At 57.3% G+C, this 57,671-nt stretch carries 50 protein-coding genes (1 of these 50 only partly in view); 17 read left to right on the top strand and 33 right to left on the bottom strand.

Features of this window, described 5'->3' with window-relative positions:
- Positions 1-93: 93 nt before the first annotated feature.
- The 13 genes from DWU98_RS04385 to DWU98_RS04325 form a co-directional block, all read right to left on the bottom strand.
- Positions 94-762, bottom strand: a complete 669-nt coding sequence (locus tag DWU98_RS04385) for a glutathione S-transferase (protein ID WP_115494288.1) — start codon at positions 760-762, stop codon at positions 94-96.
- A 115-nt stretch (positions 763-877) separates the two neighbouring features.
- Positions 878-1,444, bottom strand: a complete 567-nt coding sequence (locus DWU98_RS04380; protein ID WP_115494287.1) for a lipocalin family protein — start codon at positions 1,442-1,444, stop codon at positions 878-880.
- Positions 1,445-1,473: 29 nt separating this feature from the next.
- On the bottom strand, positions 1,474-2,553 hold the full coding sequence (locus DWU98_RS04375; RefSeq protein WP_115494286.1) for an SAM-dependent methyltransferase: 1,080 nt from the start codon (positions 2,551-2,553) through the stop codon (positions 1,474-1,476).
- Positions 2,550-3,344 carry a DUF1295 domain-containing protein gene (locus DWU98_RS04370; RefSeq protein WP_115494285.1) on the bottom strand — a complete coding sequence of 265 codons (795 nt, stop codon included), beginning with the start codon at positions 3,342-3,344 and terminating at the stop codon, positions 2,550-2,552. The genes DWU98_RS04375 and DWU98_RS04370 overlap by 4 nt, the downstream gene beginning before the upstream one ends.
- On the bottom strand, positions 3,341-3,868 hold the full coding sequence (locus tag DWU98_RS04365) for a DUF2878 domain-containing protein (protein WP_230474682.1): 528 nt from the start codon (positions 3,866-3,868) through the stop codon (positions 3,341-3,343). Before DWU98_RS04365 ends, DWU98_RS04370 begins: the two co-directional genes overlap by 4 nt.
- Positions 3,869-3,888: 20 nt before the next feature.
- Positions 3,889-5,145: an SAM-dependent methyltransferase gene (locus DWU98_RS04360; protein ID WP_115494283.1), complete on the bottom strand. Its 1,257-nt coding sequence runs from the start codon at positions 5,143-5,145 to the stop codon at positions 3,889-3,891.
- Entirely contained in the window at positions 5,145-5,939 is a 795-nt protein-coding gene (locus DWU98_RS04355) for a DUF1365 domain-containing protein (RefSeq protein ID WP_230474681.1), read from the bottom strand. The genes DWU98_RS04360 and DWU98_RS04355 overlap by 1 nt, the downstream gene beginning before the upstream one ends.
- A complete protein-coding gene (locus tag DWU98_RS04350) occupies positions 5,936-7,225 on the bottom strand; it encodes an NAD(P)/FAD-dependent oxidoreductase (RefSeq protein ID WP_115494281.1) in 1,290 nt (429 codons plus the stop codon). Before DWU98_RS04350 ends, DWU98_RS04355 begins: the two co-directional genes overlap by 4 nt.
- Positions 7,226-7,227: 2 nt before the next feature.
- The gene (locus tag DWU98_RS04345) at positions 7,228-8,136 is read right to left on the bottom strand and encodes an acyl-CoA desaturase (protein WP_425480214.1); all 909 of its coding nucleotides are present in this window, start codon (positions 8,134-8,136) and stop codon (positions 7,228-7,230) included.
- Positions 8,137-8,487: 351 nt separating this feature from the next.
- Positions 8,488-12,003 (bottom strand): chemotaxis protein CheB, encoded by a 3,516-nt coding sequence (locus tag DWU98_RS04340; RefSeq protein WP_158544959.1) that lies wholly within the window; start codon positions 12,001-12,003, stop codon positions 8,488-8,490.
- A gap of 195 nt (positions 12,004-12,198) precedes the next feature.
- Complete coding sequence (locus DWU98_RS04335; protein WP_115494278.1) at positions 12,199-12,717, bottom strand: lipocalin family protein; 519 nt, start codon at positions 12,715-12,717, stop codon at positions 12,199-12,201.
- Positions 12,718-12,993: 276 nt separating this feature from the next.
- Positions 12,994-13,656 (bottom strand): ChrR family anti-sigma-E factor, encoded by a 663-nt coding sequence (locus DWU98_RS04330; protein ID WP_115494277.1) that lies wholly within the window; start codon positions 13,654-13,656, stop codon positions 12,994-12,996.
- Positions 13,653-14,288 (bottom strand): sigma-70 family RNA polymerase sigma factor, encoded by a 636-nt coding sequence (locus DWU98_RS04325; protein ID WP_115494276.1) that lies wholly within the window; start codon positions 14,286-14,288, stop codon positions 13,653-13,655. The genes DWU98_RS04330 and DWU98_RS04325 overlap by 4 nt, the downstream gene beginning before the upstream one ends.
- 291 nt (positions 14,289-14,579) lie before the next feature.
- Here DWU98_RS04325 and DWU98_RS04320 point away from each other — a divergent pair, with 291 nt between their 5' ends.
- The 6 genes from DWU98_RS04320 to DWU98_RS21615 all read left to right on the top strand — a co-directional run bounded on the left by DWU98_RS04320 (position 14,580) and on the right by DWU98_RS21615 (position 22,593).
- A complete protein-coding gene (locus tag DWU98_RS04320; RefSeq protein WP_115494275.1) occupies positions 14,580-15,272 on the top strand; it encodes a glutathione S-transferase C-terminal domain-containing protein in 693 nt (230 codons plus the stop codon).
- 280 nt (positions 15,273-15,552) lie between these two features.
- Positions 15,553-16,371 carry a dicarboxylate/amino acid:cation symporter gene (locus DWU98_RS04315; protein WP_115494274.1) on the top strand — a complete coding sequence of 273 codons (819 nt, stop codon included), beginning with the start codon at positions 15,553-15,555 and terminating at the stop codon, positions 16,369-16,371.
- 1,245 nt (positions 16,372-17,616) lie between these two features.
- Complete coding sequence (locus DWU98_RS04305; protein WP_268990230.1) at positions 17,617-19,338, top strand: family 16 glycosylhydrolase; 1,722 nt, start codon at positions 17,617-17,619, stop codon at positions 19,336-19,338.
- 410 nt (positions 19,339-19,748) lie between these two features.
- On the top strand, positions 19,749-20,810 hold the full coding sequence (locus tag DWU98_RS04300) for a hypothetical protein (RefSeq protein WP_115494271.1): 1,062 nt from the start codon (positions 19,749-19,751) through the stop codon (positions 20,808-20,810).
- Between the two features lie 353 nt (positions 20,811-21,163).
- Entirely contained in the window at positions 21,164-21,364 is a 201-nt protein-coding gene (locus tag DWU98_RS04295; RefSeq protein WP_147293210.1) for a hypothetical protein, read from the top strand.
- A 104-nt stretch (positions 21,365-21,468) separates the two neighbouring features.
- Positions 21,469-22,593: a hypothetical protein gene (locus DWU98_RS21615; RefSeq protein ID WP_147293209.1), complete on the top strand. Its 1,125-nt coding sequence runs from the start codon at positions 21,469-21,471 to the stop codon at positions 22,591-22,593.
- Between the two features lie 898 nt (positions 22,594-23,491).
- Here DWU98_RS21615 and DWU98_RS04280 read toward each other — a convergent pair.
- The 15 genes from DWU98_RS04280 to DWU98_RS04210 form a co-directional block, all read right to left on the bottom strand.
- Entirely contained in the window at positions 23,492-25,012 is a 1,521-nt protein-coding gene (locus tag DWU98_RS04280) for a glycosyltransferase (RefSeq protein WP_158544958.1), read from the bottom strand.
- A 121-nt stretch (positions 25,013-25,133) separates the two neighbouring features.
- Positions 25,134-26,369, bottom strand: coding sequence for an MFS transporter (locus DWU98_RS04275; protein ID WP_158544957.1), 1,236 nt, complete (start codon positions 26,367-26,369; stop codon positions 25,134-25,136).
- Positions 26,359-27,102: an HAD family hydrolase gene (locus DWU98_RS04270; protein ID WP_115494265.1), complete on the bottom strand. Its 744-nt coding sequence runs from the start codon at positions 27,100-27,102 to the stop codon at positions 26,359-26,361. Before DWU98_RS04270 ends, DWU98_RS04275 begins: the two co-directional genes overlap by 11 nt.
- Positions 27,103-27,146: 44 nt before the next feature.
- Entirely contained in the window at positions 27,147-28,088 is a 942-nt protein-coding gene (locus DWU98_RS04265; RefSeq protein WP_115494264.1) for an extracellular solute-binding protein, read from the bottom strand.
- On the bottom strand, positions 28,085-28,660 hold the full coding sequence (gene nudK, locus DWU98_RS04260) for a GDP-mannose pyrophosphatase NudK (protein ID WP_115494263.1): 576 nt from the start codon (positions 28,658-28,660) through the stop codon (positions 28,085-28,087). Before nudK ends, DWU98_RS04265 begins: the two co-directional genes overlap by 4 nt.
- Before the next feature lie 14 nt (positions 28,661-28,674).
- Positions 28,675-29,565 carry an S-methyl-5'-thioadenosine phosphorylase gene (mtnP, locus tag DWU98_RS04255; protein WP_115494262.1) on the bottom strand — a complete coding sequence of 297 codons (891 nt, stop codon included), beginning with the start codon at positions 29,563-29,565 and terminating at the stop codon, positions 28,675-28,677.
- The gene (locus DWU98_RS04250) at positions 29,562-30,665 is read right to left on the bottom strand and encodes a fatty acid desaturase family protein (protein ID WP_230474678.1); all 1,104 of its coding nucleotides are present in this window, start codon (positions 30,663-30,665) and stop codon (positions 29,562-29,564) included. Before DWU98_RS04250 ends, mtnP begins: the two co-directional genes overlap by 4 nt.
- A 20-nt stretch (positions 30,666-30,685) precedes the next feature.
- Complete coding sequence (locus tag DWU98_RS04245; protein ID WP_115494260.1) at positions 30,686-31,381, bottom strand: HAD family hydrolase; 696 nt, start codon at positions 31,379-31,381, stop codon at positions 30,686-30,688.
- Positions 31,378-32,727: an NAD(P)/FAD-dependent oxidoreductase gene (locus tag DWU98_RS04240; protein WP_115494259.1), complete on the bottom strand. Its 1,350-nt coding sequence runs from the start codon at positions 32,725-32,727 to the stop codon at positions 31,378-31,380. The genes DWU98_RS04245 and DWU98_RS04240 overlap by 4 nt, the downstream gene beginning before the upstream one ends.
- The gene (locus DWU98_RS04235; protein WP_230474677.1) at positions 32,714-33,862 is read right to left on the bottom strand and encodes a DegT/DnrJ/EryC1/StrS family aminotransferase; all 1,149 of its coding nucleotides are present in this window, start codon (positions 33,860-33,862) and stop codon (positions 32,714-32,716) included. Before DWU98_RS04235 ends, DWU98_RS04240 begins: the two co-directional genes overlap by 14 nt.
- On the bottom strand, positions 33,859-34,365 hold the full coding sequence (locus DWU98_RS04230) for an NUDIX hydrolase (RefSeq protein ID WP_115494258.1): 507 nt from the start codon (positions 34,363-34,365) through the stop codon (positions 33,859-33,861). Before DWU98_RS04230 ends, DWU98_RS04235 begins: the two co-directional genes overlap by 4 nt.
- A 7-nt stretch (positions 34,366-34,372) precedes the next feature.
- The gene (locus DWU98_RS04225; RefSeq protein WP_115494257.1) at positions 34,373-35,479 is read right to left on the bottom strand and encodes a DegT/DnrJ/EryC1/StrS family aminotransferase; all 1,107 of its coding nucleotides are present in this window, start codon (positions 35,477-35,479) and stop codon (positions 34,373-34,375) included.
- On the bottom strand, positions 35,472-36,596 hold the full coding sequence (locus DWU98_RS04220) for a Gfo/Idh/MocA family protein (protein WP_230474676.1): 1,125 nt from the start codon (positions 36,594-36,596) through the stop codon (positions 35,472-35,474). Before DWU98_RS04220 ends, DWU98_RS04225 begins: the two co-directional genes overlap by 8 nt.
- Positions 36,597-37,475: 879 nt before the next feature.
- Positions 37,476-37,904, bottom strand: a complete 429-nt coding sequence (locus tag DWU98_RS04215; protein WP_115494255.1) for a DUF1801 domain-containing protein — start codon at positions 37,902-37,904, stop codon at positions 37,476-37,478.
- A 274-nt stretch (positions 37,905-38,178) separates the two neighbouring features.
- Positions 38,179-41,175 (bottom strand): glycoside hydrolase domain-containing protein, encoded by a 2,997-nt coding sequence (locus DWU98_RS04210; RefSeq protein ID WP_115494254.1) that lies wholly within the window; start codon positions 41,173-41,175, stop codon positions 38,179-38,181.
- Positions 41,176-41,599: 424 nt separating this feature from the next.
- On the opposite strand from DWU98_RS04210, the gene DWU98_RS04205 reads away from it, so the two are divergent.
- The 4 genes from DWU98_RS04205 to DWU98_RS04190 all read left to right on the top strand — a co-directional run bounded on the left by DWU98_RS04205 (position 41,600) and on the right by DWU98_RS04190 (position 46,937).
- Positions 41,600-41,977 carry a hypothetical protein gene (locus DWU98_RS04205; protein ID WP_230474675.1) on the top strand — a complete coding sequence of 126 codons (378 nt, stop codon included), beginning with the start codon at positions 41,600-41,602 and terminating at the stop codon, positions 41,975-41,977.
- 163 nt (positions 41,978-42,140) lie between these two features.
- Positions 42,141-42,551 carry an SRPBCC family protein gene (locus tag DWU98_RS04200; RefSeq protein WP_115494253.1) on the top strand — a complete coding sequence of 137 codons (411 nt, stop codon included), beginning with the start codon at positions 42,141-42,143 and terminating at the stop codon, positions 42,549-42,551.
- A gap of 468 nt (positions 42,552-43,019) precedes the next feature.
- Complete coding sequence (locus DWU98_RS04195; protein WP_115494252.1) at positions 43,020-43,871, top strand: lipase family protein; 852 nt, start codon at positions 43,020-43,022, stop codon at positions 43,869-43,871.
- Between the two features lie 57 nt (positions 43,872-43,928).
- Positions 43,929-46,937, top strand: coding sequence for a patatin-like phospholipase family protein (locus tag DWU98_RS04190; RefSeq protein WP_230474674.1), 3,009 nt, complete (start codon positions 43,929-43,931; stop codon positions 46,935-46,937).
- Positions 46,938-47,049: 112 nt separating this feature from the next.
- Here DWU98_RS04190 and DWU98_RS04185 read toward each other — a convergent pair whose 3' ends face one another.
- Positions 47,050-47,967: a LysR family transcriptional regulator gene (locus DWU98_RS04185; RefSeq protein ID WP_115494251.1), complete on the bottom strand. Its 918-nt coding sequence runs from the start codon at positions 47,965-47,967 to the stop codon at positions 47,050-47,052.
- Positions 47,968-48,094: 127 nt separating this feature from the next.
- Between DWU98_RS04185 and DWU98_RS04180 the strand changes: the two genes are divergently transcribed.
- The 3 genes from DWU98_RS04180 (at position 48,095) to DWU98_RS04170 (ending at position 50,426) form a co-directional block, all read left to right on the top strand.
- Complete coding sequence (locus DWU98_RS04180) at positions 48,095-48,871, top strand: alpha/beta fold hydrolase (protein WP_115494250.1); 777 nt, start codon at positions 48,095-48,097, stop codon at positions 48,869-48,871.
- A 220-nt stretch (positions 48,872-49,091) separates the two neighbouring features.
- Entirely contained in the window at positions 49,092-49,643 is a 552-nt protein-coding gene (locus DWU98_RS04175; protein WP_115494249.1) for a carboxymuconolactone decarboxylase family protein, read from the top strand.
- Positions 49,644-49,706: 63 nt separating this feature from the next.
- Positions 49,707-50,426, top strand: a complete 720-nt coding sequence (locus DWU98_RS04170; RefSeq protein WP_196239470.1) for a DJ-1/PfpI family protein — start codon at positions 49,707-49,709, stop codon at positions 50,424-50,426.
- Between the two features lie 243 nt (positions 50,427-50,669).
- Here DWU98_RS04170 and DWU98_RS04165 read toward each other — a convergent pair whose 3' ends face one another.
- Positions 50,670-51,623, bottom strand: a complete 954-nt coding sequence (locus tag DWU98_RS04165; RefSeq protein ID WP_230474673.1) for a hypothetical protein — start codon at positions 51,621-51,623, stop codon at positions 50,670-50,672.
- 402 nt (positions 51,624-52,025) lie between these two features.
- Here DWU98_RS04165 and DWU98_RS04160 point away from each other — a divergent pair, with 402 nt between their 5' ends.
- On the top strand, positions 52,026-52,451 hold the full coding sequence (locus tag DWU98_RS04160) for a DUF3830 family protein (protein ID WP_115494248.1): 426 nt from the start codon (positions 52,026-52,028) through the stop codon (positions 52,449-52,451).
- 19 nt (positions 52,452-52,470) lie between these two features.
- Here the strand turns inward: DWU98_RS04160 and DWU98_RS04155 are convergent, their stop codons facing one another.
- The gene (locus DWU98_RS04155; protein WP_115494247.1) at positions 52,471-53,508 is read right to left on the bottom strand and encodes an alpha/beta hydrolase; all 1,038 of its coding nucleotides are present in this window, start codon (positions 53,506-53,508) and stop codon (positions 52,471-52,473) included.
- A 281-nt stretch (positions 53,509-53,789) separates the two neighbouring features.
- Here DWU98_RS04155 and DWU98_RS04150 point away from each other — a divergent pair, with 281 nt between their 5' ends.
- A complete protein-coding gene (locus DWU98_RS04150; RefSeq protein ID WP_115494246.1) occupies positions 53,790-55,385 on the top strand; it encodes an MFS transporter in 1,596 nt (531 codons plus the stop codon).
- On the opposite strand, the gene DWU98_RS04145 is transcribed toward DWU98_RS04150, so the two are convergent.
- Positions 55,342-56,247 carry an alpha/beta fold hydrolase gene (locus tag DWU98_RS04145; protein ID WP_147293207.1) on the bottom strand — a complete coding sequence of 302 codons (906 nt, stop codon included), beginning with the start codon at positions 56,245-56,247 and terminating at the stop codon, positions 55,342-55,344. The genes DWU98_RS04150 and DWU98_RS04145 overlap by 44 nt on opposite strands.
- Before the next feature lie 110 nt (positions 56,248-56,357).
- Here DWU98_RS04145 and DWU98_RS21890 point away from each other — a divergent pair, with 110 nt between their 5' ends.
- Positions 56,358-56,525, top strand: a complete 168-nt coding sequence (locus DWU98_RS21890) for a hypothetical protein (RefSeq protein WP_158544956.1) — start codon at positions 56,358-56,360, stop codon at positions 56,523-56,525.
- A gap of 173 nt (positions 56,526-56,698) precedes the next feature.
- Complete coding sequence (locus DWU98_RS04140) at positions 56,699-57,562, top strand: helix-turn-helix domain-containing protein (protein WP_230474671.1); 864 nt, start codon at positions 56,699-56,701, stop codon at positions 57,560-57,562.
- A 35-nt stretch (positions 57,563-57,597) separates the two neighbouring features.
- Here DWU98_RS04140 and DWU98_RS04135 read toward each other — a convergent pair whose 3' ends face one another.
- On the bottom strand, positions 57,598-57,671 hold the 3' portion of the coding sequence (locus tag DWU98_RS04135; protein ID WP_115494244.1) for a M61 family metallopeptidase. Its footprint extends 1,891 nt past the window's final position; 74 of the gene's 1,965 nt are visible here — the last part of the coding sequence; its start codon lies beyond the right edge, outside the window; its stop codon occupies positions 57,598-57,600.

Raw genomic sequence — 57,671 nt, 5'->3', positions numbered from 1 at the left:
GAAAAGCTTGCCCGGGTTTGCAGGAGTCGAATGTTCATGTCACGGCTCAGCGCTCGATCATGGACACGATGTAGCTCTGATTTCCATTACCCATTAACGCGAGAGATCATAGAGGCCGCCACGTTCCAGCGCGCGCTGATACGCCGGGCGCTTTTGGATGCGCGTGATGAACGCGGCGACGTGAGGAAATTTTTCACCCCTACCGCGTGCCAATGCCGCCTCGAGGGGAAAGCTCATCTGAATGTCGGCCGCGCTGAACGTATCGCCGACGAACCATCCGGTGGCGGCAAGGGAGTTATCGATATAGGACAGATGCAGTTGAAGCTGCGGGTCGACGAAGCTCGATTGCAATTTCTCTGAGATCTTACGTGCAATCAACTGGGTGAAGAAAGGCGTAGGCGCTGTTGCGATGCGTGCGGCAACGAGCTTCAAAAGCAGCAGCGGCATCGCCGAACCTTCCGCGTAGTGCAGCCAGTAGGTGTAACGCAAGCGCTCAGGAGTATTTGGGGCCGGCGCGAGGCGACCATCACCGTAGCGCTCAATGAGGTACTCAATGATGGCGCTTGATTCGGCAAGCGTCCTTCCCTCGTCCACGACGATCGGCGACTTGCCTAACGGATGAATCGTGCGCAGCTCGGGCGGCGCAAGCATGGTTTTGGGGTCACGTTGGTAATAACAGACCTCGTAAGGTACGGCGAGCTCTTCAAGCAGCCAGAGTACGCGCTGCGAGCGGGAGTTGTTCAAATGATGAACGGTAAGCATAAAAGATAACCCGTATAACGAAGCATGACGTTGATCCGTGACGTGGAAGTATCTATCAACACGTGCGCGTAATCGCTAAGGGAACGCGTCTATAGCGATCGTGCGGTGAACTGTTCTAGTTGCCTCCTGCCTTGCCGACAATGTCGCTCGACCAACGCTGCGGTACTTTTCGAATTTTCGATATGTCATACCCCAGTGCTTTCACTTTATCGATAAGCACGGCGTAGTCATGCGGAGAGATGGTCGGAGTGCGGGCCATCACCCACGTGTAATCGCGGGCATCACGCGCCACAATGGTCTCGCGGTAGTCCTGACTCAGATAAGCCACGATGTACTGCGCTCGCAGTGGCCAAAACAGTTGCACCCCCCAGATCGCATTACCGGTGTTGGCCTTGACGATACCGAGCGAGTGGATTTTCTTTTCCGGCGCACCGAAGCCGCCGTTATTGAAGCGGAAGGCCGTGTAGACATTTCCGTCGGGCTGCAACGTATAGGTTTCCACCGCGTTATAGGCGTTCTTTTCAAAGCGCGTGGGGATCGTCGCGATCACATACCACGTACCCATGAAGCGGGTGAGATCCACATGGTTGACCGGCTGGACCGGCGGCAGGCTCCTTGCGCCAGCGCCCGTCGACGCCACTATAAATCCACAGGCGAAAAACAGTGAGTTGGACAGTCGCATGGTGTTTCTCCTAAGCGGGAAGGAGTCGCTTATCGACGGGCGAACCGATAGTGAGCGATCTGCCACTCCTGTCCGCTGGCGTAGCCGAATAATTCGGCGCAAGCCATCCAGAACATGCGCCAGCGCTGAAACCAAAGCGGGGCCTTGGCGCCATAGGCGTGCGTGAGCACCTTCATGACTTGGCCTCGTTGGTCGTCCTGGCGCTCCAACCAGTGATTGGCGGTGCGCTGGTAGTGCGTACCATCGACTAGCCAACGGTGTTCCAGCGACAAATCCTGCTGAAACCATAGCAAGGTGTCGGTGGAGGGCATCAATCCGCCGGTGAAAAAATGCAGGCCCATCCAGTTGTCGTTGCCAGTTGTTTCAAACGGATACATCAGCGTGCGGTGGGCAAAGATGTGCACAAACAATTTACCTTTGGGCTTCAGCCACGAAGCGATTCGTCCCATCAACTGTCCGTAGTTGCGCATGTGCTCGAACATTTCCACCGAAACGCAACGATCGAACTGCGCCGCTTCGAGCTGTAGTGTGTTGACGTCGTGGGTGATGACTCGCACATTGAACAGGCCCCGCTTGAGGCATTCGGCCTCGATATGCGCTCGCTGCCGCTGCGAGTTGGACACGGCGGTGATGCGAGCGGCGGGATAACGTTCTGCCATCCACAAGGTCAGTGAGCCCCAGCCGCAACCGAGTTCCAGAATCGATTGGCCGTTGGCGAGGTCGGCGCGCTCACCGTAGAGCGTCAGCATGGCCTGTTCGGCCTCCGCAAGGGACTCGTCCCCGGTCGGATAGTAACAACCTGAGTATTTGAGGTGTGGCCCGAGACATAGCTTGAAGAACTCGGCGGGCAATTCGTAATGCTGTGCATTGGCCGCATCGGTATGAATCGCGATGGGGCTATGCCGAAGCTCTTCGATCATGCGTTGAAAACGGTTCGCCTGCGCACTGGTGCCACCGATGCGTTGCTCACGAAGGCGCAGTGCGCAGTGCTGGCGAATGCCATAACGCAGCAGACCATCCGGGATGAGGCCGCGCTCGGCGAGCCCCAGCAGGCCGGAAGCCGGCCGATCGGCGACGTGCAACGACGTGTCGACAGACAAGGTATTCATGCGCGGGATCCTTTGCGAGCGGATTTGGGGAACCATGGAAACAGCATGGGCGTGCTTTGCTGGTAGCGGCGATAAGCATCGCCGCGTGTACGTAGCGCCTGCGCCTCGGTAAACGGTATCCCGCTGATCCAACGCAGGAACACGAACATCACCATCGGCCCAGCCCATGCCAGCCATGCCAACGGCGAACCTATTGCCAGCAGTACATACGCAAACCAGTGCAGCCATTCAAAGAAATAATTAGGGTGTCGCGAATAACGCCACAAACCAATGCTGCAGACACCGCCGCGATGGGTGGGATCGGCGCGAAAACGAGCGAGTTGACGATCGGCGATCGCCTCGCCCAGTACCGACACAACCCAGACCGCAAGACCGCCGACCAGGCTGAGCCGACTCAGGCATGTATTGGCGGCCACCGCTAGAAAGGGCAGCGCAAATAGCACGATCAACGCCGCTTGGAACTGGAAGAAAGCGAAGAACTTGGCCTGATTGCCCTGCCAGTGTTCCCGCAGATAACGGTATCGGCCATCTTCGCGTTCGCCCTTGACACGCCGCCATAGATGTATGGCCAAGCGCAGTCCCCATGTTCCACCGAAGATCGCCACCGTGAGGCGCGGCAACGGGGTGCCATGGCCCAGCGATGCCAGCAACAGGGCGCTGCCCGCCAAGCCCGATGCCCACAGGACATCGACGATTCCCGCATTGATGTGTTTCACCTGCCAGCGCCAACCAAGCGTCATCATTCCCGCGGCAAGCAGCCAGAGCAGCAGCAACGTGGTCCATGGGTTCATCGGGCACTCCGCACCGGCATACGGGTCCAGCGACGAGCCAGCGTCGTAAGCAACGGCAATACCAGGGCCCAGCCCGCGGCGAGTGCACACCAGGCATGCCAGGAAGGAGGCACCACACGAACCGCGTGCCAACCGTGGGAAGCCGCAGCGTACGAAAGCGGTCCACCGATGGCCCCGAGCAGGGCGGCCAATGGCGGACGCGATTGCAGATAGCCAAACAGCGACATGATCGTGAGTGCGAAACAGGCCCAGAGCGCGAGGATCCATGCCGGCGCAGGCATCACCGACCACGGCGCGGCGTACGCAATCCATCCCGCCCGCACCCAGCAGGTTTCCAGCACCGCACCGAGTGCTAGCGATACCACGAGCAGACGACATTCGGCCGCGCGATGCCGCGACAGCCAGAGGCGCCATGCGACGAAGATGGAGGCGGCCGCGAGGCCAGGCCATGCAAGGCCATGGCCTGCACCGCTTACAGCGCAGAACCACACGGCCTCATAAACGATAAGCGTGATCCAGAACATCAGCGAAACGTTCCCTGCATCTACGCGCTGTGCGGAGCGCGATAACCGGGTTTAGCGAGTACCAGATGCGCGACGCCGATCGAGCGCTCGCGAAATCCGCCTTCGCAATAGGCAAGGTAAAACTCCCACATCCGAATGAAGCGCTCATCAAAGCCTTGCTGCCGCACGCGTTCGCGCTGCTGCAGAAAGCGCTCTCGCCACGCCTTGAGGGTCTTTGCGTAAGAGAGACCAAAATCGCTGAGTTCGATCAGCGCCAGGTCGCTGCTGCGCGTCTTGGCGGTCAGCAGCGCCTGAATCGATGGAATGAAGCTGCCCGGAAAAATAAAGCGCTTAATGAAATCGACCGACTTCAATGCGTGTGCGTAGCGGTGATCTTCGATTGTAATGGCCTGCAGCACAGCGAGTCCGTTCGGTTTCAGGAGCCGCGATATCTGTGCAAAATACGTATCGAGAAATTCCGCGCCGATGGCCTCGACCATTTCGATCGAGACGAGCTTGTCGTACTGTCCATCGAGATCGCGGTAATCCTTCAGCAGCACGGTGACCTTGTCGGACAACCCGGCCTCGGCCACGCGTCGCGTGGCTAGCGCATGCTGCTCTTGCGAGATCGTGGTTGTGGTGACATGGCAACCGTAATGGGCCGCCGCGTGGAGCGCGAAACCACCCCAGCCTGTGCCGATTTCCACCACGCGGTCACTTGATGTCAGCTGCAGGCGCTCGCAGATGCGGTGGAGTTTCCGGGTTGAGGCCGATTCCAAGGTATCGACATCGCTCTCCCAGAGCGCCGATGAGTACATGAGGTCCGGCGAGAGAAAGAGTTGGAAGAACGCGTTGCCCAGATCGTAATGGGCGGCGATATTGCGCCGGCTGCCATGGCGGGTATTGCGCCGTAGCGTGTGCCATACGCGCATTGCCCAGCCGCCGAGGCGCGCCAGACCCGTTTCCATCGCATCGAGCAGGTCGCGATTGCGCACCAGTAGTCGCACCAGAGCGACCAACTCGTCGCATTCCCACAACCCGTACATATAGGCCTCGCCCGCGCCGACACTCCCATGCGTGGCGACCCTGCGGTAGAAGTCCACGTCCCTGATGTGGAGGTCGACCGACAGATCGGGATGCTGCGAGGCGGGTATGCCACATTCCTCTGTACCCAGGGCATCACGCAAGGTCAATCGGCCGTGGCGCAACCGCATCATCTGCTTGAGAAGGCCGGCCCGAAGAAGTCGAGTGGCGGCGCCCACCGCGGACGGACGGGGACTATCAACGATGGCGTTCATCATGAACCTCGCGAAAGATGGTGGTGCGCATACACCGGGTTATGTTTGAGCCATAGCCGCAGTGCATGCCAATGGATGGCGCCGACGACTTGCATCGTCATCAAGGGGTAGCGCCACAGCACCGTGGCTAGTGCGGTGCCATCCAGCGGGCGCCGGGTCAGGCTGAGGTGCGCATCGAATTCGCGCTGGCCTTCGTTCAGCACGTCCATGTGAACGTGCAGGGTTTCGCCAGGTGCGGTGAAGCGCCAGGCGTAGTCCCGCTCCATGGGCATGAACGGCGACACGTGAAACGTTTTGGAAAACGCCCAGGCGAAGGCGCAGCCGTGCCTATGCGCCGCATCGACGAGCAGCACATACGCATGACGCTCTTTCCATGGCGTGTTGGTGATTTCGGCGACGATCGCCACCAACGTCGAGCCATCGGCGGCATAGCAGTAATAGAAGGTCACCGGATTGAATATGTGGCCGAAATACCGCAAATGCGTAAGCATGCGGATCGGTCCGGCTGGCCATTCGCCCGTAGCGCTGGCGACCGTGCGGCGTACCGCTTCAGAAAGAGGCGCATCGAGAGGGCCAAGGTAATCACTGCGACGAAACTCCGCGACGTTGCGGCGGTTCACCGACCAGAGCCGACGTGCCGCGAATAGGCGATCGATCTCGTCCAGGTCCAGGTAGAGCTGCGCGATCCGATAGTGAAATGCATGCGGATGCGGGGCGAGGCGCCGATGCCGTACGACACCTTCGTAGACGGCGCTCATGGTGGGACGTTCTGCGTTCTGCAGGGCCATGTTCATGCCATCTGCTCTATCGCTGTGGCATCCGCCGGCTGCACGCCGGCCGTCCAGGGCACGCCGAGCTCGCGAGCGACGTCCACGGCGCTGCGCATGCCGTCTTCGTGGAAACCCCAGCCCCAATAGGCCCCCGCGAACCAGGTGCGTTGCTGGCCTTGGATTTCCGCCTTGCGCTGCCGTGCGGCGACTGACGCACGCGTGTAGACCGGGTGGTCGTAATGCATGCGCCGCACGATTTTGGCCGGGTCGATCGCGTCCGTGCGGTTAAGCGTTACGACGAGAGGTTCCGGTGCTTCGATGCCCTGCAGCAGATTCATGCAGTAGCTCACCGTACAGGCATCATGGGCATCTTTTGGCACGAAGGCATTCCACGCGGCCCACGCTTTTTTGTTGCGCGGTAGCAACGTTGCATCCGTGTGCAGCACCACGTCATTCGCTTGATAGGTCATGGCGCCAAGAATGCGATGTTCGCTTGGGCTGGGATTGACCAGCGCGCGGAGCGCCTGATCGCTGTGACAGGCCATCACGACATGGTCGTACTGGTCGATGCCTTCCTCCGTGCGGACGGCCACGCCGTCCGGTCGGCGATGCACGGATAACACCGGACAACCCAGACGCTCTTGCACGTGCCAGCCCTTGCGCAGTGCATGAACATAGCTGCGAGACCCGCCTTTCACCGCGCGCCATTCAGGCCGGCCGCTCACTTGGAGCATGTGGTGGTTCGCCATGAAATGGGCGAGATAGCGCGCCGGAAACGCCAGGATATCCCGCGGCGGCGACGACCACAGCGCCGAGGCCATCGGTACCAGGTGCTCGGTCCGGAAGGCGCCGCCGTAACGGCGTTCGTCAAGCCAATCGCCAAGCGTAGGATCGCTCGCGTCATCCTGCAGCAGCGAAGGCGCTTCACGATAGAAACGCAGAAGATCGCGCACCATGCCAATGAAGCGCGGAGAGAAAAGGTTTCGGCGTTGGCAAAATAATGCGTCGAGCGACGTTGCGTTGTATTCCACGCCACTGGCTTCGCTATGCACCGAGAAGCTCATGGTGGTCGACTGCGAGGCCACGCCGAGTTCGGCGAACAGACGGGTCAGTAAAGGGTAATGTGCGGGGTTGAAGACGATAAAGCCGGTGTCGACGGCATAGCGTTGGCCGTGCAGTTGGATATCGTGGGTGTGCGTATGGCCGCCGAGGTAGTCATTGGCCTCAAACAACGTGACCGCATGTTTGCGGGACAGCAGCCACGCGGAGGCAAGCCCCGCAATGCCCGATCCGATCACGGCGATGCGCATCACTACTTCCTCATCCGTGAGGCCACCCACACAGGCACGGGTTTCAAATCGTGCACCAGGCCCATCATCGCCATCGACCTTAGGCCGTAGTAGGTCAGGTCGATTTCCCACCAACGAAACCCTTGCCGCGCCGACCCCGGGTAGAAGTGGTGGTTGTTATGCCACCCTTCGCCGAAGGTGATCAGCGCCAACCACGGGTTGTTGCGGCTGTCATCCCGTGTTTCGAAACGACGCGATCCGAAGCGGTGGGCCAGCGAGTTGATCGTGACGGTCGCATGAAACAGCACCACGGTCGAGACAAAGAAACCCCACACGAGCATTTGGCCGCCGCCGGTCCCCAAGTGCGGAGCCGCGTGATGCAGTAGCGTGCCCAGACCGAATAAGAGGCTTGCAAGTGCGATCGGTACAAGCGTGTCGTAGCGATCCAGCCAGCGCAGCTCCGGGTATTTCGCCAAATCCGGTACCCGGGACGTGTCGGTACGAAATGCCCTGGTCGTCAGGAACCAGCCTATATGGCTCCACAGAAAACCACGGATACCCGGTGAATGGGGGTCGAGCGGGGTGTCTGCGTGGCGGTGATGATGGCGGTGATGTGCCGCCCACCAAAGGGGGCCGCGTTGCACGCAAGTCGCTCCTATGAGTGCGAACACGAATTGGACCGTGCGTGACGTTCGAAAGGTTCGGTGCGAAAAGTAACGATGGTAGAAGCCCGTCAGCGCAAACATGCGGATGGCGTAGAGGGCTCCTGCGACCATCAACGCGATAGGCGTTACGCCGACCCAGATCACGGCGATACAAGCCACGTGCATTGCCACGAAGGGCAGCGCGCGCAACCAGTCGATCGTGTCACCGCGGTCGGGGTCTGTATCCGCACCGGCCTGCGCATCGATCCATTGACGTAGGGCCTTCAACACAGATGCATGGCGAGAACGCGCTGCGGTGCCCGTCGATAGGCTCTCGTGCCTTGATGACGACGCTTCGACGGACTGGAGAGTGGGCATGGCGGGTACCTATTGGCTGTCATCCATAGATACGTAAACGCAACCCCACTGGATGCATGCGCGAACCGAAATGAGGCGCAGACGTGTTTTATCGGTTTCGGGCTGATGCGTAAGTGCCGCGCCAGGACTGGAACGCGTTTAATGCGCCCTCACGAGACGCGCCCAGATCGACCATGGGTGAAGGATAGCCACTGCGCCTAAACCAAGGACACGTCCCGATCGCAGATGATCTTGACGATGGCGAGAATGAATACCTTCCCGTCAACGGGGAGCGGGATCCGTAGCGCTAAACGGAATTCGCATCAGGCAGAAGACGCCTTCATCTCGAAAATCAAGATGCACCTCCGCATTCAACTCATATTGCAGGCCTCGCTCGATCAACCGTGAACCGAAGCCGTGCGAGCGCGGTTTTGTGACAGCGGGGCCGCCCGACTCCATCCACTTAATTTGGAGTACTGATCCCTCATTCGAACCCAAGACTTCCCAGGAAATATCGACACAACCACGGCTGGGTCGCGATAGGGCACCATATTTGGCAGCATTGGTCGTTAACTCATGGAAGCTCAGGCCAAGGGCGAGCGCCTGCTTGGGCGTTAATGACACCTCATGACCGGACACGGTAAAGCGTTGTCCTTCGATGCCATAAGGCAATAATTCGGTGGTGACAATCTTCCGCAAGGAGGCACCCCGCCATTGCCCTTCTGTCAGCAGCGTGTGGGTCTGCGCCAACGACATCAGCCTCTTCTCAAATGAGTCGCGAAAATCTTCGATGGACAAAGCACGCTGAGCTGTTTGCATCGCTATGACCTGCACCGTCGCAAGCGTATTCTTTACCCGATGGTCCAGCTCCCCCATCAGTAAGTCTCGATGTCTTTCAGCAACCTGGCGCTCGGTAATATCTCGCGCCACTTCTGACACACCAATAATTTGGCCGTTATCATTTCGAATCGGAGAAATGGTAAGCGAAATTTCAATCGCCTTTCCTTCCTTGGTGGTGCGTACGGTTTCATAATGGCTGATGGATTGCCCCTTCCCAATTTTCTGCAAGAGACCCGGTATTTCATCAGGTTGGAGGCAGGGGGCAACGCTTGAGTTCGGCTGACCGATAACCTCCTCCTCGGTATAGCCAAACATATGCGTGGCCCCCTCATTCCAGCTCACAATGACACCGTCCAGCGTCTGGCTGATGATCGCGTCGCGCGATGAATCAACGATCGCGGCGAGCCGCGCCTTCGCCTCTTCATGGCGCTTTCTTTCAGAAATATCGATAAAAACGATCACGACGCCATCGACACTTCCCTTAATCGAGCGATATGGCCTGATGCGCATAAGAAAGGAAGCCCCATTTTGGGGGAGATTCACTTCACGCTCGATCACAGCAAACGTGTGCAAACATTCGTTGACGTCTTCCTTGAGCGCGTGATACCCGATCCTATTTGCAATATCAGTGATAGGCCGCCCGCGATCCATGTCGCGCAGGTGAAATATCTCCGTTGCGGCGGGCGTAAAGTTGCGTATCTGCAGTTCTGCGTTCAGGAAAAGCATCGGAATTTGACTGCTGTCGATAAAATTCTTGAGGTCACTATGCACATCAAGAAGCACTTCGTTCTTGCGCGACACCTCGCTGTTCAATGTTTGAAGTTCTTCATTGAGCGACTGAAGCTCCTCCTTGGACGCTTCGAGCTCTTCATTTGAAGATTGGATTTCCTCATGCGCAGATCGGTATTGTTCCTCGGCCGACCTCAGCTCTTCCTTCGCTTGCTCGGCCTCGTCAATAGCTGCCTGCAGTCGAGCCCGTGTCGCACGAAGCTCGCTATCCAATTCGCCAGCCGACAGGGTGTTCGTTTCGAGGTCATCTGTGTCGCTGATTGACGCGCGGTCCTGAAAAGCAATGATAAAATGGTTGGCTACGCCGGATGCCTGCAGGATGGGCTCCACAATCACGTTGACGACCTGGCTTTTGCTATCCACTTCGATGGGAACGTTCCGCTTTATCACGCGCCGTTGACTGCCTTCAGCCTCACGAAGCGCGGTCCGCAGGGTAGGTCGCAAGGCGCTTTGAACGAGCTTAAATAAATGAAAGCTGGCTGACCCCTCGGATGGTTCGAGATACTTCCCCATTTGACCGGAAAACCGGAGAATTTGATGGCGCTGGTCCACCACCATATAGGCAGGCGAATACTTTTCCATGACCCGGCGCGCGCCCCTATCGAATGTGCTATCGGACCGCGTCATGCTTGGTGCGGGCGTTTCGACACCGTGTTTGGCCACAGGAGTATCCGAAAGCGCAAATCGCGGCAAAGATGACGCAACGTTGTCGTTACGTTTGAAAAGGCGATGCTTCTTGTCGAGTACCGCAAAGAAATCACCCTGGCGCGTCACGCTTTCGGACGGACCGAGAAAGAGGTAGGCACCTGGCTGAAGTGCATAATGGAACAGGGGAATTAGCCGGTCTTGCGCTGACGCGTCGAGATAAATCAGCAAGTTCCGGCAGGAAATGAGGTGAAGCCGCGAAAACGGCGGATCTTTGATGACGCTGTGCAGGGAGAATACACACATTTCGCGGATTTCCGGAATGGCGCTGAAATAGTCCCCATCCTCGATAAACCATCGTTGGGTTCGTTCCGACGACACCCCCTCAAGCAGAGACTTGTGATACCGGCCGGTGCGGGCAATCGCAATCGCGGTGTCATTGATGTCGGTGGCAAAGATGACGATCTTGGGATGCACCGCAGCCTTGGTGGTAGCCTCGCGCAGCAAAATTGCAATCGAATAGGCTTCCTCACCTGTGGCGCACCCGGGCACCCAAACGCGAATCTGCGCTTCCGTTCCTGTGCTTTTCATCAGCTCTGGCATGACTTTGGTTTCCAAGGCTGCGAAATCATCCGGATCACGAAAGAAACGGGTCACGCCGATAAGGAGGTCACGGAAGAGAAGCCCAAGCTCGCGCGGATCCTTTCGCAGGTAAGCGATGTACTCGGGAATACCTTCAAAACTGCGGATCTGCATGCGCCGCTGAAGTCGGCGGATCAGTCCACTTTCCTTGTATTGGCTGAAATCGTGTCCGACCGATTCATTGAGGAGCGCACACACTTCATCCAAATGATTTCGTGTCGCTTGGCGCGCGCCCTCGCTTTGTTGCTGATCTCTCACCTCCCGCAGATACCGTTGATACTCGATAAGCTTTTCCGGCATCGCTTCGACCGGCAACACATGATCGACCAAGCCAGTGTCGGCTGCATTGCGCGGCATTCCCAGCATCGCGGTTTCGTCGAACTCGGCCTGGGCCAAGGTGATGCCGCCATGTTCCTTCACAGCAACCAAGCCTTGCACACCGTCACTTCCCGAGCCGGAGAGAATGACGCATACGGCATGTTCCCCCCGATCTTCCGCCAGTGAAAACATAAACGTGTCGATGGGATGACGGTTCGGCCGTGTTGGTGCGGGTGTAGCGACGTGCAAGCGGCCGCCCACAATGGTCAAGACCGCATTGGGCGGGATCACAAAAACACGGTTCGGAATGACGTCGTCGCCATCATGGGCTTGCGCCACCGTCATGCCAGTGCTCTTTCCGAGAATGTCTGACAGGATGCTCGTATGTTCCGGAGCCAGATGCTGAATCAGAACAAATGCCATGCCGCTATCGACCGGCATATGTGTGAAGAACGTCTGGAATGCCTCCAACCCGCCGACGGAAGCACCGATACCCACGACCAGGCACGGGGTAAGGGGTGCGAGGCCTGCATCACGCGATGCCGCGCCGTGCTTGCGCTCCATGTGCTTTCTCGTTGGCATTTTACGTTGACCTGCCGGGCTCGACTTTCGGGGGCATAGCGCAATCTAACCCATTGCGGTATCGAGCTCGAATCCAGGATCGAACGCATAGTTCATAGGTCCTAGCGCGGACGGTCTGAGTTGCGAAGGCCTCTCGCAACGCACAAAAAGGACCAGGATGGTGAGAGGCTGAGCCGCTCAAGGAACCAGACACCCCACAACCACCAATCCTTGGACTGGGTACCCGCGTTGACCGGCCCGCTGGCGCAATCGCTCGAAATGGTCACGACGCATCATCGGCGAGCGTGAGAGCACCCATAAATACTTGCGCGTGGGTCCGCCGACCACCGCCCACTGATAGGCTGGATCCAGGTCGATGACCCAATAGTCCGCCCAAATCCAGGGTAGCCACGCCAGCCAATCCGGCGCGAAACGGACCTTCAGCGCCCCGGGGCGCCCCGGGACGGGCTTGGCGACGCCTTCTGAGCAGATCGGATGCCCCTCACGGGTGAGGCATGCATTGCGCACAACGGCGCATCCATCCTCTCGTACGCTATAGCTGGCCGTGATGTCACTGAAACAATGTCGCTGGTAGAACATGGGCAGATGGGCAATCTCGTGCCAAAGCCCTTGGTAGCGGACAATATCCAACTCCTGCACAGGCTGGTTGGTAATCCCCTTGGGGGCGTGGACGTGGAACGGTGTCATGCGTAGCATCCCCACGTGTATATGCAGCGAACGGCATCAATCGTTACTTAAGCGCTAGCGCGTGTAGGAAGTGGCAATGCCTGCGTCCTAAGTGGCAGCCCGGGGCGAGCACCGGAGCCATCCGCCGACCAAGAGTGGTACCCGCGTGCTTGGCTCGTTGCAGAAGGAGACCTGCGGACCGGAAGCGCCGCGACGCGCCAGTCGGGTTTCACGGCTCGCATGAAACGCCTGCGTTCCGGCACAATGTCAGCCCCATGGATGCCATTCAGTTAACCGATGAAACTGCTATAGCTTAATTAGCGGCTGCACCATTCGCGCCGCCCAGCTGTCGAAACGCAGCGGCGCGTCAGTGGCAGCCACGCAGATGCATGCTAGACCAGGCGAGGTGATGGGTTGGTGCGTGATGTCGCAATCGAGATCCGCCACATCACCTGGGCTGAAATGTCCCAATGCATCCACGTAAGAGCCGCGCAGGACCATCGTAAGCTCATTGCCTTGATGACTATGCATCGGCACGCTTTTGCCAGGACCGATGCGCAGCAGCATCAGATTACCATTCGTGATTTGCGTGGCCCGAATGCGGTGGACACCGGGCGCAACCATGCGCCAACGCAACGCGCTGAACGTTGGGCCGAAATAGCGGTGCAAGGGAGCAGGCAGCGCGTCTGGATCGTTGGCACGCACAGGCTCGTAGTCCTTGCGTGATGGATCCTGCTGCGCGGTGGAAAGTTGGGCAAGGATTGCCTCGCGGGCCGTAGTGGATGGCACGGCAGGCGCCTGTTGCTGCGCCAGCAATAGACCACCGATAGCTTCGGCATCGCGCAGACTTTCACGACATTTCCGGCAAATGCTTAGATGCGCCGCGGCGACGACCGCGAGCGCAGTCGGCAGCGCACCTGCCGCATAGCCGACGATGGTCGCTTCGTCGAGATGATGTCGGGGTGTCATGGCATCGCCCTCATGCTGCTCTGCAACTTGCAGAACGCTCTCCTCAAGTGGGATTTGACCGACCCCAGCGGCATGCCCAACGCTTGCGCGATTTCGCTATGGCTTTTGGCTTCAAAGTACGACATGCGGACTAATCTCGCTTGCACCGGCGACAACTCACTGATGGCTTGCTTAAGCTTGGCTTGATCGGTGTATGACTCCGTCATCGACTCCGACATGCAGACTTCCTGCTCATCCATCCACGCCACACCTTCCTGGATGGGTAGCCAGGTTGGTTCGCTGCGGACATGGTCGAGATACAGATTTCGCGCGATGCGAAACAGCCACGTGGAAAGACTGGCACGGGTCGGATCAAACAAATCGGCGCGGCGCCATAGCCGCAGCATAGCTTCCTGAACCAGTTCCTGCCCTAAGGCTTCATTCACGCCGAGGCCGACCAGATACCGCTGAAGACGCGGCGCGAAATAGTCGTAAATGTGCATGAAGCCGTTGATGTCGCGGCGCTGCGCCACCGCAATCATCTGATTGGACCAGTAGCGCGCGTCGAAAACAGATTGGTTTGCAGTGGTGGACACGCGACGTTTGGCCTCGAGGGGCGTAACCTTCATAGCAGTCCGATGGGTAGTCATCATAGCCTTGCTCAGGGCTAAACGCTGTTGCGCTGACTTGGCTTCTATCGGCGTTTTAACGCACCTAGCAGCCGAACCCGGGCGCCTTGTCGTAAGTTATACGCGGGACGATGCCTATTGGATGCACCTTTGCCGAGGGTACCGACGATGCTCAACCTACGGTTGGCGACCGGTTGAGGCCGCCACCAAAAACGGCCAGACTAATTGACGTTAGGACATCCATTCTTTAAAGACGCATACGTCTGATGCATTCAATCGGCGTCATTGACTCTGTTGTGTATCTGGGACCTATCCATGCTCACCCTTTATTCATACCCCGATCTGTGCGGCGTTGCTGACAACAATCCGTTCGGGCTGAAGGTTTACGCTTTCATGCGCTTATGTCGTATGCAGTTCTTGCAAAAGCATATTTTAGACACGGGACACGCTCCTTATGGACAGCTCCCGTATTTGACCGACAATGATCGATCAATAGGTGACAGCGACGCGATCATTGCCTATCTGAAAACTCGTTACAGTCTATCGATTGATGACACGATGTCCGAGGAGCAGGAAATCCTCGATCACCTACTCCGGAGGACGCTTGATGACCTTTATTGGTCCATGAGTTATTCCCGCTGGAAGGACGGTCGCTATTGGCCCCAGTTTCGACGCATAGTCCTGAACGCACATGCGGATATCACGGAAAGCGACATGGATGCCGCGCACGACTACAACGAGCAGCGGTATTACTACCAAGGTATTGGCCGATATGACCCCGACAAGGTATACGAGCGAGGTGCCGCCAATCTTAAGGCCATCAGCAATCTTCTCGGCGAACGCGTCTTCATGTTTGGGCCGAACCCGCAATCCATAGATGCGGCCATCTACGGGTTTACTGCCAACATCTACTTTTACGACATTCTTACACCGCTCAAAGAGCTTCTACTCAGTCGATCAAACCTGGTTGATCATTGCCAAGCGATACACGCCTTGGTCCAAGAATGATTGAGAGCTAAGGGCGCCTCAAACCGCCCACTAACTTCATATGCTGCAAAGTTCTAGAGGTATGCGAAATCCTCATCTACGCAACGGAGCATTGTTGCCACGATCAGGTTATCTCTAAGCGCTACGCAGCATGGAAGGCCATGGCGGTCATTTTTTTTAAAACGTTCTTTCGAATGTCGAACCCACATTCATTGGCGATCGTTTACGAGCATACGATGTCCAGCCATCTGAACGGTCCAATGCGCTACGCTCGGTCCACGCATCGGGAATGTGAGAGCCAATGACCGTAGCGGCGTGGCAGCAGAATAGGGGATTTACCGGTTTCCTTGTGGGGGCCACGGTGTGCGGCGTTGGCGTCGGCTGGGCATGCAACGCGTTGCTGGCGCCTCAGCAGGCCACCGCGGTGGCCGCCGATCTTTCCATTATCACGGATATCTTCCTTCGGCTCATCAGGATGATCATTGCGCCCTTGGTGCTCGCGTCCCTGGTATCGGGCATTGCGCGCATGAGCGGGGCGTCCGAAATCGGGCGCATGGGCCTGAAAGCGATGATCTGGTTTGTGGGAGCGTCCTGCTTGTCTTTGATGGTCGGACTAAGCATGGCTCGCTGGCTTAAACCGGGGGCGGCGCTGCATGCCGAGCCCGCGTTTGCGCACGCATTACCCGTTGCGGCACGCGATGTTGATGTAACAAATTTCTCCGTGGCTGAATTCGTCACGCACCTGGTGCCACGCTCCATTGTGGGGGCTATGGCTGGCAATGAGATCCTGCAAATCGTCGTGTTCTCGATCTTGCTGGGTACAGCAGCGGCCTCGCTCAAAGATCGTGCCGAGCGGCTGGTGGAGTTGTTTGAGCAATTGACGGCGGTGATGTTCAAGATTACCGACTACGTCATGAAGACGGCGCCGCTGGCCATCTTTTCGGCGCTCAGCAGCTCCATATGTATCCACGGTATCGGCATTATCCACCCGACATGGGTGCCCACAATTCTCTCATCGATATCTTCAGACCTATCACGCAAGGTGGTGACATCAGCAAGGTGCTGGGGTGGGTTCTTGGCGCCTCGGCCCGACCTGGAGTGTTACGTAACGACGTACTAGCGCTCATCTTCGGGGTCGAGTCGCGCGTCCTTTTTTCGCTCAATAAAGACGAGCTCAACGAGTTGCGGACCCTGATAGGCCACATGGACGGCATGTCCCCTAAGCAACGGCAAAGAGCCAGTCAGATTTTGAGCGAAGCAAAGGTATTCGAGGACAAGCCGGAACTAGCTCAATGGTTTGCGTCTGAATCGAACAACGATTTTCAAGGTCCACGCCCGCGACGTCCATAACGGTTAGGCACGTGATTGGCTCATCGTTTCGAAAGAATTGCGCCGAAAGAGGGAGGCAGATCGCTGGGTCGGAAAGTCACATGGTGCACGAACTTCGGCATAGGAGCTTTTGCTTTTGCGACTACGTTGCTTGAGGCTGGCGATGTCGTTAGTGTCGCGAGCAAAGATTCAGAGGTTGTAGGGGCTGCATCAAGAGCGACGTTAATGGCCATTGCCAATCGGAAATCGGTAGCCCTGGTGTGTACCTCACCTGCCACACCTGGCAAACCCGCTGAAATCGACAGTTGGTCGTAACCATTGCAGTAATGACACGTCTCGTGCTCAAGAACGCGCATCGTTGTTTGCGCCAATGGTCGCTTCTCCACATGGTTGTTCGCGGCTGACCGGCAGGGAACATAGTTGTTGGCGGAGAAACAGCATTAACTCCGCGGTTACAGCGCATAGTTCAATGCGGCAGGCAGTGCAGTTCCGTGTAAACGAGCGATCCATGCAGCAAGTCGCGTGCCAACCTTTTTCCAAATTTTACATAATATACATTATGCGCAATTTAGGGTTCGTTGAGGTATCCCAACTGTCGGTTTCAGGTTCCCCAACTAAAGCTGTTGTCTAAAAACGACAAACTGCCCCCGTAGCGACCAATAAACCGCCTCCTAGCAGCCAACAAACTGCCGCATAGTCGTAGATCGACCAACAACTTGCCGCATTTTGCCGCATTCTCGCCGGAGCTACCTACAAACTGCCTCGGAATTTACGAGCTTGATGGCGCGGCGACGATCGAAGCGCCAATAAGTTGCCCCGGTATTTGGCCAACAATGTGCCGCGAATTCGGTTCGGTGCGCGTCGCCCGCATAAAGCTGTGAGTTTCTTTCAGGAAATTGGGCGAGACTTAACCAAAGGCCCATTCCGAGCCAATTCGAATTAGGATGTCGACACGATTTATCGCATCGGAGACCAACTTCACGTCCAGCCCGACCCTCGGCTGTTGGCCTGCTTCGGAGTAGACGAAACGGTACGAATGACGCGTCAGGAGGTCGCCGTTGCGAGGTCCCACGTGGAGGTGTGGAAAACCATCGCGGCCGGCGCTGACGAATACGTGCTCGTACTCGAAGATGAAATCTGGTTCAAGCGCGGCGCCGCCAAGATCATCGATCGGGGCTGGAGCGCCGCCCTCCGCCACTGCGCAGCCATCGGAGGCCCTAAATTCATCTATTTGTCCTACGCCGATGCCGATGGCAGCGCGGAGCGAATCAATCTGGATGACGTCGTGTTCCGACCGCTGCGAGGTTTGTGGTTTCTTTCTGGCTACGTCCTCTCTCGAGAAGGCGCCGCGGCCTTGTTGCGAGCCATGCCCGTGATCGGCCCGGTCGATCTCTGGATGAATTTTCGCTTCGAAGCGTTAGGCGCGCTCGCCTTGTGTTCTCCCGTGATATTGCAGCGACGGCTCGCCATGGCGCTGTCGATGCTTGGACTACGCGTGCGAGTGTATGACGGCGATGAGGAAAACATCCAAGTGAACGACCTCCCTTTCTTGCTTGGAACCTTCGACGCAATCGTGGATCCCCCACTCGCCCCAGGCGTCCTGTCAAGCATCATCGCAAATACCGAGGCCAAGTTTCTGTTGGAGCTGGCGCCGCCTTTCACTGGCGGGCTCGAGCGTCTGCCGCACGCGCGAACGCTTATCCTTTCAAAGCACAGGCCAAGCGGTGACCGATGGTTGGACTTGTGCGCCTTCCTTGGGCTCAACCAGCCTGCCGAGGCATTCCCCGTGGGCGCAGCACGTGGCTTACGCGTCTTCAGGGATGACCGCCCTGTCGCTGCGAGGCGCGCCCATGCTGTTTCATCCCGACGGAAAGCACATCGACTGGATCCTTCGCCTTGGGTCCTACCACCACAAAGCAACTGGCGACCATCGCCCCATGGCGCTGAAGTGGCAGCGGCTGGTGGACAATGTCTGGCGGATACGACCACAGCGACGGGCGGCTCTCCGTTTCGGGTACTCGTCGAAACGTTCCCGGGGAATCGAGCCTCGTTCGAGATGGAAGGCGTGGTACACCTGCACGAAGGGCTTCGCCTCACTATGAGCAAGCGCAGCGTTGGGAATGGAAAACGTTACCGCTCTGGCGCGTTCGCCTCCGTTGAGGTCTTTGAGCACGGGCGCTTCGAAGCGGAGATCAAAGCAGCTTCGGGACCTGGTCTAGTCACCGGATTTTTCTTGCATCGAAGTCAGCCCCGCCAAGAGATCGATATCGAACTTATGGGCGGCGACCCTACAGGCATGCTGGTCAATGTCTATTTCAATCCTGGTGACGATGGGGCAACCATGGCCTATGGCTATCGTGGCGCTCCATACCGCATTGAGCTTGGGTTCGATGCGACGTTGGAAGTTCATCACTACTCGATCGACTGGCGACCGGGCTACATTGCGTGGTCGGTGGACGGCAAAGTGGTTCATAAACGGGCGGGATGGGACCCTACGCCGCTGCCGCACCTACCCATGCGCGTACATGCCAACCTGTGGGCGCCGCGTTCCGAGGAACTCGCCGGGACCATGGACGACAACGCCCTGCCCGCTTCAGCAATCTTCAGACGTGTGTCCGTATGGGCCCAATGCGCGTACAAAAGTGCTGTCGAGCGGTGGCTTCGCTTGATCATATCGTGCAAAGGAACTTGCCTGGGGATACCCCCGATAACACGGGCCAATCATTCTGCCCCGCGTCTGGGTATAGCGGTTTTCTAGCGATTCGCGCTCTGGAAATAACTCCATCACAAACCCTGCAACGACATGACAGTCAGCGCCAGCCACATTTTGATGGCAGACATCGCAAACTGCGGCACACAGTGGAATCCATCACTCGGTTCCATTTGTACGTCGCTCTAGCATGCGGTCTTTTAAGCCGTTTTCTAAAGCAGCGCCGGCGTGCAAGCAATAGGACAACAGCCGCGATTAGGTGGCGGTCACCGAGCGCCGGACCGCTTGGCGTCGAGTCGGTACATGACGAAACTGCGCTTCCAAGGCATGCCGAGAAGGGCAAATGTACGTGCCCCCTGACCGGCATTACCATTAAGGAAGACGTACTACAGCTCCGGCTGTAGTAAATATTCACGAGTGGGCGATGGCCACTACGCGGAACACGGCAGGAGCGAAGGATGGTCAGCAGCATGGGGGATGGCGCCGGTACGGACGCCGCGCAATCAAGCGTTGAGGCGACAGCGACGACAGAGGACGCCACGCCCCACCAAACAATGTTCGGGCAACGCGAAGCCGCGAAGAAGGCGTTTGATGTCTTCGAGCGAAATGCCGTGCAGCGCTTCCAGGATACAGCTAAGCGCGAAGCTGATGATGATGATCGGGTCGCGTACCTACTCCAGCACTATGGCTTACGTGCCTACTACGAATCGCCGACGGTGTACGTGTTAGGTCAACAGAATACCCGAGCTCCGTTCATCGTGGCGCTGGGTGTCCTTGTACAAACGTACATCGGCTCGGATGAAATGGAACCGGCCCAACAACGGAACTTGGGGTTGAGCTACCGCCTGCTGCCCTCCGGTCAGGTGCGCGTGGAGCTTGTGTTCCCTCGCCCGTTGAAGACGATTCCCGAGCAGGCGGTGGCGCTGGAAACTCTCCGCGATGCGACCAAGCTGACCGATCGTCGGGTAGCTCGGCACTGGCGTATCCTTCGCTCGTACATGCAGGTTAATTGGATTGATGGCTGCCCATCCTGGTGGACGCGCCAACGGGTCCGCTGGCTCAACTACAGTCGCTGGTGCTGCCGCCCCGAGCTGACAAAAGCGTCGAATGCGACACACTACGAACGCGTGTGGTCGTCCAGCCGACTTTGGGAACATACATGCACCAGTGGGCGCTGGATTCTCCAAGTGGGCTTCAGTGGCGCCTTGGTCATTGTAGCCCAGACGATCTTGGGTCATTACGCAGCACATCCGCCAGCGCCTACGCTGGCGCCAGAAATCCGTGCGCTCGACCAGCATACCCATTCAGACAGCCAAACCCTACAGCGTGAAGTGGCGGCCTTGCGCGGGGAGCTCAGCCAGTTGCGCCGTCCCGATGCCACGCCGGTAGCTGTTCCGGGAGAAGCCACCCACAGGGTGGACGCCGGGAAGCCGCCCGCCACCACGGAGCGCGCGCGACCCGAGGTCACCCCCGGTGATACGCCGCAAACAGTCACCCCTGCCCTTCCAGGCCACGCGTGACCGTTTGGCCGGCCGTCGCGGGCATGCCGTAACGTGGCCTGGGTCCCATCAAGCGCTCAAATGCTTGTTTGGAATCGAAAGCCGCGCCCCACCTACCCCCGATAACACAAGCTAATCGCCTTGTCCGTGTTCCACTTTTGTTACTCGCGTTCATGGTTTGCATCAGCCAACGCGCGGACCGCGGCCTCCCCTTTGAGTAACGCCCAATCTGAACGAACGTCGCGGGTTCGTGCGCCCATCTATATGCCGGCTGCGATACCCATTTGGCCTGGCCAGCATTCAAGCCGAACTGCACCCCTCAAGTAACCGGTCGCGCGGCCGATATCCCCGAACGGCACCACAGGGAGTTCGCGATGAATCGTCGACAGTTTGACGTTAGCGTCGAGTCCGATGAAAAGGGAGACTACTGGATAGTCGTTCGATTTCCCGGCCTGCCTGAGGAGATATTTGGGCCTTATGCTTCGCTGGAGGAGGCGATCGATGCGATAGACAGCATTGTTGCCGAGATCAGAGGCCGTTTATTTCCTGATCTGTCGTGCGACCCTTCTTTCTAAGACCAAGTTGGAATCCATAAGGCTGCTATCGTCGATGTGTGGTGTGTCCCAATGGCGGTCGCAGCCGTAGGTACTGCAATACTCAATGGAACAAGGACGACGTTGTGCTAAAAGAAGCCGCCGAACAACTTGAGATCCCAACCATCACCCCATTCGGCTTGGTGTCCCGCCTCCTTGCTTGGATGGCCAAACGTGCCGCGCCACTGGCAGGCATTGCCATCAGCATAGCTGCGCTGCTGTGGTCTGATTTTCGACATGAGTTTAAATTGCCCATCGGTTTCACTAGCAGCAACATGCTAACTGCTCTGCCATCATTGGCAGCCATCGTGTGCATGGCCGTAGGATGCATAGTCACTGGGGTCGCTGGTCCGGCCATGGTGCTCACCCATCCCCTTCGCAAGAATTCAACAAGCTTGGCTCAGTTGTGCTTTCCGGTTGACTCCGCGTCAGCTGCCGATCCTGGAGGCCAGCGTACAGCCCGCATCATCCGATTCTATTGGGTGGGAATGGGAGTGCTATCCGCTGTGGCCTGGACGGTCGTCATCGCTTGGGACAGTATCTGGCCGGACACACCATTATGGGCCGGACTGCTTGTCTTGTTCGCTATCATTTTGTTTCAGACTGTCTCGGCGCAACCAGCTCTTCGCTGTGCTTTAAATGAGCCAAATCCTGCGAGCACGAGCTTCTACAGCACACTGCTATTCAGCCTCATCCTCCAAGCCTTAGTGGCATTTTGGGCAATGTACGCTCTGCTCAATTCGATTGTAACGTTGACAACGCTGGATGTAGCCACGCGCGGGGTGGCATTCGCCGCGATCATGATTGCAGCTACAGCATTTCAAATTTGGGTGGCGTGGCGTGTGACCCAGGGCTGGTACCCAAATATCCTTAAGCATGCCGTTTGCTTGGCCCTCTTTCTCCTCGGTTTTATCGGAATGATTCCGCCCTTGGGTGCGCGCCTAGCATCGTTCGCCTTACTCTCGACCGCGACCGATGAGCGGCCATGTACGGTCCTGCTCTTCAACAGCGCCGTGCATGACGGAGTGCCGGAGTCGATCGTCGACACGCAACATCCGTCACAGTCAAAAGAACTGCGGGTCGTGTTCCCGTCAGACAACAAGCTTTACGTCAAAGAGTCGATGGCCAGCACTACATATCTTATCGACTTCAAGGCGCTAATCGGCACCGCATCATGCCCAAATCTTGGGGAGCAAAATGGTCATCAGTGATCGACGCTCCTAGGAGCAGCATGACCTTTACAAGCTAGGCATAGTGTGGAGAGGCCGACCTGATCTGCTCCTGATAACTTCTCGTCTTCCTCCGATTCCGCAAGTAGCTGCACTTTCTAAAGTCGCCTTTCGTGCACATCTCGCCCCATGCTTGCATGGCAAGCATGGGTTGCAGCTGATCATGTAGCCGAGAGTGCCGCTTTGGCCAACAGCGCGAGCGCATCAAACTCGCCACTCTTCAACGCATTGAACGCTCATCAACGCCATCAGCTCAGTCTGACAGGTTATCTGAATCACCGATGTTTGCTTTAGTTCGGAAGCGAACGTTATCGCCCGCAACATCCGCATACCAACCAATCCTCGGCACGCCGTCGTGGCGTCCGATCAATGCTCGAAGACAATAAGGCAAGTTATTCCCCTATCTTTGCGGAATCTTCAATGTCTGCTGTCGATCGGAAACGGGCATAAGAACTTGATCGTCTCTTCGGCTCTCAAAGCACCTTGGCACGTAGATAAAGCTTCGCGTGCAAGCCTGGAATGTGCAGATACGAAAACAACTGTCTATGTCGGAACCCTAAGCGATTTCCTTCGCTACCTGTCGTCGCGTCGTCTTGTTGACAATGATTTTGACAGGACCGCGTTTGATCGGCATGGGTGCCGCTGAGTTCGACTTCACCCACTGGTCTTCCGTCGTCCGACGAAGCCCCTTTAGCACTTTGAACCCTTTCTGTTTATTCAGGCGATTGGCGCGCGGGTCGAATCGATACACGTGGCGCAACCCTCCCCACTACGGAAGCAGATGCTTCTTACGGATGAGCTCTTGTATTTGTAAACCCGTGGCTGCCCCTTTGCAGAAATGATCCATGCGTCATCGACCGGCACCGACTATGCGCGCCACTCATCCATTGACCGGCGACCGCATCTCATCCACGACTTCTTGCGAAGGATGGCTTGCCCCGTTGGCCGGCACCTGAACCTCTTGCGCCGAATCAATCGCATCCAGGACGCGGGCGTACTGCTTGAGGTGATAGGAGGCCAGGAACAGGTCGCGCACGCGCTCCGTCGCCTGAACCCCCAGCTGTGTCGCCAGGCATTGATCATGGCTAAGTTTCTCGAGCGCTTCGCTAAAGGCGAGCTCGTCATGGGGATCGGTCAGCAATAGTCCGTGCTGGCCATGAACAATCTGGTCCTGGATGCCGCCAACGGCACTCGCCACCACCGGACGTCCTTTCCACATGGCTTCGGTCACGGTAAGGCCGAAGCCTTCCTTCAGGCTCTTTTGCACGATGATCGCGGCGTGCCGCTGTATGGCGTTGACGATGGCGGCATTTTCCTCTCGGTCCTCCATCGGCAAGGACACGAGATGAATGCGCTGTCTGATGGGTGAGGGCAACAACTTCCAGGCGCCGATCACGCTGTCGAGTACGGCACGCCCTTCCGGATCATCCGCAACCGACGTGACATCAGGCCCCACAAGCGCCAAATGAGCGTCAACGGAAACAACGCGGAGGATGAGATTGACAAACCCACGAATGACCCCGACCGGATCCTTCAGCGGGTCCCAACGCGACACCTGCACGATCAGCGGCGTCTCCCAACCTGGACCCGCACCCTCACGGACGATGTCGGCTTTGGATGTGACCAGCGCAGGCGTCCCGTCCTCTCGCGTGAAGTGCGGCAACACTTCCGCCGTTGCTTCGCCGCGTATCAAGCCAGTATGGACAAGGATGGATTTGACCGTTTTCTCATCCATATCCTGATTCTTGGGTGAGAACGCGTCGATGGAAGGCGTAATGACAAAGCTGCGTTGCGACTTTAGAAACTCCGGGATGTATTCCTTTCTGGAAAACACCGTTGCAAAAACGTGCCTCAAGTAAGGCCCGACGAAATCCCAGGCCAGATCCGTATGTTCATTCACCACATCAGCGCCGATGTGGCTGCGCCAGAGAACCGTGGCCCCGTGCTTGACCAGTGCCGGCGCCAACCCCGCGCTCTGCGGGTCGTGCAGAAGCACAATGTCCCCGGGCTTAATGAGGACGAGAAGTTGCGGAATGTTTTCCTTGAGCGTCGCTTCGTAGATGATCCGTTCTTTTTCTCCCAGGTCGGATCCATCGCCAAGCGCACCGTGAAAAGCATGGTGCATGCGCTTGGTGATCTTGAAGAAATCTGCACGTCCGCCAAGCACGAGCCAACGCGTATGGATGCCCAGTCCGCGCGCATATGCCAGCTGCGACTGCAGCATTTCCGCCACGCCGCCGCCGCGCGAAGTTGAATTGATATGCCACCACGTCCGGCCATGTAACTGACCCGAGGCGCGCTTTGCGAGCTCTGCGATCTCTCTCACGCCACCGGACCCGATCAGGCTCGAAAAGCAGTCAAATGGCGCAGAGCGAAGGCTGACTTCCGTGATGGATGACATCGATGACCTCCCGGCAACAATCATTGACGATGAATAACCAGACAAAGCGATGAGCGTCGGAGCGTTCCACCATCACGTGGTGAACGAGGCATCGACGTATCGAGACCTGCCCGTCCGGCCGCTAGGATTCGAGCGCGTAGCTGGACAGGCTTTGTTGCACTGGCTTTGGCTCCTTGATGTAAAGCGCCAGTATCGAGATGAGAACGCCACCCACGATCACTAAGCCGAGCGCAAACCTCAATCCGTAAAACTCGGCCAACCCACCAATGAGTGCAGGACCGCTCAGGAAACCCGTGTAACTGATGGTTGTAATAATCGACGTCACCTGCCCGGCCTTGTCCGGCGCAACGTCGCCACCGATCGAATACGCCACCGGCGCAATGCCTGACTGGGCCACGCCGCAGAACAGGAAGCCGGCAATCACGATCCACGGAGTCGTGCTGGACAGCGCGATGACCATGCCCAGCGCGGTAAGTACACCGGAGATACGCAGCAACGCGCACCTGCCAAGACGCGTCACGACATATCCGGTAATAAAGCGCCCGAGCGACATGGCTGCGTATACGCCGGCCGGCCCGATCGATCCGACCAGCACAGGAACGCCAAGCGAAATGCGCAAATAGATGCTCGACCAAGTCTGGAGCGCGTTCTCCGATAGGAAGCTCAAGGTGGTAATCGCCGCGACCAGCAGCACCGTCGGCACCAGCAGCAGCTTGATCGCACTGAAGTTTCCGCCAGCCGGCTTCGGCGGCGATACCTTGGCATGCGCAAGCACGGGGTTGCTGGTGATTAGTATGCTTACCATGAGCATGAGCACGGCAAGCCCTATGTAGATCCACCGGAAGGGAACGGCAATGGAAAGCAGATAACCGGCGGAAAGGCCCGAAATCGCAGCAACGCCGCTGAACGCGCCGTGGAAATAAGCAATTACGCGTCGCTGGTTGATGCGCTCGATATGTATGGCCGCGGCGTTGATGGCTACGTCGTATGCACCGGACGATCCATAGAGAATCGCCATCCCAGCGCAAAACGTCACATAGTTTCTCGCCAGGGCAAAGCACAGCAGGCCGGCTGCTAGAAGCAGTGCCGTCATGGCCATCAACGCCCTCGGGCCGAGCTTATCGACCAGACGCCCGCTGATGAGCATGCTGGGGATCGAAGCCGACACGCCGAAGGTCATGGCCGCGCCCAGCGCTCCAGTGGAAAGCTTGAGCGCCTCTTGAAGATCGACCAGCACGACGTGACAGATGCCCCACATCATGCCGAATGCGCAAAAAGCTCCTACCACCGACCAGCGCGCGATTCGCTCGGCACCATGCAAGCTTCCCGCGTGCGCGTGGCCGGGGTCAGTCGTCATGTGCGCTCTCTGCCAGGTCATTCCTGTCCGCACAGGTGTATTCGTCTAGTTCCGGCGCTTCCACATCAAACAGCGGATAGAGCATGGCGCGCATGATCGGATCGAGGAAATTCCCTATCGCGCGCACCGCACCGGCTTCAAGTAACTTCGACTCCGGCAGTGACGTCAGCAAGCCGAAAGTGCGCAGGCCTGCGGAGGACGCCGATTTTACACCCGAGTACGAATCCTCGAAGGCAAAAGCACTTTCCGCGCGCGCGCCCAGAAGCTCCAGGGCAGTCAAATACGGCAGCGGGTGCGGTTTACCATGGGCAAGCTCCTCGCCGAGGACGACCGTCTTGAATCGATCCCGCAGTCCGAGTCCGCTTAGCAGCAGCTCCGCGTTCTGTCGCGGAGCATTGGTCACCACCGCCATGCGACAGCAGAACAGCTCCGCACGCTGCAGCAGTTCCAGTAATCCAGGGGTCGGCGTGAGATCGGTAAACAGGGAACGGACGATCTCCTCTTTTTGGTTGGCGTATTGCGCGTGCTTGCTGCTGCTCTCGGCAGGGAACAGCTTGCGCATGATCTCGTCGTTGGAAAAGCCCATCACATAGGTCTTGTAATAGTCCTCATCAATGTGCCGGTCGAATGTTTGAAGGAGTGTGTTGTATGCCTTCAGATGAAGGACATCCGTATCGACCAAGGTTCCATCAAGATCGAAAAGTAGCGTCGCAGTGGTTTTTTTCTGAGACATAGATAACCACCTTCGGTCAGCAAGATGGCGCGAACGCGCCCTGTTCAGTTGAAAAACCTTGACCATGCCGAGCACATTGCGTCACGGTCCTGGTTCGCCTTGGCGGCATTGATCGCCGTCATCGCAGGGAAGCGCGGATCGCCATCCTCAGGACTGCGTGTATCGATGTCCTTCAGCACCACCTTCCCATACCGGCCGTAGGTTTCGCAGGCGGCAGAACTCATCGTCCAATCCAGTGCGCGCTGTGCCTGCGACAGGCGCCTAGATCCCGCCCTGATGGCAAAACCTTCCGGCTCGAAGGCAGCCGCATCGGAGGGAATCACCATGCGCACATCGACGCCTTGATTCATCAGGCCGCATACGGCCGTAGACACCGTGACGCCAATGGCCGCTTCGCCGTTGAGAACAGCCGAGCAAGGCTCGAACGCCGACCTGACCACGCGTGGCCTGCTATCGGCAACACGCCGGAACACCGAGTCCACATACGCCGAGCCGGACTTCTGGTTCAACGCCGTCACATGCAGGAATCCCGCGCCCGAGTAGGTGGGATCCGGTAACACGATCTCGCCACCGTAGTACGGCTCGGCGAGATCATTCCAGTTTCGCGGCACCGGCAATCCTTTCTCTTTCAGCCTGGCTTCGTTGACACAGAACGCCGGCACAAACGCCGACGGGCTGAACCACTTACCGCGATCACCCCGTGCCTCCCGAGGCAGGAGATCCAGCTGCGTGCTGTCGAAGGTAGCCAGCAAGGTCTGAATCTTCGGGTCGAGCAACTTGGTCACCGACCATCCGAAAATGATGTCCCATTGCCCTGTATCGCCCTCCTGAAGAATGCGCTCGTGCAGCGCAGCCGTGGACACCCTGAGCACTTTGATGCGAAGGTCCGGGTTATCCCGCTCTATCTGACTCACATAGTCGGCAAGCTCGCCATCTTCCATCGAGCTGTAGGCGACAAGCGTATCGTCGGTACCGGCATGGATCATTTTAGCAACCCCGCCAGCTTTGCGTATTGAAGCAACATGATGGTCTTTCCGTCGCGGATTTCACCGCTTTCAACCATGGCCATGGCTTGTGCGAAGTCGAGCTCCAACACTTCGATATCTTCGCTATCTACGCCGCCTCCGTCGCTCGTCTGGTTCCGTTCGGAATATTCACCGACGAAAAAGAACAGCTTTTCCGTTACCGATCCCGGACTCATGTACGCTTCAAAGACCTTGCGCACACTGTCTATGATATAGCCGGTTTCTTCCTCGGTTTCCCGCCGGATACAGGTTTCCGGATCGTCATTGTCGAGCAATCCCGCGCAGGCCTCGATAAGCATCCCATCTAGGTTGCCATTTACAAAAGTGGGATAACGGAACTGCCTGGTGAGAATGACGCGATTACGCGTTGTGTTATACAGAAGGATAGTGGCACCGTTGCCGCGGTCGTAGGCTTCTCGGCTTGTTGTTTCCCAGGTGCCGTTGCGCCGTTGGAACTCAAACGTGGCTTTTTTCAGGACGTACCAGTTATCCGATAACAGCTGTACTTTGATGTTGCGAATTCGCTCACTCATCCCAACCTCTCTCTTTAGATCTGGCGGATTCTTGAAACGACGAATTCAAAGCGCGAAAGCATCTCTGGATCGCGATGTTCCGGTGCTGTCATGATGGCCGTGTCTAGCGCGCGATGGCAGCCGCACTGACAGTCCTCCCCGTTGGCGCCGGACAGATAGGTTGCCGCGTCCGCGACCAGCGCATTGGCGCTGGCGCTAATCTTAGCCATGCGCTCGCTGACCATGCTTGCCGTCACTGGCAGTTCACCGGAGAACCAACAATCGTAGTCGGTGGCCATAGCCACCATCGCGTAGCACATTTCCGCCTCGCGGGCGAGCTTGGCCTCGGGCATGCCCGTCATGCCGATGATGGTGCCACCCCATTGACGATACAAATTCGATTCCGCCCTGGTCGAAAACTGCGGCCCTTCCATCACTACGTAGGTGCCGCTGATGCGCAAGGCAAGCGCCTTTTCGCGTGAGACGTTGATCAGTGCATCGCGCATGCGCGCGCAGGTCGGATCGCCGAACGGCACATGTCCCACCAGGCCGGGACCGAAGTAGGTCTTTTCCCGCTGGATCGTGCGGTCGATAAATTGGTCGACTACCACAAAGGTCCCAGGCGCGACGTTTTCATCCAGGCTGCCGACCGCACTCAGCGACAACACCTGCCGGCAGCCGATGTGCTTGAGGGCCGCCATGTTCGCCCGGACATTGATCGATGCCGGAGGCACGCGATGCCCCACGCCATGCCGTTGCAGAAAAGCGAGCTGAACATCACCGAGCTGCCCGGTCGTGATGTTGACCGGCGTGTCGCTGTACGGCGTCTTGATCTCGATGTGTTCGACGTGCGCAAGCCCCTGCAAGCCTTGCAGGCCGCTTCCGCCGATGACACCGATACGATGCTGCTTGCTCTGTAAGCTCATCCACCAACTCCTTGCACGCCAGAAGAGTGTTGTTCCAACTCACGGATGACCAACCGGTCGCGCAGCTCTGACAAGGCGGACGGTGCGCCATGTTTGGAAAAGATCAAACCTTCGCTGGCGTGGGCGGTGTAGCGGGAGTCGGTAATCTTGAGAATCCTGTCTATCGCCGGCAGGTAATTCCAGCGAACGCCGGGATACAAGGAATGCGCAAGATGGAAGGCATCGGAGGTAGGGCTTACCAGGATGCGGACCATCCAGCCGCTGAAGCCGCTGTAGTCGGTGGGTCTGCCTGCCAGGTATTCGAGTTCGCGCCGATTCTCGAAGCTTCCGCTCACGAACCAGCGGTGCTCTGCCAGCAGTGCAAGCCAGGCAAACAGCGCATAAGTGGTGAACAGCGGAGCGAACCAGCCAAGCACGACGCCCTTCCATCCGGCCAGCACAAAGAACGTCAGCGCAAGCTGCAGCAGGCAGATGCAGCGGATCACCGTAGTCGTCTTGCTGTGGTTGAGCATGCTGTTGCGAAGCATGGTGGTGATGTTCACCCTCAGCCCTCTGGGTGTCAGGGGATAGAGCAAGCGCGCGTAAAATTGCCGCTCGGTCAGCGGATAAGCCATGCCACCGTCCCGGACCCTTGCCCGGTTCGGATCAAGGGACATATGGTTCGGGTTCTTGTGATGCTCGCGGGTATGAGTGACGTGGCGGCTATGCATGTCCCGCTTGAAAGCGGGAAACTGATAAAAGTAATCCGACAAGAACCATTGCCATGCATGCGACTTGCACAGCGCGAAATGCACGGCATTGTGGCCGAACTCCTGCAGCGCCCTGAACCGGCCGCCGATGATCACGATGGCCAGTCCCCAGACGATGGCATGATCGAAATAGTTGGCCAGCCATACCATCAAAAAAATTTCGATCCAGGTCCACAAGAAAGGAAGTGGTGCGAGCACCGCGTCGAATCGCTTGTAGTACGGCATCCTTGGCCCCATCGACCGCGGCAGCAGGTTCAGGATCTGCAGCACGCGCTCCTCATCCGCATAGTAGGCCCACGTAATCAGCCGCAAGGCGATGTCGATCGCCACAAGCGTGCCGATCACCTCCATCACGTACATCGTCGACGGTATCATGGCGCAAGCTCCCGCATGCGTTGCCCAGGCGCGCTGGCATGTTCGCTTTCTTGAAGGTGGACAAGAATTTCCTGCAACGAGTCAACTGCTTCGTTGCCCTCTTCCCTCCTGGCCTGATGGCCGCTCCTGACCATCAAAAAGGACCAACCCATCGACGTGGCCACTTCCGCATCGTGACGGGTATCGCCGATGTAAAGGGTCCTGTGCGTAGCGATGCCTGACCGATCCTGCAGCTCGCGGGCGATTCCCAATTTTCCGTGCGCGTGGTTATCGCCAAGACCGACCACGTACGTGAAATACCGCGCAAGCCCCTTAGTGCTAACGGTTTCGGTGAGAATGGATTGATGAGATGCTGATAAAATGGATAAGATTTTCCCTTCGTCGAGAAGCTTTTCCAGCAACGTTACGGTTCCCTCGTGTAAGGCACACTGGAAGACATCCCGATCGAACACGCTCAGGTAGTTCTTGATGACGTCTTCAAAGAGTCGATTCTCCACCTGGAAGCCCAGGTCGCGGTAAAAGTCCCGTATCGGAAAACGAAACTTGCTGCGATACTCGTCACGGCTGATGGCGTTCAGCCCGTAGAGGCAGCAGCACCGATTCACCGCCCGGACGGCCAGGTCGACGTCGTCGATCAGGGTCCCATTCCAGTCGAAGACGATATGTTGCGCATCAAGCAGGAGCTGCCTCATAGCCACTCCTCGTTGCGCTTGAACATCGTCAGTTTGTCGAGCAGCAACCCGCCGACGATCTCTGGGCGGAATAGCTGGCTAGGCGGCGTGACTAGGTTGGTGACGCCGACTTGCGTCTTCAGCGTCAAGCGATGCCTGGCCGAAAGCCGCCCTATGCCCATGCCATACCAGTGGCGCAGACGAACAGCGGGCGTCCGATGACCGCTGGTTTCCGGAAACCGGAGATCTTCCTCGGCCGCCATGTTCCAGGCAGGCTCGACCACCTTGCTCACTTCTTTCTGGATCTCGTGTGCGCTGATGCTTCCGACCAGAAAACCGCCAAGCATGTTGCGAAGACAGTTCGCCTCCAGGGCGCACAGCGTCATGCCCTGGCTGTATAGAGGGTTGAGGCTGCACAGCGCGTCGCCAAGCACGAAATAGCCCTCTGGCCACCGCTTGAGCAAGTCGAAGCGACGGTGCAGGCTGCCGGGCATGCCGAAGCCAAAGACCTCGGAAAGCGGCTCGGCCTGCTGGATGATCTCGTAGATGTCGGGCACGGGAAGCTGGCCGAGATAGTCCAGGAACTGCTCTGGGTTCGGCTTGGGGTAACGACCAAACCAGCCGCCCGTGGTGACCAGCCACCGATCTCCTTCAATCGGGCTGATCACGCCCATGCAGCGCTGTTGCGGCGGCTTGGGCAGGACCAGCAGGACTTTCCACAGATCCCGATATTTCGGGTCCCTGCGGTAGATGCGCGACGCATAACCCAGACGGGTTTCCACCAGGTCCTGCTGGACGCACTCCGTCTCCCCGCAGAACTCGCCGATCCACTCCGAAGACCGCGAGCCGCGACCGCTGGCGTCGACCACCAGGTCGGCGAATTCCTCATGCTCACTGCCACCGACACGCAGTTTGACACCACTCACTCGCGTACCGTCGTAGCACAGTCCATACGTCGTCGCGTACGAGATCACCTTCACTTTCTCGTTGGCGCGCGCCCGCTTGCGGACAACGTTGTCGATCAGGCGCCGGCTGCAGTAGTGTGCGCTGATGCCGGTCTTGTAGCGGCTTTTCCAGCGCCCGTATTGGTACCACTTGACGTCGTGGCCCAGGTCAGCGATTTCGGCCCCTGCTTCACCAAGCTCATCCAGGAAGCCAGGAAAGATGCTTTCAAAGATCTGCTTGCCACGCAGTAGCAGCAAATGCACGTGGTGCTCCTGCGGAACGCTCTTGCGATACCCGGTTTCGTCGTCGAAGTCACCCTTTTCAATCACAAGCACGCGATCGAGATGCTTGGAAAGCACTTCGGCGGCAAGACAGCCCATCATGTTGCCGCCTATGACGATGGCCGTCTTAGGTGTACGCATGTTCGATACTTTCCGATCGGTAGCGGTTGAGTACGTGTGCAATGTGGACGAGGTCGTCCTCGCACAAATCCGGATGCAATGGGATCGTAGTCAGTGACCTCAACAGCGACGTCGCGTTGGGGCAATGCCGGCTGTACTTCGCCAGCAACGGATACTCGTACAACGGTCGATTGTCATACTTGTGGATATCAGAAGGTATTCCATGGCTGACTTGGTGGCGCACCAGATCGCGGCCGTCGTGTCCAATCGCCTGCAGCAACAATGCATAGCCACTGGGGCTGCCACCTGGTGTGACAGGCAGCTCACGGAAGTGGCCGTTGTCGAGCAATGCCTTGAGCTTCTGCCGGTGGCCCTGGCGGATCGCCAGGTGCTGTTCCAACAATGGCGCGCGCGCTGCGCCGAGCGCTGCCTGCAGGCCACCCATTTTCAAGTTGATGCCGGGGCTCTTGCCGTCGAGATTGCCAAACCGGGTGTAGGACCTGACGCGTGATGCGACTGCCTCATGTTGCGACATCACGAAGCCGCCTTCGCCGGTGGACATGAACTTGCAGTCATGCGTGCTAAAGCAGGCCACGTCGCCATAGTGGGCAAGATATCGCCCGCGAAGACTGGTCATGTGTGCGTGAGCCAGGTCCAGCACCAGGGGGATGCGATGCTCGGCGGCGATACGTTGGGTCTCATCGACGGCAACCGGATACCCCCACATCGGCACTTCGATAATCGCGCACGTCTTGGGCGATATCAGGCGAGCCAAATCATCAGGGCACAAACCGAAACTGTTTGGCCTGACGTCGCAGAACACCGGCACCAGCCCATGCTGCAGCAACGGCAGCACCGTGCAGATGGGACAAGTGGGAGAAACAACGACCTCCTGTCCCGGAGACCAGTCGAACCCTTTGAGTGCGGCCATCACCGCGGCCGCTCCCGAGGAGACGGCCACCACATGCGGCACACCGTAAACAGCACCAATCGCCTGTTCAAACTCGAGCACGATAGGCGAGGTTCCCGTCAGCCCCGTCGCCAGCGCGCGCTCCAGGTAATCGATATCATTCGACTGGCGATGGCTGCACAACTCGGCGACCGCCCGAAAGCCGGCGTCCGTCAACCCGGCGTCACCCGTCATGACCTTGCTCATTGGGGCACCACCTTTTCGTCCACGCGTTGCCAAATGGCCTCGTCCCTGAAGACGCCTTTGACCAGAGCGCGAAAATTCGGAAAGAGCGCCAGGCCTTCCAGGGCCGCCTCATCGAAGAAGCCCATCTCGGTGTTGTCCACGCAACTTTCGTCGGCTTGCTCTTTCACTTCACACAGGTAGATGAGATCGATGTGATAGTGGGGATCTTTGGGATCGTTGATCAGCTCGCAAAGAATCCGGTAAGGAACATGCAGCGCCGCTACATCGGCGGCCTCGTCGTCGAGCTTCCTGTCCCTCGCATTGAGAAATGTGGCAACGAGGCCGGTTTCTTCAAGCACTTCGCGCAACACCGCGGCGTCGGGCGTTTCGTCCGCTTCGATATGACCGCCGGGGTACAGCCACACCCCAAGCTTCTTATGCTTCAGGAGCAAAACTTGCCGTTCGGCCTTCAAGACGAAGGCCGATGCCGTGAAATGTTTTTTGAGATGTGGCTTGGCAGACATGCGGCGATCAGTCTTCCGAGTAGTCGTTGATCAACTCGACGATGTAGCCCAGATCGTCTTCCTTGAGATCAGGATGAATGGGAATCGTGGTCATGCTGTTGAGCAGACGCTCGCCGTTCGGGCACTTCCTTGCATAGACTGCAACCGTTGGAAATTCGTAAAGGCAGCGGCATCCATAGCGCTTGATGTCGGATGGAATGCCGTTTTCGTCTAGGTAATCGATGAATTTCCGGTTGTCGCGGAAGCTGAGGCTCAGGTTCAAGAAGTAGTAGTTCGGGCTGCTGTCGGCGATGATCTGCTTCTCGCTCACCTTCGGATGCGTAATCCGCGAGACGAGGTGGTGCGCGTTGCGGCGTCGGGCTTCGATCTGTCGTTCGAGATGCTCCAGACGGCTCCGGCCCAGGCAGGCCGATAGCGCGGCAAGCTTGTAATTCAGTCCGAAGTCTTTGCCGTTGAGGTTGCCAAACCGGCTGTAGCTTCTGCAGCGATCGGCCAGATCCAGATTGTCCGCCAGGATGAAACCGCCTTCTCCCGTCGCCAGCGGCTTGCGCTCATGCGTACTGAAGCAGGACAGATCTGCGTAGTGCGACAAGTGCTTGCCGTGCAGCTTGCTACCATGGGAATGAGCAAGATCCAGGATCAACGGAATACTACGGCCACGCGCTACTGCCTGCAGCTCGTCAACCTCGGTCGGATAACCCCACATGGGAATATCGATGATAGCTTTGGTGCGTGGTGTAATGACTTTGGCAAGATCGGTCAGGTCCACGCCAAAACCATGTGGTCGGGTGTCGACAAACACGGGCTTGGCACCGGCACTCATCACCGGATAGACGGTGCAAAGCGGGCACGTGGGAGTCAGCACGACTTCATCGCCGGGCTTGACGCCAAGCGCGCCCAGGGCAACGCTGATCGCCGCAGCGCCGGAAGATACGGCGACCGCGTGACGGCTGTTGAACCAGGCTGCCAGCGCTTGCTCATACTCCGTAACGATGTCGCTGGTGCCAGACAGGCCACCTGACAGTCCTTCGAGAATGGCCGGCATATCCCCTTCGTAAACCGGCCGATATTTGTCAGAGATCACTCGACGCGATACTTCACTGCGACTAGACATTAGCGTTCACCTTGGCTTGTCCGAGATCCGATGCTTGCAGGTCTGGCTTGTGGCCTTGGAGGAGATTCAGTGCGTCGATGGCAACATCCGCGGCCAATCGATCACCCTTCTCGCACACCTGCTCGATGACTTCGTAGGTTGGAATAAGGTTGGCGAAGTCCGCCTCGAACTTGCCACCGGTTCGAATGGCGTCAAAGAAACTCTGCAGTTCACTCTGATAGCCGCTTCGCACGTAGCCCGAGTCCAACGGTCCAGGGCGCCAATAGCCGCGCCAGCGTTTATCGTTGCCACCCGCGCGGGTAACATGATCGGGCTCGTGCAACGTGATATCCGACAGGTTGTCAAGGCGAACCATCGTCGACGTATCGCTGATCAACTTCATTTCGAATTCGAAGTAAGGGAACATCGTTCCAGTAAGGATCGACGCCGTTGCACCATTCTTGAAAGAGATGTTGATCTCGACAATCAAGCTGCCATTGTCGTTCTGCACTTCCGATCGCGTTTCCTTGACGTCACCGCCAAAGAGCATGGCCAAATCAATGGTGTGGATGGCCTGCGCCAGCAGGAACGAGCGAAGCGTGGAGTCCAGTCCCCACATTGGCGCCCTCGGCTTGTTGGCGTAGTGATTCAGCTGGATATGTGCAGTCCGGCCGAAATGTGGCTCACTCCGGATCAGCCGCAGATGCTGAATCGGCCTGGCGAATCGAAAATTCATCCCCACGCCGGTGACAAGCCCCGACTTGCGCGAAAGTTCAGTCAGCGACAAAAGCTCTTCAAGTGTGAAGCACGGCGGCTTCTCGACAAAGACATGCACGCCACGACTCATCGCCAGTGTGGCGATATCTCGATGCGCCTGGGGCGGGCACGCCACGACCAAGGCGTCCAGTTTCGTATCGGTAAGCATCTTGGCAATGTCGTCATACAGCTCGACGTCCTTGATGTGCCGATGCACGAGCCGCGCACGCTCGGCAACTCCATCGCACGCAGCGGCCACATGAATATCAGGAGTTTGAAGCAGCGAAGGCAACAGATTCTCTTGTGTTTGCGCACCTATTCCAACAAGTCCCACCCTGACATTGCTCATAAACTGCCTCATATGCCTCAGAAAAGAGATCACGTTATTCGTTATTTACAAGTTGCACCTTTGCAGCCATTGACAAATACGCTTCGCCGACAATGAAAGATTTATGGCGAACAAACGCCCTCGCGCGATCGCCTTACAGGCGTTCACGTACGCAATGTGCCAAATGTTTTCCGCTTGACTGACGTGATGGACTGGATGCCTAAGGGCTTTCACGCATTTGCGCGCCACATCGGCCGTTGTAAAGCCGAGCACTTTTAACGGCACCGCGCCAAGCAGTTGCTAACGACGCATCAAGGTAGCCATGCAGGATCTGGCAGATATCCATATTCAAGTCCCAAAGCTAGAGCCATTTAATCATGTGCGGCGCACATGATTTGCATCAAGTAACGCATTGATACACTCATGACAGCCACGACTTACGAATGGCATAGCGCGTTCCAGATTGGAACTCGAAGCTTCCATGCCTAAGTTTTCCGTAGCGATCTTGAAACTCTTGCGTGATTGCGACAGCTTTTCCTACAAACGCACAACTGATTCGATTGAAAGCTCTTGAGTTGACACACTTTCCGCTACCGGAAAATTCAAGAGCATGCGCTGATAAATGGATGTTTTTACTATCTCATGCAAGGGCGTGAAGCGGCCGTGAAAAACCACCCTTCAGTCGACTCAAAAAAGCGCTACGAGTCACAATTATCGTTACCTGCCATCACTCGACATGTGGAACCATTTTCCAATTTCAGTGATGGACTCAGCAGAAGGCTAACTACGCTGAGGTTGAAGGGTTTTTATCAGTCAAGCGATCATCCAGGATCATGTCGGTCTTGAGTCCCGGGTATTCGACCGCCAAGGCATGACAACTGCCCAACGCTTGAATTAAGCCGCGTCGCGAACGGCGTTAGTTTGAATGAATTATTAGGCGCGCGTTTGTTCAACCCCATATCGCATTGCATCTAACAGAATATCAGCGTCTATATTTCTTAATGTCCGAAACTTGATGCAATACCCAGTTACGCTTGCCCGGCCGATCTTTTTTCCATATTTCTCGGCTAAGTACTTTTTGTCTTTTATCCCAAGAATGTAGACGGATATACCTGTTTTGTTTGCACTAATGCCAATCTGATAGAACTCCCTATTTTTTCCATCGGCATACTTTATGGTCTGCAATCCATAACCTATGTTCGGATTAGAAACCACCTGACCGCTTTCATCTCTACCATCGAGAAACCATAATTTACAGTCCGGCATGATTCCAAGAATGATGCCATGAAGCTCTTGCATATCTGTTCGTTTTGGCTCTGGCTGGGTTGCGATATAGTCTTTGATTTGGTTGCGTACGTTCATATGAAAATCGCTAGTTGTGGTCTACGTGGCCAATCCTACCCCCGATAACCCTCTCTTATCGCGTTGCCATGGGGAAACGATGCCATCGAGCGATCTGAACATATCGAGGGCCTGGACGGCTATACCAGGCAATTCTGGTTACACGGCTGCCGATGATCGACGCGATCAACAGTACGCTGGACAGCGATCCTGCATTTCAGCAGCCTCCGCATAGACCAAATCCCCATAAGCCTCAGCTAGGTTCATCCCTCCGAGGCGGCCATCTGCATTTGTTTCATTGCAGAATCAGCAACCACCCTTTGCCCGGTTCGACAGGAATGGTATCGCCTGGCTTGAATGTCGCCGCAGATTGAAAACCGTCGATGGCTGGCGCTACAAGTTTTGCAGAACCCGGTTTGATGCCAAGCATCTTCCAGTCGATGTGCAGGTTGACGCGCGTTTCATCCGTGGCCCATGAAGCCAAAGCGATTAGCGTTTTGCCTTTGCGCACGTAGCTGGTAGCGAGCACGTCATCACGGCGAGTTTGTACAGGTGTGTCATGCACCCACCAGCCGATCATATCCGCCTGCTCGATGCCGAAGTTGTCCCATAGCTTCCACAGTTCGCGTGGATCGCCACCCGTCCATGGCAGGCGATTGGTCATGCCAAAGAGCATGCCGCGCCAGGGGTTGCCGCCACCTTGCAACATCTCCCCCATCAGACCATATGGAATGCCGGAAATCTCAGTAAGCCAATAAGAAGGCGAGGTGTGCTGATAGTCGAATTCCTCGCCAAACCAGAGTCGATCAATATATGGAAACAACTCCATATAAAGCAGAGCGCTGTTGATATAGCCGTCACGCGGGTTGAATTGATTGGCCGAATGAAGATCAATCAACGGATGCGGACGGCTCGCTTGTAGCACCTTGCGCACGCGCTTCATGGTGATGCGGTCGTAGGCGACATCGTCGAGGTAGAGACCATCAATACCGATGTTGCGTGCTAGCCAGTTCAACCCTTCGATGTAGTAGTTGTGCCAACGGCTTTGCCCAGCGTCGACCACGGCCGCGTCGCGGTTCTCCGGTACATGCCAAGCAGCGATGTAATCGCCATCCAGGTGTTCCTGTAGCCAGGAAAAGCCGCCGCCCGGACCGGTGCTGATGATCTCTTGGCCCAGACTTTCCAGCACTGGCAGTTCCGGCGCGCGATCGGATAGTTCCCGGATGGTGTCGTAGATCTTGACTTCCATGCCGCGTTGGTGCGCCGCCTCCACGTAGGCGCGCATCTTGGCGGGCTCCAGGAACGGATAGTTGATCCAGGGATTGATCGGCGTTGCGTGGTGGATGTTCACCACGTTGGCACCCTGCGCCTTGATCGTGTCCAGGTCGCCGTAGGCATGGAAGTAACGTTCTGCGAAATGCTCAGCCGGGTGAATCATCTTGAAGGGCGTGACGCGCATGACGATGTCGTAATGCAATACCTGTCCGGCGGACATGGTGCGCGGACCACTGAATGCCGTTACCAGATAGCGTGCTCCGTTTCGCTTGAACGTCACGCCACCCTGCCCTTGGTTATCCCAAGAGGTGGGCATTACCAGTGGCTGGTCATGGTAGAAATTGGTATTGAGCGGTCGACGGTAGTGTTCGTCGCGAAGATGGAACTCCAGACCGCCGTTTACGGCACCGATCCATGCACCATCCTGATTGTTCTGCACGTTCCAGCGCCAACTGAAATCGGCCGGTGCGTGATCACCCGTTCGACCAAGGCCGAGCTCATACTGCGCTGCATCGTTGCGCAACGGAATCTCCAGCCGGATGTCGTTCAGCGCGATGGGTTTGGTCGCCGTCAGTACGACGGAATAGGTCAGCGTGCCATCGGCTTCGAGGCTGGCATCGACGATACTCTGCAACGGACCGGCAGCGCCTGCAATTTGCCAATGGACTCTGGCCGGGCCATCGATCTGCACATTCGGCACGGTGGATGAGGAGAGCGCATGTGTACCGCCGGCGTCCTTCACCAGCAGTTGCATCGGGGCGGCAAGCAGCTGCAGCGGCGTTTTGCCGAAGCCTGTCATGCGTTCGTCGAAATGGCTATCGATCTGCGCCGGGAAGCCATTGCGCGCAAGCGTGATATCTCGTCCGAGTATGCCGAGCTTACTGCCTTGCACCGTTATCGCAGTGAATGGCTTAACGAGATTATTGTCCTGCGCAAGCGTGGAGTTGAGCCAGCGCAGACGCGTGAGTTTGAACGGATTATCATCGCCATGTGCAACGGCCTCGCCGCTACCCACGGTAATGGCAAGGGGTATCGCTTGCGCAGGCACGCCATCGGCGCTGAGCGTTACGCTACCGCGATAGATACCGGGTTTCGTCGTTGCGGGAATATCCAGGCCCATCCATAACGGCTGGACACGGCCTTGCGGAATATTGACGTGCGCAACAAACGTTTTGCCGGTGTAATCGGTACCACCCAAGTTGAAGCACGTAAATGCCGAAGCTGAAATGATGGCGCCGTCCGGTCCTTTTAAATTGGAAAAGCTTACCTGCACGTTCTGGATGGCACGCCGCGCCGCCCATGCGCCAACTTGATAGCTCAGGTATTCGCCACGCAGTGCGCTATCGGCGAAGCCACCGCCTGCCCCGCGCTGCGCCCAACGCTCGGGAATCTGGTCGAACATTCGCACCGGATATTCGCGGGTTTCAGGAAACAGCAACCATGGTGTATCCGGATTCGCTGCAAGCAAGGCTTTGACATCCTGCGGCGCAGCCGTGCGCTCCATGTCGGTATACGCATCGAAGTCATCTACCGCCTGATAAGCAAGCAGCTTGGCCTGGGGTAGCTTTGCTTCGCGCTTAGGGTCATTGGCACCACTGGATTTTAGCCACGCTGCATCGGCAGTATCGCGCGGCGCCAGATAGGTCACGGTCGGATAATTTGAACGACCGTTTGTGATGTACGGCTGGTAATAGATCGCATAAACACCCGCCTCTTTCGCTTCGAATACCAGCTCGCCCGACACTTGATCGATGTGCACACGCGCAACGTTGTCGACGACATTCCCGTTAGGACCAACAACAATGGTCGCGACCTGATCGGGATGGGCGTCGCGCCGATGCCATGGCAACACGGCGCGTACTGCTGCGGCAGGCTTGTCCACTTGCACGGTATAGCGATGATTGCCGAAACGGTCCGCGTTCCAATGTAACGGTACGGGCTGAATCTCCGCTCTGAGGCATCCAACAACGCCCAATGCGGCCAGTGTCAGCAGGCAATATCCGAACCGCTTGTGCATTGCTTTCTCCGTTGCCGCAGCTTGTCTCTCACCGGGATCAGTGAGCGCCCGGAATAATAAAGGCTACCGAATGAAAAAGTAAATAAACGAAAGATTAGATCAAAACACGAAGAAGAGCCAAGGGCGGGGGAATGTCGCGTAAACATGCAGTTTTTACGCATTTTTCGCCAGTTTCCCTAAAAAGTCAGCGCACCCCTACCACCTTCGGACGAGAAATTGAAGATAAATAAAAGAAAACGAAACAAAGTGTGGCCGCGCGCCCTACTTTCGATAACGGGGGTCAATCACTAGCCCTTTCTGGCGACGAACGGTAAGAATTGGACGGCTGATTGATGCTGGAGCGCGCTAGTGAGCGAATGGGTGCACCGTTAGATTGTTGCGTTCCGCACGCGGAAAGAATCGATCGACAAAGAGGATGGAGTTCATGAAGCCAGTGGTGCGTGTGTCGATTCTGCGGTGTCCACCGGAGTGCTTTGCCGAGCTTCGCCAAATGGCGGCAGAGGCCGATTCCGTTCTACGTCCTGGTATAGAAGCTATGGCAGGTTTGCTGGCCTTCTACTTTGGTGCGGATGAGGCGACATCTTCGCTAACAAATGTCAGCCTTTGGAGCAGCCTTGAAGCCGCCAAGCAATTGGATACGTTTCAGCCGATGCTGGATCTAGGGAAGCCATTCAGTGCAAAGGGGGCGACGTTCGAGCGCCCCATCATGAACTACGCAACGCTGTGGCAATTGAAAGGTACAGCGGTGTCTGGCGAAGCAGCGCCACAAGGCTTCGCGGTTGCCCAGCATCCAGGCTCATAAGAAACTGCAAAGTTCAGATGGTGTGATACGACCTACGCGGGATGCCACCTCTCCGTCAAAATGGTCATGCTGATTTGTTACAAACTGGTCATTTTATAGCGTAGCTTTTTTCCGTAGTTTCTCTCACCACCGATCACATCGTCGGTCATACGAGGAAACGAAAATGGCCTGGATACACAAGGAAATCCGGATTGAAGCCAACCCTCAGGATGTTTGGTTAGCGATCTCGGACGTTGGAGCGGCCCATCGGCGACTCACTCCAGGTGTCCTGACTGACGCTCGCTTGGATGGTGACAATGCTCGAATCGTTACGTTTGCCGACGGAACGGTCGCACGTGAATTGATTGTCGCGCTCGATCACCAGGCAAGGCGATTCGCATACGCGTCAGTTGGTGGTCGAGCCATTCATCACAATGCATCGTTCCAAGTCTTCGACGATGGTGACGGATGCACGCGTCTAGTTTGGATAACGGATGTGTTGCCGGATGAACTGGCCTCGTTTGTCGGGCAACGTATAGAGCTTGGCTCGGCCGTCATAAAGCAAACGCTTGAACGGCGGCAAGCACCTAGCTGACGATCTCCGATGGTGCACGTTTAGCCATCACCTACGCGAAGGATGCCAGTTAGGGTCGAAAGCATCCCCTTCCCTACTCTCAGTAACACAGGCTAATCGCACTGACATGTGGCATGCTTCGGGCGTTGTGGTGAAGGCGTCCTTCCCTGCTCTACGCAAGCGGCGCAGGCCGCCCAGAAAGTGGATGTTGCATCCTTTAGCCATTCAGGCCTAGATTATCCAGTGGGCTCGTTCGGCATACTTCGAGATGTGAAGATCGAAGCTCCGTCCATCAGGGGATGGGCAAGGTACACCACTTAGCTTGCACGATTGATTTGATGCGCCACAGCAACAGTTTCGGCGCGAGCAAGCGTTAAATCCGCAGATTATTACAGCCACGTCGGCTGCTTTGGATATTCCAAGAAAGATCGGGGCTCTCTCGGGGGGAGCTTTCCCGTTTATTACGCTCATCTCTTCACGGAGACAGCCATGATCAGTGACCCTGTTGCTGCTAAACACGCTTTGCTCGCGATGTATGCGGAAGACATGCTGGGCGGCCAGGGGAGCCTCGCGCCACCCATTGATCCACGATGTTCGGGCGAATGGACGCTCCTGGGGCATTTGGTAGCCAAGAACGCGCTGCTTTGCGGCCAGAAACTTCAGCTCGGTGATGCAGCGTACTACGGCTTCGTCGCGGTCAACAAAAACGATGCGACGAACTTGATCGCTGTCGTCCGTGGCACGGAGTTGGCAGTGGAATGGCTGGAGAATTTCGAGGGACTACTGATCGATCGTCCTGGTATCGGATGGGTCGAACAGGGTTTCGATTCTATCTACGGCGCCATGAGCTACGTCGCGCTGAACGCTGCACCCGCTGCGGCAGCGCAAGCGCCTGCGGCAGCAGCAATTGCCAATGTACTGCCCGCAGGTTCGACTGTGACGGTGATTGGCCACAGTCTAGGTGCAGCCTTGGCCTCCTATTTGATGTTGGATCTTGCCACGGTGCCCCAGCGTTCCTATCGCGTGGAGGGAAGTTTGTTTGCGTGTCCGCGCGCCGGCAGCCAGGACTTTGTCCAGCGCGTGGACCAGGCGATCGATGCGTATCGCGTTTACAACTACATGCGCGACCTGGTGCCGCATGTGCCACCCTCATTGCCGTTGCCGCTCAACTTTGAATCGTTTCCGCAGACCACCTGGATCCAGGCAGCCGACGCCCAGGCCGTTATCAAGAACGATCTCGAATGCAATCACCATGCGTATTGCTATGCAGCCATGCTGGACTTTGCCAGCGTGACGATCTCCCCAACCAATCTCTGCATCCTTAAACAGGCCACGCCTTAGGACGCCACGCGCGGCCACCGCGTCTTGAGTCGTTGAGATGATCTCAAGGGAGTTGCCATGTCTGACCAAAACTTCCAATCGGCCGAGGCCGTATATCAAGCCGATGCGCTAGCGCTCACTAGTAAACGAAAACTACGTAAAGAACCTCCGAGTGGTTTAGATGCATTGAGCGCATCGCAAAGGACGGCGATCGTCTTCGATTCCGGCAGTGCCGCGTCTGCGCAACCGACTGAGTTCCCGATGGAGTCAATGCTGTCGGGTGCGGCCATCCCTGCTCCGGCTCAGGTAGCGTCATCAATGGGTGTTTTGCCGCCCCGGCCATCGGAAGCAGTGGATTCAAACGGTGAACCCGAACAGAAAACCCTCGGCGACAAGCGAGTTGGACTAGCCTTTTCCGGTGGCGGCATTCGCAGTGCCACCTTCAGCCTCGGCGTGCTCCAGCGTCTGGCGATGCGCGATATGTTAAGAGAAATCGACATCCTTTCCACGGTTTCCGGAGGCGGCTACATCGGGGCGTTTTTGTCTGCGTGGATCCATCGTAGTGAGAAACCGGATGACGTTTGGGACGAGCTCAAGCGTTGCCCGGAAAACAATCAGACTGAGCCAGCAGAAGTCCAGTGGCTGCGTCGCTACAGCAACTACTTGACCCCCCGCGTGGGCGTGCTGAGCCTGGATGCTTTGACACTCGTCGCCACTTACCTACGCAACGTTGCGCTAAATATGAGTGTATTGATCGCGTTCGTGACAGCCATGGTGATGGTTCCCCTGCTTTTCGTCATTCCCGTTATATGGTTGCTTGCTCACCCGTCGTTGGCACGCGACGGCATGGCGGTTTTTGGCTCAATCGCGCTGTTCGCATGTTTCATTCAACTCTTCTTCGCTGCCCATCGAAACTGGCTGCGATTGACTCAACCTGCGTTTGTTTACGCGACAGTGGTCGTGCCTGGTTTCCTCGCCGGACTTTTTGGCGGAGCATGGTTAACGTCCATCGATAACAGCTTCGTGTGGGAACTAGTGTGTTTGATTTTCATCGTTGTCATTGTGTTAGCCATGGCAGTGGCGCAAATAGCGTTCAGACGGCCGCAACTTGCCGCATCCCCGCCGCTTGTGAGTTCCTTCAGATTCAGGGTCTACGCGCCAGCAACGGCTGTAGCTGTGATTGCCGGTTTCCTGATGTTGCGAGCGCTGCACGATGCATGGAAGCCGGTTGATAACGTTCCGGTCGATAGCGCGGATTTGATGCTGACGTTCGGCGCGCCGCTGCTGGTGGGTGTCATAGCGATTAGCGTGACGCTTTGGATCGGGTTGATGGGGCGCGACTATCCAGAGATGTACCGCGAATGGTGGAGCCGTGTGGGAGGTGCGTCGATAACGATGGGAATAGTCTGGGTCGCCTGGTGCGCGCTCGCGATATACGTACCCACCTATCTGGACAATTGGTTGTCAAATATTCAAAGGCTATGGAGTATCGCTGCAGGCTGGCTTGCCTCCGTCGCGACCGTCATCGGACTTTTTCGCTCGCTTTCCGGAACCACCTCTCCAGGAAAAATTCTCCCGAAACGCGCTGTCGTCGCCGCCGTCTTGGCCAGCGTGGTTTTGGTGGTGCTGGTAGTTGCAATAGCCTGCGGAGCGTTTGCGCTCCTGCGGACGATTGCCTCGCTTGCTGCTGACGGCAACGGTTTTCTCGACGTGACGGAGTGGGCCTGTCGGCCGGGCAACAGCACCTCAATATGCAACACGCCGCATCACGACTTATATTTTTTACCTGCCATATGGAAGGTTTTCCTCGCAAGCACCGTTACGGCACTTCTGCTTGGCTGGCGCGTCGACATCAATCGCTTCTCACTCCACGACATGTATAAGAACCGGCTCATCCGCTGCTATCTGGGAGCGTCGAATCGGGCACGCAAGCCGAACTGGTTCACGGGCTTTGACCCTGATGACGACATTGCCTTGGCCGATCTCGCCCCACTGCGAGGCAGTGGCTCAACACCCCACGACACATCATCCGACCCGAGCACGCCCACCGAACGTGCCCCGCTGCGTGCTGAACCGCAGCGTCCGTTTCCTATCTTCAATGCGACGTTGAACCTGGTTCACGGGGCGGAGCTGGCATGGCAGGAGCGAAAGGCGGCCTTGTTTGTCCTTACGCCAACCTATTGCGGTTACCAGCTCGCACCGTCGAGTGGAAACAAACCACTTTTTTCAGTACCCGACACTCAACAGACCGAGGAAGCTCCTCAAGAAGCTTTTCGCCCAACGGTTTTGTATGCGGATAACGCATCGCGCTCTGATCGTCGCGCCTACCGCACAGCTGGCCCGCAAAACCTGCCGGCCAACGTCCAAAACGGGGAGCGCACGGGATTCACAGTCGGAATGGCCATGGCGACCTCCGGTGCCGCGGTAAGCCCCAACATGGGTGCCAACACGCAGCCTGCATTGGCGATGCTTCTGACGTTTTTCAATATTCGACTGGGTCGCTGGTGCCCGAACCCCGGGAAGAGAGATTGGCGGCGAGCCAGCCCACGATCAAATCTGGCTTGGCTGCTCGCCGAAGCGAGCGGTAATACCAATGAGCAAAGGAATTTCGTCTATCTTTCCGACGGCGGTCACTTTGAAAACACGGCCGTCTATGAACTTGTCCGTCGACGCTGCTCGCATATTGTAATGGTCGACGCGGGTGCCGACCCCACTCGCGCGTTTGAAGACCTTGGCAACTTGATCCGCAAAGTGCGCGTGGACCTCGGTGCCAAGATTGACTTGAATCTCGGCGAGCTTTACGCGTTGAAGTCAGGTCGAAGCAATGCCGGTTTTGTCCGCGGAAAGGTGACCTACGCGACAAACCCCGAGCGCGAGACAGGCAAGATCCTGCTCATCAAACCCACGTTGTGCAAACAAAAGATCGAGCCGGCCGATATCTACAACTACGCTAGAGGCGACCATACGTTTCCGCAACAGACGACCCTGGATCAGTGGTTCGATGAATCTCAATTCGAAGCCTATCGCTGTCTCGGGTCGCTGCTGACAGAAGCCGCCTTTACCACAAACCCTGAGTTCTTCAGTTGAGAAGCCAGCAGAGGCAAGCGAAGCTCGAAGGTTGAAGCCCTGTAGGTCCCGCACTGACTCGGTTACCCTCGATAACAGTCCCTAATCGACCGGGCCGGCCTGACTAACGACTCTACTCCGCGCTCCAACGTTCCCAGGGCGCAACGCCGCCAAAATCTTCGACAAGAAGATCGACAAACGTGCGAACCATACGTGGTATGTAGCGAGCCGTCGGAAACACAGCGTGTATGGGCAAGCTTGTGGTGGCGTAATGGGCAAGCACCTGAGTTAGCGAGCCCTTGGCCAGGGCTTCACCGAACACGAAACTGGGACCATAAGCGATACCCAACCCTGCCAATGCGGCCGATTGAAGCATGTCCATATTGTTGGCGTGCATGCGGAAAGGGCCATTTGCAGTGTGCTCTATCCCATTTGGGGCCGTAAACGTCCAATCACCTGCGGAGACGGCGCCACTAAACGCCAAGCACACATGGTTGCGAAGTTGCATCGGCTTCGCGGGTGTTCCATGCGCCTCAAGATAGGACGGTGATGCGCAGGCAACCATGCGACACGCCGCCAGTCGTCGAACGGTAAGTGTGTCGTCGTGCAGTTGACCAATGCGAATAGCTACATCGATACCTGCTTCCAGCAAATCGACATGTCGGTCACTCAGCGCGACATCAATGGCAACACCTGGATGCTCGCTTAGGTAGCGAGCCACGCTCGATCCGAGATGCATGGTACCGAACGTAACGGGTGCCGCTACTTTCAGTGTTCCCTGAAGTGTTTGGTTACGATCAGCGGCTTCATGATTGGCATCATCGAACTCCGCCAGGATTCGCTTGCAACGCTCGTAATAACGCTGACCGACATCCGTAAGGCTCAGACGTCGCGTGCTCCGCTGGAGGAGGCGCGCGTTGAGTTGAGTCTCAAGCGAACGTAAGTATCGACCGGTCATCGCGGACGACAGCGCAAGTTGCCGACCAGCCGCCGCCAGACTTCCCAGGTCGACCGCCAGGACAAAGACACGAACACCCGTGATCTGGTCCATAAGCCCAGCCCGATTAGATACCAGTGGTATCTACCGTATGGCTATTTTCTGGAATTATCAATCCTTGGTGCCCTATCTAGCATTTCTCCATCGGGCCATTTGGCCGTCCAACCAGGAGAAAATAATTATGAAAATCCAAAGCAATGGCGTGAACATTCGCGTTCGCGAAGCGGGCCATGGCGAGACCGCCCTCGTGTTTCTGCACTACTGGGGAGGCTCTTCCCGCACGTGGCGCCACGTCACCACAACCCTGTCGAACCAGTTCCGCACGATCGCGACCGACCATCGCGGCTGGGGCGATTCCGACGCTGGCGAAGGCAACTACGACATCAATACGCTCGCGCTCGATGCGCAAGGTGTGATCGATACGCTGGACTTGAAGCGCTACGTGATTGTCGGGCACTCGATGGGTGGCAAAGTGGCACAGCTGATGGCATCGCGTCAGCCCCAGGGGCTTGTTGGCGCTGTGCTCGTGGCGCCGGGTTCGCCAGCCCCTGCCACGATTCCGGCGGAGCAGCGGGAATTCATTTCGCACGCTTACGACTCACGCGAATCTGTTCTTGGGAGCGTAGGGAATGTGTTGACGGCCAAGACGCTCTCGAAGGATGACCTGGAACAAGTGGTCGAAGACAGTCTACGCGGCGCACCCGGGGCAAAACTCGCGTGGCCATTGAACACCATGATGGAAGACATCAGTGCCGTGACAGTCAAGATCAAGGTTCCGGTCTTGATTCTCGCTGGCGAGCTCGACAAGGTGGATTCCGTGGATCAATTGAAGACCGAAGTGTTAGCTCGCATTCCGGGAGCAACGATGCAGACGGTGCCGGGAACCGGCCACCTCTCTCCGCTCGAATCACCCGCGGTATTGGCAGAAGCCATCACCGAATTCATGGATGGCCTGTAAGTTCGAAGGGGTCATGCAAATTTCCGCATTGTCTTTCGCGCCATGTATTCGTGGAAGGCTTTGCCGAGGTGAAGATTGCGAGTGTGGCGGCAAGTCCTATTACCTTGCAGGTAATTGAGACGCCGCGGACGTTCTCTCATAGTTGTCACCACTGCAGATGCATAGATCCGAGAAAGACAACCCTTCCCCGCTGTTCGACTTCACCTGAGAGATAAAGCCCATGTCTAACTATCCAGTTCATACGCTTCAGTCTGCCCCGGAGGCTTCCAGGAAGTCACTGGAAGCTCTGCAATCGGCCTTCGGATTCCTGCCGAATATCGCAGCCACGATGTCGACGTCTCCGGTCCTGATCAATACCCTCGTGCCCATGTTTGGGCAGGTTCACGCAGGCAGCTTTTCCGAGCCGCAAATTCAGACGGTTCTGCTTACCAATGCGGTTACTAACGCAAGCGCCTATCCAGTAGCACTTCACACCTTCCTCGCCCTGCAGAACGGTGTCACAGAGGCCGACGTGGAGGCCATTCGCAATGGTGACCTGCCGAAGGACGCCAAGCTTGCTGCGTTGTCCCGGCTGGCAAAAACCTTGATCGAAAAGCGTGGCCGTCTGAACGCGCACGATAAGGAACTTTTTTTACGGGAAGGTTTTGGTTCTGAACACCTTCTGGAAGTCATCGCGATCGTGGCCGCATCGGCCATCACCAACTACAACGCGAGTGTGACGCAACCGCCACTGGAAGTGGATTTTCAGGTGCATTCGTGGTCAGCTAACTGAGCGATCATAGTGACGGCATCATTTATTGATGCCGCCACGTATTTCTCTTGAGGAGTATGTGTCATGCCCATCATCGACCCCGGTGTCCATCTGATGATCGGCGCCCTGATCTTCCCAAACATGGATCAGTGCGATTTCACCGGACCGTTCGAGGCGCTTGCGCGCGTGCCCAACTCCACATTTGTGACGATAGCTCGAGATAAATCGCCTGTTCGCGATCTCAAGGGGCTTCGCTTCCTCCCTGACGTTTCGATGGAGGATGCGCCCAAACTCGATGTGTTGCTCGTACCGGGTGGGTACGGCCAGGAAGCGCTCATGCACGACGAAGATACTCTTGCCTTCATTCGTGCGCAGGCGCGTCACGCGCGCTATGTGTTCTCAGTATGTACCGGCGCACTGTTATGCGGCGCCGCGGGACTACTCGAGGGTAAACAGGCTACGACACACTGGACGGCGATGGAGGTGCTTCGCTATTACGGCGCCACGCCCACGCATGAGCGCGTTGTCGTAGACGGAAGCATGGTCAGCGCCGGCGGCGTTACCGCGGGTATCGATGGCTCGCTTGTCGTGGTGTCGCTCCTGCGAGGCAGTACCGTCGCCGAAGAGATTCAGCTCTACATGGCCTACGAACCCAAAACACCATTCACCGCAGGATCTCCGGATACCGCACCCGCCCATGTACTCAATGCGGTAACCGAGCAAGCGCGCGCGATTACCGAAGAACGCATAAAAACTGCGCGCCAATATCGAGCCCTACGAGACCGCGCGGCTGGCACGAACTAAGGAGACCGTGCTTAAACCGATCAGGTCCAGGTGTGCTGTCGCGCGGCCATGAGCGCCTTAGTTGATACCAACAGAGCGAGGATGTGATCTGCTCGCCCCCGGGTGTCTTGGCGTACTCCTTTACCTTCGGTTGATCTTCGCGATGGCGGCGATGCCATGTACGCAATTGGGCGTCGACATGGCCGGAGCTGAAGAAAACCACAGAGCGTCCGAAACCGGGGAGTAGAAAGTCAAATAGAGAGCTCAGTGCGAACCCACGCTCGAGGAAGTCGCTGGCGTGGACGACTCGGCGGCTGCGCGCTTGGGCGTGTCGGCTGGGCACCAGGTCTTGAGGCGCTTGCCTGCGCGGAAGAGATCAATGCATACACGCATTTCGGCCTGGAAGGCCAAGTCAGGCGTGTTTATCGGGCAGCCATACGATAGTGGCTTGCTGTCGTTGTACTCAGCGATGCAGGTCGACAGTGGCAGTGGCTTGCTCGGTTGCGGATCGCCGACCAGCGACGGCGGCGGCAGGTTGAGGCGCTCGTCGCGATCCATGGGCGAGGGCGGTGTAGGAGGCACGCCGCACAGCAAGTTGGAAGCCGTACTGCGCTTGGTGGGATCGCACATGCTTTTGGCGATCGCCTGGATTGCATCGCCTATATGACGACCCAACGCGCCACCAGCTGTTTCGTTCGGAGGCGGAAAATATTTATCGAAACGCGTGGGCTTGAAGTGCATGGGGTTAATGTCGTGCCGCATGATCTGACGATCGTCCGCGGGCTTGGCCGGCCTGGTCTTGACGCTTGCTGCTACCGAGGTGTTCGTCAGCGCGGGCGGTAGCCGTATCGAGCCATCTTTGGCGAACAAACGGGTTGAGGCCGGTGTGGCTACGGAGGCCGCCGGCGCGGGTGCCGTTTCATGGTCCTGCACGACCATCGCATCACGACGTGGCTTCTCGTGCGACACGGGGCGGGCGCGAGGGGGCGCTACTAACTCGGGCAGTGTGGGTGGCGCTGGCGGCGGCGCGGCGCGCGGCGCGCTGGTGTCATCCAGCAGACGCACTATCAGCAGTTGATCGTCCTCAACCGGTGCGATCGGCCGCATCGCAGACCACAGCATCAGCGCGAACAACGCGTGCAGCACCAATACCAACGCTAGCACGAGCACCCGCATCCGGCGCGTCAGCGCCAGCTGTCGCCAATGCTTGTGACCCAAGGTCTGATGTCGGCCCTGCCCGGAACGTTCGATGACACAGCCTCATTCAAGCCCATTACCCGCGCAAAACTTACGCATACCGTCCGCGCGTGTTGCGGCCAACGTTGGTAGACACGTTCTTTTACCAAGGGTTCCCTTGATGCAAAGCCCAACGAGGAAACCGGGGCCGAGGACGTACATGCCCTTTGGCTCCGGAGAAGCGCTATCTGCGCGACGAACTTGCGATCGCCCTCACTATCATCAGGCGTGCTAGGCAGCCCACCCACCCTTACCCCCCTATAACCCTGTCTAATCGCCCAAAGGGAGTTTGTCGCGAGATACAGGCAATGGAAAAACGAGTGCTATCGCGCACAAAATAACGGCTAGCCATCCCGTTCAACCTGACCAAGCGGGTAGATTGCAATGACGCGACTTCGAATCACCTCCGGCGGCTACGAATTTATTGCCGAGACCCACCCGGCTGCGCCACAAACGGTGCGCGCCTTTTTGAATCTCCTGCCATATCGCCAGAAGCTGATCCACGTGCGCTGGAGCGGCGAAGGTTGCTGGGTGCCGCTCGATGACTTCAAGCTGGAGAACGACGGCAACGCCGTGGGCTTTGAAAATCACACGAGCCATCCGTCGGTGGGCGACATCCTGTTTTATCCCGGCGGATATAGTGAAACGGAGATCATCCTGGCGTATGGCTCCTGCTGCTTTGCGAGCAAGGTGGGGCAACTGGCCGGCAATCACTTCCTGACTGTCGTCGAAGGCAAGGAACGTCTGCGCGAGCTCGGCGTCAAGGTGCTCTGGGAAGGCGCGCAAGACGTGCTGTTCGAACAAATCTAGTCAGCGCAGCACTGTTGCTTTATTCCGTCTGTCGTTGGTTTGCCATCTTCAATACCTGTTCGATGGCTTGGATCACCGCATCAGGATGGTCCAGCTGGATGTAGTGGTCCGAGCCGGGGACCACACTATTGCGACCGCGTGTCGAGCGGGAGGCAAGCTCATCGTGTCCACTCTTCCAAAGCTCGCTCATCGCTGAAATCTGTTTGGCGGGGAATCCCGCGTAATGCTTGTTACTGCTGGTCAAAACGATCAAGGGAAGGTCGCCCCAGTTGCGTCGGGCCGCATCCAATTCAGCGCCGTCGAGGTTTCCGCCGGAAGAAAGCGGGCTGGAAGACTCGTCTTCGGATTGCAAGGTGATCCAATGAGCCACGCTCATATCCCACCGGTCTTTGACGGCCCTTGCGGTTGCATTGTCGTGCGGATCCCGGTCCAGGCAATCCTGTATCCGCTTGGCATCCGTGGGCAGTTGTCCGGACTTCGCCACCGCAATGCATTCCGCATAATCAGGCGCGAACGACGCGAACCTTTCCTTGACGCCAGGTATCGCGTTGAACTTTTCATCTTGATGCGCGAAAGCAGGATCGACGAGCACCATACCCGCCATCTGTTTTAGATACCTGTCGGCAAACAGCGCGCCGTTCAACCCGGCCAACGAATGGCCGACAAACACGTAAGGCGGCTTCAAATGCGCCGCTACCAGTAATTGATGAAGGTCGGTCACTAACGCAGAGGTATCGCGCGGCAGCGGACCCGCATCCGAAAAGCCATAACCGGCGCGGTCATAGGTGCAAGCGGTTGTCAGACGCCCGATAGCGGGTTGGATGTATTCCCATGCAGTCGGAGGCCCACCCCAGCCATAATCGAATATGACCACCGGGCTGCCAGACCCCACGCAATACAGATTGAGCTTACGCCCGGCTGCTATTTCGACTAAACGATGGGCATGGTAGTAAGGCGCTGCAGCAGCGTCGAAGGCATGAGCGGGTTTTTCGATAACCGCCCCACATAGCAAAACGCTGCATAGTGATGCCAGCGATCGTCGTAGCTGTGTTTTCATGATGGGAGAGACATTGCCTGGTCAGCTGACAAATCATCGGGCTATGCATGGAAGGTGGCAATAGGCCAATGGGGGACATTCCAGGGTGAATAGGATCTCCGAGGTCAATGCGATATGTCGGGATCGTGGCGTTGGCGAACGTTTCATTCGCACTTGTTTGGTCCGCTTTTGTGATTCGTGCTCCTGCGTGCCTAATCCACGGTCGCGTCGCGCAGAATGACGTACGGACCACCACCCGTATGATATGGCTCCAGTGAGTAGGGCCGACTTCGGTGAAGCGCATGAGCCAAATTGGAAGACCTCCATGCGAAGAAAGCATAGTGCTCGAGGGCGCACCGGCAACGCCTTGCGCGATGCGGCTGCGGCGTTGGACGCTCGTGGCCACCATTCTGGGATCCAGCTTGGCATTTATTGATGGGACGATCGTCAACGTCGCGCTTCCCTCCATCCAGCGCGAGTTGAACGCCGCAACGTCTGATGCGCAATGGGTGATGGAGGCCTACGCGCTGTTTCTCGCCTCCCTTCTGCTGGTGGGTGGAGCGCTGGGAGACCGTTTCGGTCGCAAGCGAATCGTCATGATTGGCGCGAGTCTGTTCACGCTGGCCTCGATCGGTTGCTCGCTCTCCTGGGCCATGGAACCATTGATCATCGCGCGCGCCGCCCAAGGGATCGGTGCGGCTTTGCTCGTTCCAGGCAGCCTCGCGCTAATCAGTGCAACCTTCCCTCAATCGGAACGCGGTGCTGCCATTGGCACGTGGTCGGCCTTCAGTGGCATCACGGCTGCCATCGGGCCGGTTATTGGTGGTTTTCTCGTCGAACACTTCTCATGGAGGTGGGCCTTCCTGATCAATGTTCCTGTGGGCGTTGTTTTGTTGGCGATATGCGCAGCGAAAGTGCCCGAGAGCAAAGGAGTCACGAAGGCCGGCAACATCGATGTTTGGGGCGCCAGCCTGGTGACGATCGGTCTGGGCGGGGTGGTATTGGCCTTTATCGAGGCACCCAGCCGTGGCTGGTCAACGGCACCGATCTGGGGCTCCATGGCTGCCGGCGTTGTCGCGCTACTGTTGTTCGGGCTCGTCGAGGCGCGCGTTGCGTCGCCCATGCTACCCATGGCGCTTTTTCGCGAGCGTAACTTTGCCGTCGCCAACGTTCTCACGTTGCTGCTCTACGCTGCGCTGGGGGGCAGTCTATTCTTTTTGCCGTTGAACCTGATTCAAGTACAAGGGTATGGCGCGACCGCGGCGGGAGCTGCGTTGCTGCCATTCATCGCGATCATGTTCTTACTTTCGCGCTGGACAGGTGGCCTGGTCGACCGATTCGGCTCCAGGCTTCCGTTAGTGACCGGACCGGCGATCGCCGCCGTGGGATTCGTCCTGCTTGCGCTGCCGTCCTCGCATAGCAGCTACGGGACAGCGTTCTTCCCTGCCATATGCACTCTTGGCCTTGGCATGAGCGTGACGGTGGCGCCATTGACCACGACGGTAATGAACAGTGTCGCCAAAGACCTCGCAGGTACAGCATCGGGAATCAATAACGCGGCATCGCGAACGGCAGCGCTCTTGGCGATAGCTTTGTTTGGATTCATTCTCACACTCGTCTTCAATGCCACTTTGAACAGCGAATTGCGCAAATTGCATGCGCCGGCTGAACTTGTTTCGACGGTCTTGGCGCAGCGCCAGAAACTTGCGGGCATTACGATTCCCGGTGGCTATGGAGAAGTGACCGTAGCCGCAATGAAGCAGGCGGTGAAAGCATCATTTGTTTCGGGCTTTCGATGGGTAATGCTGCTATCGACCGCGTTGGCGTTATTAAGTGCGGTCAGCGCTTCGATGTTCACGGACGGCAAGGATGTGCGGCGGCAGCGGCATTCGCCTTAAGCATCAGGCGCAGATTTTCGATGTAAGCGTCGCGTGCAAGGAGGTATGCGTTTTCATGCGACGCATTTACCACAGGTATAAGGCACACATTAGGGTGCCCTTCGGGCAAATTTTGCACGAGCGCGTACGGTGTTACCTCATCAGCGGTTCCCTGAAATACCACTACAGGCATGGATGGAGTTTTCTCAATAAGTAACGGGGTCGAAAAGTCTTGCCTTCCTACCAGGGTACGGATGGGAAGTAATTTCCAGCCGATCAGTGACCAGTGGCGATCGATCCAGGTGCGGATGACCTGGGACAGTTCTGCCCCGAGCCCATCCGCGAGCAGCCCCTCAGGTTTGAACCGGGATGCTTCTACAAGCGCAACGGTGGCACCCAGCGATCGACCGATGAAGACGCTATGGCTCGCATTGCAAAGGCCGCGCTTGCTTACTTGTGAAATCGCTAACGCAACCTGGTCCGGTAAGAGATCAATCCGAGACTGGCCTCTGGCACCATCCTGCCCGGGATATGAAATCGCATAGATGTCCGCACCAAGGCTACGTATAGAGGGGAAAAGCGTTCTTTCATAGCCGGCGATCCCTCCGTGCTGACCTGGGAAGAAAAAGACACAGGAATGCCCTGCTTCGCCATACCGGCGCACCACGATAGTTGTCCCCGGTGCCACCCCCCACTCAAACCTCTTGTCTTCATGTGTTTGATCATCAGGCGATGCGCTAAAGACCAGCCGGTCGAGATTCCAACGAAGAAGGGCTGCGGGGAAGGCAAAATAGAACAGCGTTATTGCCGCAGCCGCGACTACCCAGGCGGAACACTTGGGGCGAAAACCGCTGTGACGACCGGAGTGCATGGAATCAAGCATGGGATAGCTAGCCTATTACGATTTGCGATTACAGCACTTCGCCGTGGATCGACCAACGTTCCGCGCCTGTAGCTATTACCTAGCAGGTAATTGAGGCACCGTCTGCCATTTTGCATAGTAATAACTGCAAGGAAACGTTCCTGGAGGCTGGCTTTGGTTTTGAGCACCCGCTGGAAGTGTTTGCGATGATCGCGGCATCGACCATCACGAACTACGCCGGCAACGCGGCTGAGCCGCCGCTGGAAGCTGACTTCCACGCACACGCCTGGAGTGCTTGATAAGCGCCTGCCGTCCCTTCAGTGATGACGTCCATGACTGCAGGGCGCACGTGATCGCCTTTTTCGCGACGAGGCTCCCCACTCTCATTCATTGAGGAGCTCATGCGATCCGTCCAGCAGGCACCGATCCTGGCAACCACCCTACTCATCATCGGATTATCCTAGGTGTCCCCATGCCCATCACCAACGGCACGATCATGGCCTCCGCACTCCATAAAGACTCCTCGCAAGGCGGCGTTCAAAACGAACTGGGCCCATTGATGCGCCATTGGCGTAGCAAGCGCGGGAAGAGTCAACTTGATATATCGCTGGATACAGGCATTTCCCAACGCCATATCAGTTTTATTGAAAGCGGCCGAAGCAACCCAAGCCGCCAGGCACTGATCGAGATCGCCCAGGCACTGGATATTCCACTGCGGGAGCGAAACCTGCTCCTGCAGGCCGCCGGTTATGCGGCGATTTATTCAGACAGTCCACTTGAAGCCCTGGAAATGCTCAGCCTTCGCAAAGCGTTGCAGCGAATGCTGCATCAGCACGCGCCCTTCCCTGCCATCGTGATGGACCGATACTGGAATGTCCTGATGACCAACGATGACGCCCCACGTTTTTTCAACTGCTTCATTGATATGTCGACGCGCCCCGAACCGCGCAACATGCTTCATCTCATCTTCGATCCCACAGGCATGCGCCCATTCGTGGTCAACTGGGAGCAGACCGTGCATAGCCTGATCCAGCGTGTGCATCGCGAATCCGTGGGACGTGTCGTGGACGAAAAGACCGAGGCGTTGCTACGCGCCCTCCATGCCTACCCTGACGTCAAGGCTGAGTGGATGACATCCAACGCCCATGCCATCTCACCGAGTTCGCCCGTGATCCCCTTGAGCTTCGCCAAGGATGGCATCGTCATGAACTATTTTTCGATGGTTTCGACGGTGGGAACACCGCATACGATCTGTGCGCAGGAGATTCGCATCGAATGCATGTTTCCTGCAGACGACATCACCGAAGCGAAACACCTTCAGATGCTCGGTCACTAACAGGGTATCCGCAGGTTACAGCAACCTGTTGACTGTTACGGGTGCTCTCCAGCGCGTCCGTCGAGCAAAGCGGAAAGGCGGTCAGGCGTACCTGCGATACGTTCGAGAT

Origin of the sequence: Dyella monticola, from assembly GCF_003363155.1 — a bacterium.
In the GTDB taxonomy this organism is placed as follows: Bacteria; Pseudomonadota; Gammaproteobacteria; order Xanthomonadales; family Rhodanobacteraceae; genus Dyella_B; species Dyella_B monticola.
Note: the sequence above shows the minus strand (reverse complement) of the source record. Positions and strands in the feature narration are given on the sequence as shown.

Excerpts from the sequence above, each read along its gene's own strand:
- DWU98_RS04205 (WP_230474675.1), top strand. The coding sequence starts at position 41,600 with ATGAAGCCAGTGGTGCGTGTGTCGATTCTGCGGTGTCCACCGGAGTGC.
- DWU98_RS04305 (WP_268990230.1), top strand. The coding sequence starts at position 17,617 with ATGACGCGTCAGGAGGTCGCCGTTGCGAGGTCCCACGTGGAGGTGTGG.
- DWU98_RS04235 (WP_230474677.1), bottom strand. The coding sequence starts at position 33,862 with ATGAGCAAGGTCATGACGGGTGACGCCGGGTTGACGGACGCCGGCTTT.
- DWU98_RS04315 (WP_115494274.1), top strand. The coding sequence starts at position 15,553 with ATGACCGTAGCGGCGTGGCAGCAGAATAGGGGATTTACCGGTTTCCTT.
- DWU98_RS04385 (WP_115494288.1), bottom strand. The coding sequence starts at position 762 with ATGCTTACCGTTCATCATTTGAACAACTCCCGCTCGCAGCGCGTACTC.
- DWU98_RS04300 (WP_115494271.1), top strand. The coding sequence starts at position 19,749 with ATGGTCAGCAGCATGGGGGATGGCGCCGGTACGGACGCCGCGCAATCA.
- DWU98_RS04265 (WP_115494264.1), bottom strand. The coding sequence starts at position 28,088 with ATGATCCATGCCGGTACCGACGATACGCTTGTCGCCTACAGCTCGATG.
- DWU98_RS04375 (WP_115494286.1), bottom strand. The coding sequence starts at position 2,553 with ATGAATACCTTGTCTGTCGACACGTCGTTGCACGTCGCCGATCGGCCG.
- DWU98_RS04150 (WP_115494246.1), top strand. The coding sequence starts at position 53,790 with ATGAGCCAAATTGGAAGACCTCCATGCGAAGAAAGCATAGTGCTCGAG.
- DWU98_RS04190 (WP_230474674.1), top strand. The coding sequence starts at position 43,929 with ATGTCTGACCAAAACTTCCAATCGGCCGAGGCCGTATATCAAGCCGAT.
- DWU98_RS04280 (WP_158544958.1), bottom strand. The coding sequence starts at position 25,012 with ATGTCATCCATCACGGAAGTCAGCCTTCGCTCTGCGCCATTTGACTGC.
- DWU98_RS04175 (WP_115494249.1), top strand. The coding sequence starts at position 49,092 with ATGTCTAACTATCCAGTTCATACGCTTCAGTCTGCCCCGGAGGCTTCC.
- DWU98_RS04160 (WP_115494248.1), top strand. The coding sequence starts at position 52,026 with ATGACGCGACTTCGAATCACCTCCGGCGGCTACGAATTTATTGCCGAG.
- DWU98_RS04330 (WP_115494277.1), bottom strand. The coding sequence starts at position 13,656 with ATGACACCCCGACATCATCTCGACGAAGCGACCATCGTCGGCTATGCG.
- DWU98_RS04230 (WP_115494258.1), bottom strand. The coding sequence starts at position 34,365 with ATGTCTGCCAAGCCACATCTCAAAAAACATTTCACGGCATCGGCCTTC.
- mtnP (WP_115494262.1), bottom strand. The coding sequence starts at position 29,565 with ATGAGCTTACAGAGCAAGCAGCATCGTATCGGTGTCATCGGCGGAAGC.
- DWU98_RS04335 (WP_115494278.1), bottom strand. The coding sequence starts at position 12,717 with ATGCTACGCATGACACCGTTCCACGTCCACGCCCCCAAGGGGATTACC.
- DWU98_RS04355 (WP_230474681.1), bottom strand. The coding sequence starts at position 5,939 with ATGAACATGGCCCTGCAGAACGCAGAACGTCCCACCATGAGCGCCGTC.
- DWU98_RS04360 (WP_115494283.1), bottom strand. The coding sequence starts at position 5,145 with ATGAACGCCATCGTTGATAGTCCCCGTCCGTCCGCGGTGGGCGCCGCC.
- DWU98_RS04380 (WP_115494287.1), bottom strand. The coding sequence starts at position 1,444 with ATGCGACTGTCCAACTCACTGTTTTTCGCCTGTGGATTTATAGTGGCG.
- DWU98_RS04370 (WP_115494285.1), bottom strand. The coding sequence starts at position 3,344 with ATGAACCCATGGACCACGTTGCTGCTGCTCTGGCTGCTTGCCGCGGGA.
- DWU98_RS04200 (WP_115494253.1), top strand. The coding sequence starts at position 42,141 with ATGGCCTGGATACACAAGGAAATCCGGATTGAAGCCAACCCTCAGGAT.
- DWU98_RS04320 (WP_115494275.1), top strand. The coding sequence starts at position 14,580 with ATGCTCACCCTTTATTCATACCCCGATCTGTGCGGCGTTGCTGACAAC.
- DWU98_RS04365 (WP_230474682.1), bottom strand. The coding sequence starts at position 3,868 with ATGTTCTGGATCACGCTTATCGTTTATGAGGCCGTGTGGTTCTGCGCT.
- DWU98_RS04185 (WP_115494251.1), bottom strand. The coding sequence starts at position 47,967 with ATGGACCAGATCACGGGTGTTCGTGTCTTTGTCCTGGCGGTCGACCTG.
- DWU98_RS04225 (WP_115494257.1), bottom strand. The coding sequence starts at position 35,479 with ATGTCTAGTCGCAGTGAAGTATCGCGTCGAGTGATCTCTGACAAATAT.
- DWU98_RS04155 (WP_115494247.1), bottom strand. The coding sequence starts at position 53,508 with ATGAAAACACAGCTACGACGATCGCTGGCATCACTATGCAGCGTTTTG.
- DWU98_RS04250 (WP_230474678.1), bottom strand. The coding sequence starts at position 30,665 with ATGGAGGTGATCGGCACGCTTGTGGCGATCGACATCGCCTTGCGGCTG.
- nudK (WP_115494263.1), bottom strand. The coding sequence starts at position 28,660 with ATGAGTGAGCGAATTCGCAACATCAAAGTACAGCTGTTATCGGATAAC.
- DWU98_RS04245 (WP_115494260.1), bottom strand. The coding sequence starts at position 31,381 with ATGAGGCAGCTCCTGCTTGATGCGCAACATATCGTCTTCGACTGGAAT.
- DWU98_RS04240 (WP_115494259.1), bottom strand. The coding sequence starts at position 32,727 with ATGCGTACACCTAAGACGGCCATCGTCATAGGCGGCAACATGATGGGC.
- DWU98_RS04350 (WP_115494281.1), bottom strand. The coding sequence starts at position 7,225 with ATGCGCATCGCCGTGATCGGATCGGGCATTGCGGGGCTTGCCTCCGCG.
- DWU98_RS04210 (WP_115494254.1), bottom strand. The coding sequence starts at position 41,175 with ATGCACAAGCGGTTCGGATATTGCCTGCTGACACTGGCCGCATTGGGC.
- DWU98_RS04295 (WP_147293210.1), top strand. The coding sequence starts at position 21,164 with ATGAATCGTCGACAGTTTGACGTTAGCGTCGAGTCCGATGAAAAGGGA.
- DWU98_RS04340 (WP_158544959.1), bottom strand. The coding sequence starts at position 12,003 with ATGGAGCGCAAGCACGGCGCGGCATCGCGTGATGCAGGCCTCGCACCC.
- DWU98_RS04270 (WP_115494265.1), bottom strand. The coding sequence starts at position 27,102 with ATGTCTCAGAAAAAAACCACTGCGACGCTACTTTTCGATCTTGATGGA.
- DWU98_RS04170 (WP_196239470.1), top strand. The coding sequence starts at position 49,707 with ATGCCCATCATCGACCCCGGTGTCCATCTGATGATCGGCGCCCTGATC.
- DWU98_RS04275 (WP_158544957.1), bottom strand. The coding sequence starts at position 26,369 with ATGACGACTGACCCCGGCCACGCGCACGCGGGAAGCTTGCATGGTGCC.
- DWU98_RS04195 (WP_115494252.1), top strand. The coding sequence starts at position 43,020 with ATGATCAGTGACCCTGTTGCTGCTAAACACGCTTTGCTCGCGATGTAT.
- DWU98_RS04140 (WP_230474671.1), top strand. The coding sequence starts at position 56,699 with ATGCCCATCACCAACGGCACGATCATGGCCTCCGCACTCCATAAAGAC.
- DWU98_RS04180 (WP_115494250.1), top strand. The coding sequence starts at position 48,095 with ATGAAAATCCAAAGCAATGGCGTGAACATTCGCGTTCGCGAAGCGGGC.
- DWU98_RS04215 (WP_115494255.1), bottom strand. The coding sequence starts at position 37,904 with ATGAACGTACGCAACCAAATCAAAGACTATATCGCAACCCAGCCAGAG.
- DWU98_RS04325 (WP_115494276.1), bottom strand. The coding sequence starts at position 14,288 with ATGATGACTACCCATCGGACTGCTATGAAGGTTACGCCCCTCGAGGCC.
- DWU98_RS04145 (WP_147293207.1), bottom strand. The coding sequence starts at position 56,247 with ATGCTTGATTCCATGCACTCCGGTCGTCACAGCGGTTTTCGCCCCAAG.